Source organism: Streptomyces sp. NBC_01077, from assembly GCF_045162855.1.
Classification (GTDB): domain Bacteria; phylum Actinomycetota; class Actinomycetes; order Streptomycetales; family Streptomycetaceae; genus Streptomyces.
Genome location: NZ_CP108669.1, coordinates 921,734 through 979,404 on the forward strand (window position 1 = coordinate 921,734; position 57,671 = coordinate 979,404).

A 57,671-nucleotide genomic window follows, 5' to 3' on the forward strand; every position below is an offset into this window, starting at 1 on the left:
CGCGCTCGAACACTTCCTGACCGCCCGCTGGGGCATGCACAGCGCGTTCCGCGGGCGCCCTCTCTATCTCCCGAACACCCACCCGCGCTGGCCGCTGCACCGCGCCCGGCTCCTCGACTGCGACGAGACGCTGCTTGCCGCCGCCGGCCTGGAGCAGCCGCTCGGCGCGCCCGTGAGCGTGCTCTACTCGCCGGGCGTTCCGGTCCGCTTCAGCGCCCCGCCCCGCGATCCGCAGGTCGTGCCGATCCCGCGCCCGAGGAGCGGGGAGAGGTAACCCGCTTCCGGCCTCAGCGCGGGGCGATCCCCGCCTCCGCCGCGGCCTTGATCCGGGCGCCGAAGCCGGCGGCGTCCTTGCGGGCGGCCGAGAGCGCCAGGCCCGCGAAGAGTTTGCCCAGGCCGTGGCCTTCGAGCACGTTGTAGATCCGGACCCGGGTCCGGCCGTCGGCGAGCGGCTCCAGGTCGTAGCCGCCCTCACTCGCCGTCACGAGGTTCTTGGACGCCTCGGCCCACCGGAGCTTCACCGGTGCTTCGAGGGCGGTGATGCGGAACTCCCTGCCGGTCTTCATCCCGGCGTCCTTGACCGTGCTCCGGAAGACGGTGCCCACTGCGGTCGGACTGTCCGGGACCCGCTCGATCCTGAGCACCCGGGGGCTGAACTCCGGATCGTTGCGCCCGTCGGCGAGGAAGGCGAACACCTCCTCGACCGGACGATCGACCTCGAACGTCGCTTCGAACTGTCCTGCCATGGGGCACCCCAGATCGGTCGAGCGGCGCCCCCGCCCGCGCCATCGTCGACGAGGCGTTCACCCTCGTCGTACCACCGCCACGGTCGTAGCGGCAGTATGACCCTACGTGACCGCCGGGCGTCCCGCCCGGCGAGCGACGATCTCCCCCAGTCGGTACGTCCCCACCGCCGTGCCGCCGAAGACCGCCGTCCGGTCCCCGGGGCTCAGCGCCTCCGTGAGCTCTCCGGCGGTCGCGAGCGTCCGGGCGTACGACGCCGCCAGGGTGCACACCGGCCAGTGGGAACCGAACGTCAGTCGGCTCGGGCCGAACGCGTCGAGCAGGGTGTCGGCGTACGGGCGCAGGTCCCGCACGGTCCAGGTGCGCCGGTCGGCCTCGGTGTGCAGGCCCGAGAGCTTGCCCACGGTGTTCGGCAGGGCGGCGAAGGCGAGCGGGCGAGCGGCCCAGGGTTCGAGGTCCCCGCCCGCGATCGGCGGTTTCGCCGCGTGGTCGAGTACGAAGGTCAGCTCCGGCAGCTTCCTGTCCGGCTTCATCCGCCCGACCGACACGGAGCAGCCCCAACCATCTGCACAGATCGGGTGATTGGCCTTTTGAGCGTGAACGATACGGCGCTCGCGAGAGGTGCGGCAAGTAGACATCGGATGTTTCTCGCACATCGAGAACGGCATGGAGAACGGCACCGCGGACGACATCGCGCCCGGCACGACAACGGGCGCCCGTTCCCGTGGGAACGAGCGCCCGGTCGTGGACGGTGCCGGCGTGGCGGGGCGGTGCCGGCCGCTCTCACAGCACGCTGTCGAGCCAGCGGACCACGTTGGAGATGTGGATCGTCGCCCAGGCCTCCGCCGTCCGCGCGTCACGTGCGGCGAGCGCGTCCAGGATCGCCCGGTGCTCCGACAGGGTCCGGGCCACGGCCGTCTCCTCGGTGATACCGCGCCACAGACGCGCCCGCACGGTGGCCCCGGAGATGCTGTCGAGGAGCGAGCACAGCAGGGGGATCCCGGAGGCCGCCGCGATGCGCCGGTGGAACTCCAGGTCGCTGGCGACGAGTTCGTCCAGGCTCGGCGCGTCCCCGAGCCGGTCGAGGAGTTCCCCGAGCTCCCTGATCTCGTCCTCGGGGATCCGCTCCGCCGCCAGTGCGGTCGCCGCGGGCTCCAGGATGCCCCGTACCTTCAGGGCCTGCAGCGCCTGGTCGTCCTGGTGGAAGTCCAGGACGAAGGACACCGCTTCGAGCAGCAGCGGCGGTTCGAGGCTGGAGACGTACGTCCCGTCGCCCTGCCGTACGTCGAGGATGTTCAGCAGGGACAGCGCCTTCACCGCCTCGCGCAGGGAATTGCGCGACAGCCCCAGTTCGGCGGCGAGGTCGGCCTCCTTGGGCAGCCGGTCCCCCGGGCGCAGCGCACCGGAGACGATCATCTCCTTGATCTTCCCGATCGCCTCGTCCGTAACTGCCAAGGCGTCCTCCTGTGCACGGCCCTATACATCGGATGTGTCTGCTGGTCGCCACCTTACTGCAGGGTGGCCTGGGGCCCACCGGGCACGTCGGGACTGGGGGACAGCCGGCCCGGAGTGTACGTACTGCGGACCGGCCGTCCCTCACAACACCGTCGTCAGCGGGCGTTCGGGCCCACGTCCGACGGGGTCAGAGGCCGGCGGATCGGCGCGGCCGTCGCGTACTCGTCGGCGCCCACGTCCCGCGCACCGCCGCGCGCGTCGCCGTCGATGTCGTGGGTGACCGGCGACGGGCTGAGGGTGGCCGCGTCGATCGCCCGGCTCGTGCTCGACAGGCGGTACACCCCGTCGGAGCCCGGTACCAGGCGGGGATCGGCCCGCAGGAACCCGCCGGCGGGGATGTTCCCGTCGGCCGCGGCGCCGAACAGGATGTTGCTCTGCCAGGTGAAGCGGACCGTGGTCGCCATCTCGACCAGGCTGCCGGTCTCGCCGACCAGCAGGTTGTCGGCGACGGTGACGTCGCGGGGTTCGTGCGGGCGGTGGCTCTCGCCCGAGATGCCGTCCGCGTTGTCGAACAGCGTGTTGTGGGCGATGAGGACGCGGTCGGGTGCGTCGTTGCCCCGGCGGGCCTCGGCCGATTCGCCGGGGAGGTGGTCGCGTTCCGTTCCGCTGCCGATCACCATCGCCCGCCCGGTGAGGCCGGCCAGGTAGTTGTTGACGATGACGTGGTCGTTGCCGTAGATCCGTACCCCCTCCTCGCCGGCGATCAGGTAGTTGCCCTCGACGCGCGTGCCGTTGCCGTGGCGCAGGACGATGCCGCCGAGGCTGTTGCGGATGGTGTTGTACCGGATGACGTTGTCGGAGCTCTTCACGGAGATGGCCTCGGGGTCGCCGTTGGCCCGCTCGAACAGGTTGTACTCGACGAGCGCGTGCGCGCTGGAGAGGGCACGGGGGCTGACGCCGAGGCGGATCGGTTCGCCGCCGTTGGCGCCCGCGAAGGTGTGGTCGGAGAAGTGATTGCGGTGCACGTGCACGCCCTGGGCCATGGCCTCGCTGCCCGAACCCTCGATGCCGAGGAAGATGCCGAGCGTGGTCTTGCCGTGGAAGTGGTTGCGGTCGATCACGGCTTCGTCACCGCGCACCATGACCCAGTGCAGGCCCTCGATGTCGGCGAGCTGGAAGTCGTTGCGGGTGAGCCGGATGTACGTGCAGGTCGGCGGAATCTCCAGGGTGGTGCTCTGGCGGAAGGAGAAGCCGCTCACGGTGACGTCGCTGGAAGCGTCGAAGACGAAGCTCCGCTCGCCGCGCAGCACCGCACCGCCCCGTGAAGCGGCGACGATCGTGATCGGCGCGCTCCGGGAGCCGTGCTTGCCGGTGACGGTGATGGGCTTGGCGGCGGGGACGGTGTAGGTGCCGTTCGCGACGACGATGCGGGTGCCGGGTCCCGCCGCGTCGATCGCGTCCTGGAGGTCGTCCAGGGAGCCGACGTCGACGGTGGGGCCGAGGGGTCGTGCGGGCCTGCACCGGGCGGAACTCGCGTACGCCGGTGCGGAGAGGGGCAGGACGGCGGCGGCCGCCCCTATCGCGGTGCCGGTGAGGAACGTGCGTCGTTGCATGGTGCCTCCGTGGTCGGTCGGATGAGTGGTACGCGTACGGCGCGTCACATCGAGGCGCCGGGCCCGGACGGGTCCGTCAGGTACAGCTCGATGACGGGCACGGGGGTGTCGGGCCGCCGCACCGGGAGCCGGAGCGTGAGAGTGCCGGGCGGCTGGCCGCCCATCTGGGTGTTCATGGCCGGGCGGTCGGGGTCGAGCGGCTCCTGGAGGATCTCCGAGGCGTCGTTCAGGAGCTGGGCGTAGCGCACCCGGCCCGCGAGGCCGGGCAGGTGCAGATGGCGCAGCGGCCAGGCGAGGAGGTGGACGTAGAGGCGGTCGCCGCGCTGGGTGTAGCGGCAGTCGGCGGGCGGCGTGTACGGGGAGGGGCCGCAGCCGCGTACGGACCGTTCGTGCAGGCCGGTCCAGCGGCCGATCTCGGCGAGGGCGGCGGTGTCGCGCGGGTCGAGGTCGCCGCGGCCGGTGGGGCCGACGTTCAGCAGGAGGTTGCCGCCCTTGGAGACGCCGTCGACGAGCATCCGGATGAGGAGGTCGGGGCTCTTGTGGTCGAGGTTGTCGCGGTCGTAGCCCCAGCTTCCGTTGAGTGTCTGGCACGCCTCCCACAGCACCGGCCGGCCGTCGACGGTCATGGGGGCGGAGGGCTGGTACTGCTCGGGCGTGACGAAGTCCCCGGGCAGGCCGGCCCGGTCGTTGACCAGGATGTGCGGCTGGAGCTCGCGGACCATCGCCATGAGGCGCGGGGAGTCCCAGTCGTCGGGGCCCTTGCCGCCCCACCACTCGCGGCCCGCGTAGGAGAAGTCGAAGAAGAGGTAGTCGATCCGTCCGTAGTCCGTGAGGAGTTCGCGGACCTGTCCGTGCAGGTATTCCTGGTACTCACGGATGTCCCGGTCGGCGGTGGCCGCCTTGAACTCCTCGTCGTCGCGCTGCGGGTGCGTACCGTCGACGGGGAACGACGGGTGGTGCCAGTCGATCAGCGAGTGGTAGAAGCCGACCTTGAGGCCTTCGGCGCGGCACGCCTCGACGAACGGTCCGACCAGGTCACGGCCGTGGGGCGTCTTCGTCACCTTGTAGTCGGTGAGGCTGCTGTCCCAGAGGCAGAAGCCGTCGTGGTGCTTGGTGGTCAGGACGACGTACCGCATGCCGGCGGCCTTCGCCGTCCTCGCCCACTGGACCGGGTCGTAGCGGTCGGGGTCGAAGTGGTCGAAGTACACCTGGTACTGCTCGTCGGTCATCTTCTCCCTGGTCTTCACCCACTCGTGGCGTGCGGCGAGGGAGTAGAGGCCCCAGTGGACGAACATGCCGAAGCGGTCGTCGGTGAACCACGTCGTGTCGGGCGAAGGGGTCGACGCGATGTCGGCGTCGGCGCTGGAGGTGGTCATGGGGGCATCGTTCCTGTGCGGTCGGGGGGAGGGAGGGGCGGCGACGCCGTCAGGCCGGCTCGTGGACGTCTTCACGGAGCCGTACGCCGGGGGCCGCTCGGGCCAGGTAGCCGGTGTCGTCGCGGCGGGTCAGGCCGCACGCCAGGTACTGCTCGTGCAACCGGTCGAGTGCGTCGCGGTCCAGCTCTACGCCGAGTCCGGGTGTGCGCGGGACGGTGATCGCGCCGTCGACGAAGCTCCACGGCGTGGTGACGACGTCGTCCTCGGGACGCTTCCAGGGCCAGTGGGTGTCCAGGTCGTGGGTGATGGCGGGGGTGGCGGCGGCGAGGTGGACCATCGCGGCGAGGCTGATCCCGAGGTGGGAGTTGGAGTGCATGGACATCCCGATGCCGAAGTGGCGGCAGCTGGTCGCCAGGTGCTGTGTGGCCTTCAGGCCGCCCCAGAAGTGATGGTCGCCGAGCAGGACGCCGACGGCCCGGGCCGGAACGGCTTCGGTCAGCTGCTCCCAGGTGACCACGCACATGTTGGTGGCGAGGGGCATCGGGGCGACCCGGGCGAGGTCCGCCATCGCGGGGATGCCGGCGACCGGGTCCTCCAGGTACTCCAGTACTCCCGCCAGTTCGTCGGCCACCCGGGCGGCGGTCGCCGGTTCCCAGCTCGCGTTGGGGTCGAGGCGGAGCGGGTGGTCGGGGAACGCCTCGCGCAGGGCCCGGATCGCGGCGACCTCCTGCTCCGGAGGGAGTACGCCGCCCTTCAGTTTGAACGAGCGGAAGCCGAACCGGTCCGCCAGGAGCCGGGCCTGGGCGACGAGTCCGGCGGGGTCGAGGGCCGGCCCCCACTCGTCCGGCTCGTGGCCGGGGTGCGCGGCCCATTTCGCGAACAGGTAGCCGCAGAAGTCGATCCGGTCGCGGGTGGCGCCGCCGAGGAGGTCGGACACGGGCCTGCCGAGGTGTTTGCCCTGGAGGTCGTGGCAGGCCACTTCGAACGGGGAGGTGACGCTCGCGAGGGTCTTGGCGGCGCCGCCCTCGCCGATGAGACCGTGGGCGTCGCGGGCGACCCGGCCGCCGACGGCCGCGTCGACTCTCCGGGAGAGGTCGTTGAGGTCGAAGGGGTCGAGGCCGGGCAGGTCGTCGGCGACGCGGCGGAGCAGTTCGAGGTGGGCGGAGTCGCCGTAGCTCTCGCCGAGGCCGTACGCGCCGGTGTCGGTCCTGACCTCCACCACCGCACGCAGGGCGTACGGCTCGTGGACGCCGACGGCGTTGAGCAGCGGCGGGTCGGCGAAGGCGACGGGGGTGACGACGACCGAGGTGACCTTCACGACGCGACCGCCACGGCGGTCGCGGCACCGGCACCTGCTGCCCTGTCGGCCTCGGCACCGGCGCCCTCTGCTCTGTCGGCCTCGCCGGCACCGGGACCGGTACCCGTGACGTCGGCCAGTGCCCGCCTGCCCCGGTCCAGGAGGTCCTTCAGCTGGTCGACGTGGTCCGGGGCCGCGTCCACCAGGGGCGCTCTCACGTGGCCGACGTCGAGCCCGCGCAGGCGGGCTCCGGCCTTGACGAGGGAGACGGCGTAGCCGGGGACCTGGTCGCGCAGGGCGGTCAGCGGCAGGTAGAAGTCGGCGAGGAGCCGGCTGGTGGTGACGGTGTCGCCGGTCGTCAGGGCCGTGTGGAAGGCACGGGCGATGTCGGGTGCGAAGCAGAGCACGGCGGAGGAGTAGTCGCGGATGCCGATGGCCCGGCAGGCGCTCGCGCTGACCTCGGCGGTGGGCAGTCCGTTGAGGAAGGCGAACGTCTCGGCGCGGGGGTCACCGCTGGTGCGTACGGCGGTGACCATGCGCGCCATCGAGTCCAGGTCGCCGTCGCCTTCCTTGATCCCGGCGACCTGGGGCACCGAGAGCAGGCGCAGGGCTGTGGACACGCCGATCCTGGCGAGGCCGCGCCGGTAGACGAGGACGGGGAGGCGACCGGCGCGGGCGACGGACTCCACGTACGCGAGGTAGCCGTCCTCGGTGCCGCCGACGAGGTACGGGGGCAGCAGCAGGATCCCGTCGGCGCCCGCGTCCGACGCGGCGGCAACGGCCGCCCGGGCGTTGCCGAGGCCTCCGCCGGCGCCGGCGAAGACGGGCACGCGGCCGGCGACGACGCGGACGGCGTGCCGGACGACCTCGGCGTACTCGGGGGCGCTGAGCGAGGAGTACTCCCCCGTGCCGCAGGCGACGAAGAGCGCGGCCGGGCCGTGGGCGAGCTGGTCCTCGATGTGGTCGGCGAACACGCCGGTGTTCACGTCGTCGGCGGGGGTGAACGGCGTGAGCGGGAAGGACATCAGGCCGGACGGGATCACGGGAGGTGGTCCTTTCGAGGGGGTCGGCCGTACGGGTCAGCCCTTGAGGGCACCGCTGGACAGGCCGTGGACGAAGGAGCGCTGGAAGAAGAGGAAGACGATGACGGACGGCAGCAGGGCGAGCAGCGACGCGGCCATCACCACGCCGGGGGTGACGAGGGGGTCGACCCGCAGCGTCCGCAGGGCCAGCGGCAGGGTGTACGAGGAGGAGTCGGTGGCCACGAGCAGGGGCAGCAGGTACTGGTCCCAGATCATCGTGAAGCCGAAGACTCCGATGACGCCGAGCGCGGGCCTGCACATGGGGAGGATGATCTGGGCGAAGATCCGCAGGTCTCCGGCACCGTCGATGCGCGCCGCCTCCTCCAGTTCCTTGGGTACTTCCTTCATGAACTCGGTCATGACGAGGATGGAGAACGCCCAGGCGCCGACGGGCACGATCATGCCGGCGAGGGAGCCGATCAGGTTGATGTGGACGACCGGCAGGTCGGCGAGGATCACGGAGAGCGGGATGGCCAGGATCTCCTCCGGCAGCATCAGCGTCGCCAGGATCGCGACGAACGCCAGCGTCATTCCCCGGAACCGCTTCCTGGCCAGGGCGTAGCCCGCCAGGACGGAGACGGCCACCTGGAGCAGCAGCCCGAACCCGACGACGAAGAACGAGTTGAGGAGGTACTTCAGGACACCCTGGTCGAAGGCGACCGTGAAGTTGTCCACGGTGGGGTCGGACGGGATGACACTGAGCTGGGTGGGGTCCTTGACGTGGTTGAACGCGCTGACGAGCAGGGCGAGCAGCGGTCCCGCGAACACCACCAGGACCAGGAGGTACGTGACGGCCTTCAGGACGCGGCCGCCGGCGCTCCGGCTCTCGGTGAGCCCCAGCGCGGTCTCGGTCGGCGCGCTCATTCGTTACCCCTCCGTCGGAACAGGTGGACGCCGACCGTCAGGAGCAGCGTCGCCAGGAACAGCAGGACCGCGCCGGCCGCGCCGACGCCGAGCCGGTTCTGTTCGAGGCCCAGCTTGTAGATCACGGTCATGACGACCTCGGTCGAGCCGTCGGGGCCGCCGTTGGTGAGCAGGAAGACCTCGGTGAAGACGCGCAGGCCCCGGATGGCGGCGAGGATGAAGAGGATGGTGAGGACGGCCCGCAGTCCGGGGACCGTCACATGGCGGATGCGCTGGAACCTCGACGCCCCGTCGACCTTGGCGGCCTCGTACAGACCCCGGTCCACGCCGGCGAGACCGGCGAGGAAGATCATCATGTCGTAGGGCGCGCCCCGCCAGATGCCGGTGAGCATGATGGAGACCATCGAGGTGTCGGGGTCGTTGATGAATCCCGAAGGGCCGAACCCCACCAGGCCGAGGAGGGAGTTGAGCATGCCGTCCCCGGTGGGGTGGTACATGATCCGCCAGAGTTCGGCGACGACCGCGATCGGCACGACGACGGGGAGGAAGGCCGCCGAGCGGACGAAGCCGAGCTTGCGGCCCTGTCCCTCCATGAGCAGGGCGAGCGCGAGGCCGAGCAGCATCGATCCGAGGGTCTGGCCGACGGCGAGGACGACGGTGTGCCAGGCGGCCTCGCGGAAGCCGTCCGAGGAGAGCACCGTGGCGTAGTTCTCGCCGCCGACCCACCGGTTGCCGAGGTAGGGCTGGACGTCCTGGAAGGACATGGTCAGCGCGCTGGCCATGGGGATGAACTTGAAGTAGAGGAAGAGGATCAGGGCCGGGGCGAGGAAGAGCCACGGCGTCCACCAGCTGCCCCCGCGACGGTTCCGCACCCGGCGGGAGACGGGCGGGCCGCTGCCTCCTGTCGCGGACGGCGCCGGACCGCGCTCGGCCCGCTGGGTGGAGGCGGCCGTCGTGCCGGCGGCCGGCTTCACCTGGTCGACGCTCGTCATCCGGCGATTCCCTGCTCCTGGAGGATCTCGGCGAGCTTCCTGTCGAGTTCACCCAGCTTCGCGTCGAGGTCGAGGGAGCAGTCGGCCATCAGCGCGTTGACGGTCTCGGCGGTGGTCTGCCGTACCGGGGTCCAGTTGGGGATGGAGGGGGCGTAGCGCCCGGAGGCGCGGTAGACGTCGGCGTACGTCTTCCAGCGGGGGTCGGGGCGCACCTCGGTGACGTCCACCGTCTTGTTCACGGGGAGCTGGACGGTGGAGCCGTCCTCGCCCTCCATGCCGAGCTTCTGGCCCTCGGCGGAGATGGCGTACCCGGCGAAGGCGTCCTGTCCGGCGCGGTTCTCCGAACCGGCCATCAGGTAGACGGAGCCGCCCTCGGCGAGCACGGTGGCGTCCTTCGGCCCCTTGGGCAGGGGGACGACCTCGTACTTGTCCTTGCCCAGGGACTTGTCGAAGCGGGGCATGAGGTAGGGGCCGACGACGAACATGCCGGTCCTGCCCGCCTCGAACGTCTCGTTCGTCGGCGGGGTGTCCATGGTGACGGCGCCGGGCTGGACGACCTTCTTGTCGCAGCCGAGGGCGCGGAACCACCGCATGGCCTCCGTCGATTCCTTGCTGGTCATCGAGGGCTTGTACTTCCCCTTCCCCTGGCCCGTCTCGGTGATGAAGTCTCCGCCCGCGGCCCAGAGGAAGTTGGAGAAGTACCAGGAGGCGTAGCCGCGCTTGGTCGACAGCGGGGCGGCGAGGCCGTAGGTGTCCTGCTTGCCGTTGCCGTCGGGGTCGCGGGTGGTGAAGGCGGTGGCCAGCGCGGCGAGGTCGTCCCAGCTCTGCGGGGTCTCCAGCTTCAGTTTCTCGCGCCAGTCCTTGCGGATGAGGAGGGCGCCGGCCTGGGCGGAGTACGGGATGCCGTACTGCTTGCCCTCGACGCTCTTGCCGGAGTTCAGGCCCTGCTCGACGAGGTCCTGGCTGCTCTTGATCTTGCTGAGGTCGATCTCCCGGAGGAGTCCCTGGCTGTGCATCGCGCCGAGCTGAGTGACGTCGTTCATGACGATGTCGGGCAACTTGCGCTGGGCGGCGCGCTGTTGGAGCTTCGTCTCGAAGTCGTCGAAGATCGCCGTGACCTTCACCTTGTACCCGGTGGCTTTCTCGAACCCGGCGACCAGCCTCAGCGTCGCCTTCTCACCCGGCCCTCCGGGTGTGGTCCTGGTCCACAGCTCCAGCTCCGCCTTGGAGTCCTGCTTGGCATCCACCCCCGCAGGACTGGACGTACAGCTCGTCAGGGCCAACGCCGAGGCGAGAAAACCCGCACCGATCCATCGCGTTCTCTGCATGACAACTCCTGTTCGCCGCCCTCGGCAGCTGGCCTGTAAGCGCTTGCCGGGGACGCTAACGCCCGGCCGAACGAGGGTCAATAGTCCGATGACTGAAAAGAGTTGAAACGAATGAGGGCGGATGGTGACGCGTACCTGTCGGCGTACTCATCACCCGCTTGAGCAGTCATGGAGCGGGCGAGAGAGGTGAAGCGCTTCGCCTCGACGTCGGGAGCGCTCCCGGGAGGCCATCGCTCAGACATCGATTAAAGCTCCGATGTCTGAGCGGAAATGGAAGGTCGGTGCGCTGGAAACAGGCCACACCACCGGGCATCGACAGGCCCCCGCCCGAGGTCCCCCTGCTACGCCCGGGTCGACGCCTGGGCGGGTTCGACGGCGTGCCGCAGGGGCTCGCCGTGTACCAGTCGCCGCAGTTCGTCGCGTACGAGCTCGCCCAGACGGGCGCGTTCCCTGCCCATGGCGCCGGCGAGGTGCGGGGTGAGCAGGACGTTCGGCAGCGTGAACAGCGGCGAACCGGGGTCGGGCGGTTCGGGCCAGGTCACATCGAGTACGGCGGTGAGGTCGGGCCGGTCGTAGAGGACTTCGATCACCTCCGGCTCGTCCAGTACGGCACCACGGGCCGTGTTGATCAGGGTGGCCCCCTCGGGGAGCAGCGACATCAGCCGCCTGCCCACGATGCCTTCGGTCTCGGGCAGGAGCGGGGCGTGGACGCTCACGACGTCGCACGCCGCGAACAGGCCCTCGATGCCGGTCAGTCGGACGCCCAGCTCCTGTGCGGCGGCCGGGTCGGTCACGGGGTCACAGGCGAGCACCTCGACGTCGAAGTGCCGCAGGTGTTCGGCGACGAGCCGGCCGATCTCCCCCAGGCCGAGCAGCCCCACCCGGGAACCGTATCCGCCGGACACCCGGGGGTTGTGCGGGAACTGACGGCTGGCCGTCACCTGGCGACCGAGGCGATGGACCTGCTTGAGGCCGAGCAGGATCTGGGCCAGGCTGAACTCGGCGACCGGAACCGCGTTGGCCCTGGCCGCGGAGACGATGGGGATGCCGCGGGCCCAGAACTCCGGCGGCGTCAGATGCCGTACGGAACCGGCCGCCACCATCACCGCGCCCAGCCTCGGCGCATGGGCCAGCAGGTTCGCGTCGAGCACCGGCGCTCCCCAGCCGGTGAGCAGAACGTCGACCCCTTCCAGTACACCGGGGTCCCGGAGGAGAGCGTCACGGGTGAGCGCGGGCGCGTGCCAGCGCGCCAGGCGTCCGATGCCCTCCAGGACGTGCGCCGGGTAGACATCGGCTCTGCGCTCCTCCTCCATGACCAGTAGGGCGTTGGGCATCGTCGTCGCAGTTGCCATCGGCTCGGCCTCCTGGGGCGTGGCGGTATCGGCGGGCCACACGATACATCGGAGGACAAACCTGATCGCGTCGAAGGACTGGACAAAACTTCGCCCCATTGCTTGCATTCCCGAGTCGATACATCCGATGTATAGGGTGAAGGATGGCTGGCATGCGTGTGCCTGTCGGTGAACGGAGACGAGCGCCAGCGCGGCTCCACCGCGGACATGGTCTTCCCGGTCGCCGGGATCGTCCGCTACCTGAGCCGGTTCATGGTGCTGCACCCCGGGGACGTCATCAACACCGGCACACCTGCCGGCGTGGCCCTCGGCCGACCCGAACCCCGGCCGTACCTGCGGCACGGCGATGTGGTGGAGTGCGGGATCGACGGGCTCGGGACCATGCGTCAGACGTTCCGACAGGCCTGAGGGAACGCCGAGGGAACACGGAGGGGACACGCACATGCAGTTCACCCAGGACGACCGACTGCTCTTCATCGGCGACTCCGTCACGGACACCGGCCGCGACCGGGCGGATCCCGCGTCCCTCGGTGACGGTTACGTACGGATGATCGCCGAGTCGCTGTCCTCCCCCGCGACGGTCGTCAACAAGGGCCTCAACGGCAATCGGGTCTACGACCTGGAGGCGCGCTGGGCCACCGACGTCCTCGGGCTCGCCCCTTCCGTGGTCACCGTTCTGATCGGCATCAACGACACGTGGCGCCGCTACGACCGCGGACTGCTCAGCCCGGTACCGGAGTTCGAGGCCTCCTTCGACCGCATGCTCACCCTCACCACGGAGAAGTGCGCAGCGCGCCTGTTCGTCATGACGCCGTTCCTCCTCCCGGCCGGCCCGGAGCAGGAGAGGTGGTTCGAGGATCTCGCGCCCCGTACGGAAGCCGTTCTGCGCACGGCCACGGCTCACGGAGCGACGGTCGTCCGCACGGACCTGGCACTGCTGCGCGCCGCCGAGGTGCACGGTGCGGCAGCCCTTGCCCCGGACGGTGTCCATCCGAGCGCGCTCGGCCACCGAGTCCTTGCGGATGCGTGGCTGGCCGCGGCCGGGGTGGGAAGGGGTCCCGCGTCGTCTGAGAGGCTGTGAGCATGACTGACATGCCCCTCTGGCGTCGCCCCACCCGTAGTGGCTGGCGCATCGACGTCGACGAGGCCCGCACCCGCGCCGACGTGATCGACGCGGCCGGCAGCGTCCGGGCATCCGTCCCCATCGAGCCGGTTCAGCACTTCACGGGCTGGTTCGCCAAGCGCCAGAACGCGGTCATGAGCCGTGCGTTCGAGGCCGACGGCCCGTCGCTGCCGGCCCGTGAGCCGAACGCGGTCTCGCTGCGTCCGCACGACCCGCGCGCCTTCGTCAGCGACGGCGCCGTCGACGGGCGCCGCCGGGAGAAGACCGGGCGGGCGCTTGTCCACGGCCGGAGCTACACGTTCCTGCACACCGACGGGCAGCGTGCGGACGCGATGCGGGACGGCGTCCGCATCGCGTCGTTCGTCAAGCACGGCTTCCGCCCACAGGACGGGAGCGTCAGCCGCGACGATCACCTTCCCCTGGACGAGACCGACGAACTGGTCCTCACCGTCTTCGAGAAACTCCTGAGGCCCGGACGCCCCGGCGCCGTCTCCGACCTGCTCACCGACCTCAGTTGATCAGCTGAGGGACGGGGCCGGATCAGGAACGGACCGGGGACACGGTCAGGGGCAGCTGATCCGGATGTCGCCCGGGTCGGTGGTGCAGGTGTCCGTGCCGGCACCGCCGTTGGCGGTGTCGTTGCCCGGGGTGCCGTCGGTGGTGGTGAGGCGGTCGTTGCCGTAGTAGCCGGTCAGGGTGTCGTTGCCCGGGCCACCGTTCAGGGTGTCGTCGCCGAAGCCGCCGTCGATGTTGTCGTTCCCGAAGCCGCCGTGGGCCGTGTCGTTGCCGTAGCTCGCGCGGATGGTGTCGTTGCCGCCGAGGCCGCAGATCACGTCGTTGGCGAATCCGCCGTTGAGGGTGTCCGCGCCGCTGGTGCCGATGACCGTGCACGCGCGCGCGTTGTTCACCGACGTGGTCGCGGAGGCCGTGTTGTTGGAGGCCACCGGGTCCTGGGGCGAGCCGCTGACGCCCGCCGCGTTGATGAGCGTGCCGACGGCGCGGGGTTCGGCCGTCACCGTGACGGTCGCGCTCGCACCCGGGGCCAGGGAGCCGAGGGCGCAGGTGGCGCCCGTCGTGGTCGTCGTGCAGGTGCCCTGCGAGGGAACGGCCGAGATGAGCGTCGTACCGGCTCCGGACAGCGTGTCCGAGAGTGAGATTCCGGTCGCGGTGGCCGTGGACATCGCGGAGTTGGACACCTTCACCGCGTAGGTGGCTCGGTCGCCGATGCTCACCGTGGTCGTGCCGGTGTTCGTCACCGACAGGTCCGCGCTCGGCGGAGTCGTACCGTCGCCGCCCTGGTAGCGGGCGAGGGCGAAGGCGAAGCCCGCTCCGTACCCGGCCGCGACGATCTTGCCGTCCGGCTGGACGAGCACGCCGCGGGCCTCGTCGAAGTCGTTGAAGCCGGTCACCACGAAGCCGTCGCCGCCGAAGCCGGTGTCCACCGTGCCGTTGACGTTGAGGCGGGCCAGGCCGAAGTCGTTGGCCTCGGAGCTGTTCGGGTCGTCCGCCCGGCCGGCGAGCACGATCTTGCCGTTCTGCTGGAGTGCCAGGCCGTACGCGATGCCGCCGTCGCCGGGTGCGTTGACCGAGGTACGCCCGCCGGTGCCGAAGGCGGCGTCGGGGGTGCCGTCGGCGTTGTAGCGGAGGACGGCGAAGCCGGCGCCACCGGAACCGGCGGCGACGATCCTGCCGTCCGGCTGCACGGCCACGGCGTTGCCGAACTCGGTGCCGCCGAAGTCCGCGGTCACCATGCCGTCACCGCTGAAAGTGGTGTCGAGGGTGCCGTTGGAGTTGTAGCGGGCCACTCCGATGTCGAAGGCGGTGTTGCCCACGTAGCCGACCGAGACGATCCTGCCGTCCGGCTGGAGGGCCATGCTGCGGGCGATGCCCCCGCCGTCCTGGGGGGAGGTGGGTGTGAAGCCCGCGACGACGGCACCGTCGCCGCCGAGGCTGGGGTCGAGGCTCCCGTCGGTGCCGAGGCGGACGAGCGCGAACCCACTGCCGCCGCCCTTGCCCGCGGCGACGATCCTGCCGTCGGCCTGGACGGCCACGTCCGCGCCGTCCGCGGACCCGCCGAACTCCTCGACGCGCACCAGGCCGCCATCGCCGAAGCCCGTGTCGAGGCTGCCGTCGGTGTTGTAGCGGGCCACGGAGAAGAAGCAGCAGCCGCCGCCCTCCTCCGCGATCACCTCGGTGGTGCCGGCCACGACGATCTTTCCGTCCGACGGCTGGATCGCGACGGCGTTGGCGGTGTGACTGCCGCCGCCGAAGTCGCTGGTCACCGTGCCGTCACCGCTGAAGGTGGGGTCGAGGCTGCCGTTGGAGTCGTAGCGGGCGAGCGCGAAGCCCGCCTCGCTCACACCGACCACGACCATCCTGCCGTCGGCCTGCCGCGCGATGTCGTGGCCTTCGGCGTACCCGGTGATCGGGGTCGTCACCCGGCCGTCGGGACCGAACGTCGGATCCAGATCGCCGGGAGCGGCGAGCGCGGTGCCGGGCAGCGCGAGGACGAGCGCCATGCCGAGCGCGACCGGCACCCCGGCTCGCCCGCCGGGCCTGCGGCGCCGTTCCGCGGGTCTCAGCTGTACGTGGGTCATCTGCGTACGAACCTCCGTCTTCGTGGTGTACGGGGAGCAGCGCACAGCTTTGTACCGGCGCCCGCCCCGCTCCGGCTGGCCGTGCCGAACTACGCTCACCGGCCCTTGGGAACCACCCCCGCGAGGGAGCGCACGGGGCGCCATCCCGCCGGCCCGTTGTTCATGAAGTCCGGTGTGTGGTGGCGCAAAGTGATCCCCTGATGCGGTGTCAGGGGTGATTCAGGGTGGAGCTGGGGTGATCCCTGGCGCTGCGGGCGGGCCGGGCGGACAGACTCGAAGGGACTTGATCAGCACCTTTCGAGTGGAGTTCCTCATGCGCCGTTCTTCGACCTTGCCGATGTCCCTCTCTCTGCCTCTGTCCCTGCCCGTGGCCGTGGTCCTGGCTTCCGCTGTGACGCTGGGTGTCGCCGCTCCAGCGTTCGCAGCGACCGCCGGAGCCACGGGGGCCGCCGGGACCGCGGGTGGAGGCCCCTCCCCCGGGCTCGACCGTGACGCCCTGCGCGAGGCGATCGCCGTGCGCCCTGACGACGGGGCCGCCGGTGTCGTGGCCGAGGTGCACAAGGGCGGGGAGAGGTGGCGTGGGGCATCGGGAGACGTCGTCACCGGACAGCCCGTCAGCCGGGATGCCCACTTCCGGATCGGCAGCGTCAGCAAGCCCATGGAGCCGTGATCCTGCTTCAGCTCTCCGCCGAGGGCCGCGTCGACCTGGACCGGAGTGTTCAGGACTATCTGCCCGAGCTGCTGCCGGAGGACCTGTTCAAGGAGCCGGTCAGCGTACGGCAGCTGCTCAACCACACCAGCGGCCTGCCCCAGGACTTCGAGGGCGCCCCGGCCACCCCGTCCCCGGACGAGGAGATCGAGCGCCGCCTCGACTCCCTCACCTTCGACGAGGTGATCCGGCAGACGCTCCGTCCCGAGGGCCGGCCGGCGCCCGGCCCACACTTCAGCCCCGGCACCCGCCAGGAGTACAACTCCTTCGGCTACCGCGTCGCGGGCAAGCTCATCGAGGAGATCACCGGGCACCCGTTCCGGTACGAGGTGACGGCCCGCATCCTCAAGCCGCTGAAGATGTGGGAGACGAGGGCCGCCGTGCCGGGCCGGAGTACGCCCGTGCCTCGCCCCTATCTGCCGGGCTACCTCCCGAGGGCGGACGGCGAGCTGGTCGACGTCAACGTGCAGGGTGGGCTGCCTGCGAGCATGACCTCCACCACGGGTGACCTGGACCGGTTCATCAGAGGCCTGTTCGACGGCAGGCTGCTGCGCCCGGCCCAGACGGCGGAGCTGTTCGCGATACCGAAGGGCATCGACGGCAAACCTCTGCCGTACGTCGGCAACGCGAACTGCAACACCGGTCCCGGCAGGGGCACCGCCTGCTTCAGCGTGGGCCTGATGTCCACGCCACTGCCCGACGGCTCGGTCCTGTGGGGCAAGACGGGCTCCGATACCGGATACCGGAGCGGTGTCTTCGCCTCCCGCGACCTCAACCTGCGTGCGGTCTACGCGATGGGCACGTCGACCTCGTCGAGCAACGGCGCTCCGGCGGTGGCCCAGCGCCTTGCCCTCGCCGCCTTCGCCCACTGAGAGTCCGGTCCGAGGCGAGGGTGCGCGAGACGGGAGGGGGGTTCGGGGCGGTGTCCCTGGCAGCGGGGGCGGCTCGGACACCGCGTACCCTCACATCGGAAACGGCCACCGGCCTCGCCGGGTGCAGGGCTTGCAGGGCGAGCAGGGCGAGCAGGGCGAGCAGGGCGAGCAGGGCGAGCAGGGAACGGAAACATGACGCAGGCGCGGGGGCAGGGGACGGAGCCCGGTGGGGACGAGCGGGATCGGGCGGCGACGGTACGTGTCTTCATCGCCCTCGCCCCGCCCGACGAGGCGAAGGACGAGCTGGAGCGGGTACTGAGCCCCGCGTACGACGCGTATCCGCGGATGCGGTGGAACCGCATCGAGGACTGGCACATCACCCTGGCGTTCCTCGGCGAGCTGCCCGTCGCGACGGTTCCGCTGCTTGGGCCGCCGCTCGCGGACCTCGCGGCGTCGCGGGGGCCGGTGGAACTGGCCCTGCGGGGCGGCGGACATTTCGACGAGCGGGTGCTGTGGAGCGGCATCGACGGGGACCTCGACGGACTGCACCGGCTTGCCACCGACGTCCGCACCGTGGTCAAGGAGTGCGGTGTCCCCTTCGAGGACCGGCCGCTGCGTCCCCATCTGACGCTGGCCCGCGCCCGCCGTGACGATGAGTCGAGCGTGCTGGACGTCGCCGCCGGGCTGGCCGGCTTCACCGGTCGCCCCTGGCGGGCCGAGCGGCTCCACCTGGTCGGCAGCAACTTCGGCCGCGGCCCGGGGCCGATCCGGTACCGCGACATCGAGGCATGGACGTTCGGCGGGCGCTGACCGGGGTGGGTCCGCCCACCGTTCGGGGGGTCCGTGCTCGTTCTGGGGGGGGCGGCCGTGCTCGTCGAAACCGGTCGGGGGACTTGGGGCGTGTTTCCCTGTGCAGTGATCGCTCCGGAAAGGGAATCGCCTTGTCCATCACAGGTTTCAGCCCGTCCCGTCGCACCGCTCTCGGCCTCGGCGCCGGTGTCGGGCTCGCCGTCGCGTTACCGCTCGGCGGGTCGGCGTACGCCTCCACGCCCGGCGGGGACGACCTCGGCGCACGGCTTCGGGAGCTGGAGGAGCGGCACTCCGCACGGCTCGGTGTGTTCGCCCACGACGTGCGGACCGGGCGCTCGGTGGCGTACCGCGCCGACGAGCGCTTCCCGATGTGTTCGGTCTTCAAGACCCTCGCCGTCGCGGCCGTGCTGCGCGACCTCGATCACGACGGCACGTTCCTGGCGCGGCGCATCCGCTACACGGCGGCGGACGTCGAGCGGTCGGGCTGGTCCCCCAGGACCGAGCTGCCCGAGAACCTCGCCCATGGGATGACCGTCGCCGAACTCTGCGACGCCACGCTGCGCTACAGCGACAACACCGCCGCGAATCTGCTCCTTCGCGAGCTGGGCGGTCCGACGGCCGTCACCCGGTTCGCCCGGTCGATCGGCGACCGTACGACCCGGCTCGACCGCTGGGAGCCCGAACTGAACTCGGCGGAGCCGTGGCGCGAGACGGACACCACGACGCCCCGCGCCATCAGCCGGAGCTACGGGCGCCTCGTGCTCGGCGACGCGCTCCCGCGCCGGGACCGGGAGCGGCTCACGGGGTGGATGCTCGCCAACACGACCAGCGGTGAGCGGTTCCGTAAGGGGCTGCCCGCCGACTGGCTCCTCGCCGACAAGACCGGCGGCGGACGGTACGGCGGCAACAACGACGCCGGAGTCACCTGGCCGCCGGACGGCGGCCCGATCGTGCTCACCGTGATGACCACGCGGTTCGTGGAGGACGCGGCGCCCGTCGATCCGCTGGTGGCCGACGCGGCCGCGCTGGTGGCGGCGGAACTCGGCTGAGCAGAAAAAGAGGCTCGAATAAATAGCTTGAGTGCCGCCCCGGGCTTTCCTAGGCTGTGGGTACACGCTGAAAGGAGGTGATCCGAGAACATGGTTTCTTTTCGGATTCGTGAGGTGACTGCGGGCTAACGGCCTGCCGTCGCACTCTGTGCACCTCGGCAGGTCATCTGCCGAAAACCACGCAGTCACCCGACCCGTGGGCCGCCGGTAATCCGGCCGGCTCCCGTCCGAACTCGAGCGGACGGGACCAAGGCCCACGGGTCGTCTGCGTTCCCGGACACCCCCTGCGCCAGCCGATGTGATCCGGATCACAGGGAACCTTCGGGCGGTACGGCTCCTCCTCGGGGTGTCGGCGCGTGCGGCGCCGGCCTCGGAACGGAGGGAACCCCCATGGCGGTCATCGACATCGAGCGGCCTCGTGCGATCGCGGGCGGGCGGGCTGTCGCCGCACTGCTCGCCGTCCTCGCGCTGGTGCACCTCTACTGGGCCACCGGCCTGACCTGGCCCGCCGCCGATGAGCAGGCCCTGTCGCTCGCCGTCCTCGGCAGCGTCGTCTCCTTCGGGCCGGGCGTGGTCCTGCCGCTCGCGGCCCTTGAGGGGTGCGTGGCCTTCGCCGTCGCCCTCCACGCGCGCGGTGGTGGTCGCAGGCGCGGAATCCCGCGCCTGGTCACGGCCGCCGTCGCCGCCGGGATGCTGCTTCGCGGGGCGGTCGGCCTGGTGTGGATCGTCGTCGGCAGGGACGGCTCAGGGGCGGCGTTCCCCTGGCTGAACGCGCTCGTGTACACGCCCCTGTGCCTGGTCTTCGGAGGGGCGGCCCTGCGTGCCGCCCGCTGATCCCGTCGGGCCCGTCGGCCCTGCCGGCCCTGCCGGCCCGGCTGACCCCGCTGACCCCGCTGACCCCGCTGACCGCGTCGACCGGGGCGACCGGGGCGTCGCGCTTGTGCGGGCCGCCCGGCACGGCGACACGCTTGCCCTCCATGACCTGCTCGACCACCTCACCCCGTACATCGCCCGGATCTGCCGTCCCATCGCGCTGGACGACGGACCGGACGCCACGCAGGAGGCGCTGGTCGCCGTGTTCAGCTCGCTGCGTTCGCTTCGGGAGCCGGAGGCGCTCTACGGGTGGGTGCGGGCGATCTCCGTACGGGAGGCGGTGCGGGTGGCGAAGCGTGCGGGAAGGGCACGGCCGGCCGAGCTCGCCGACGTACCGGAGCGAGGTGATCCGCAGCTGGCCGCCGACATCGGAGACGTCCTGGCGCGGTTGTCGCCCGCGCACCGGGCCGTCCTGGTGCTGCGGGACATCGAGGGGATGGACGAGGAGTCCGCGGCGGCACTCCTCGGGGTACCGACCGGCACGGCGAAGTCCCGGCTGCACCGGGCCCGGCAGAGTTTCCGAAAGGCGTGGTCCGCGTGAAGGAGAGCGAAGAGGGCAACGAGGGCAGGGGCGGCCCGCTGCTCGACGACGTGCGGCGGATGCGCGTCATGGTCGCCGGAGTCCGGGGCGCTCACCTCGTCGAGCGGGTGCTCCCCGCGCCACTCCCCCGGGTCTGGCAGGTGATGGGCGATCTGGAGGGCGGCTTCGGGGAGTTCCAGCCCGACATGCGGTCCGTCCGGGTCCTGCGACGCGAAGGCGACCGGGTGGAGGCCCTCGCCCGCAGCCGCTACGGCCTGCGGGCGCACTTCCACGGCGTGCTGCGGCCCGGCTGGTGCTGGCTGCAGAGCCGGTTCCTGGTCATCGGGATGGCGGCGGCGGACGAGGACGGGCGGACCCGGGTCGCGCTCACCGGTGGCGTACGTGTCCCCGGGCGCGCCGCGCTGGTGCCGTTCGGCGCGCGACGCGAACTGGAGGAGGCCATGACACGCCTGGCCGCCCGGGTCACGTAACCGCCCGCCGCCCGGGTGCAGCCGGTCGCACCAGGCCGCTGCCCGGGCGTGGTCCCGTCACGCCAGGCTCAGCGCGCCCGTCTGTCGGGCGCGCGCCTCACCCACCCGCAGGATCAGCGCGGCGGCCACCAGGAGCAGGGCGCTCAGCGCTCCGAGGCCGAGCAGGGTCGGGGCGAGTTCGGTCACCGTACGGTGTTCGAGCAGGGCGCCGCGGACCGCGAGGAGGCTGCCGGTGAGGGGGAAGACCGCGCCGACGACCTGGATGGCGGCCGGGAGGGCGAAGTGCGGCAGACGGACGCCCGAGACGAACCAGAGCGGCTCGTCGAGGATCGTGTACAGGAAGGCCGAGTCCCGGGAGAAGACCAGGAGGCTGTTGAGGAACGCTCCCCACGCCACTGCCGGGATCAGCAGGGCCAGGAGGACGATCCCGTACATCCACCAGGCCGAGACAGACAGCGTGCCGAAGCCCGTCAGGGCGGCGACGGTGAAGCAGGTGAGCAGCCAGGCGTTCTGGAGGAGTGCGCCGGCGCCGTTGGCGATCATCAGGGTGAGCCGGCCGGCCGGGGAGAGGAAGAGCAGTTCCAGGGTGCCGGTGGTCCGCTCGAAGGAGAGGTGCCAGGCGCTCTGGACGAGGGAGAAGAAGAACGCGTACGCGAGCGTGCCGGTGGCCAGGAAGGTGAGAAGGCGCTCGGGGTCGGCGGCAGTCGGCCAGTTCTCGGCGGCCCGGGAGGCTGTGGCGACGGGGCGCAGGGTGTAGTAGGTGGTGGCCAGTTGGAGGACCGGCCAGACGAGCATCGAGAAGACGACGAGCGGCTGGCCGAAGAGCCGGCGGTGCTGCTTGAGCGTCTCGGCGGCGAAGACCCGCAGGGCGTGGCGGAGATGGTTCACCGGGCGCCGCCCTTGGCTCCGACGGTCACGGCGGCGGACTCGGCGGTCGCGTCGGACAACTCGGCGGTCGCGTCGGCGGACCCCGGTGGGACAGTCGCCGCAGCCGCGGTTGTCGCGGCGTGAGAGCCGGCGAGGTCCGGGCGGGTTCCGGCACGAGGTACGTCTCCGGTGTCCGCGAGGCCCGCCTCGCCCCGCTCCGCGAGTGTCAGGATCGCGTCCTCCAGGCTCGCCTCGGCGATCTCCAGGCCGCCGATGGACCCGCCGGCCTCGTACACGGCCGCCGTCAGGGGTCCCGCCATGTCGTCGGGGTGGCGCAGGGTGATCAGCTCGCCCCCGTCGGGGAGGGTTTCGCGGGTCGCCCCGAAGGAGTCCGCGACGGCCCGGGTGCGGTCGGTCGGGTCGGTGACGGTCAGGCGCACGGTCCGGTGGCTGCCGGTCGCGGCCTTGAGTTCGGCCGGGCTGCCCTGGGCGAGGTGACGGCCGGCGGAGATCACGTACACGTGGCCGCAGAGCTCCTCGACCTCGGCCAGGTAGTGCGAGGTCAGCAGCACGCCGGTGCCGTCGTGCGCGGCCAGGTCGGCGACGACGCGGCGCAGGTCGCGGGCGATCGGCGCGTCGAGGCCGAGGGTCGGTTCGTCGAGAAGGAGGTAGTCGGGGCGGTTGATGAGTCCGCGGGCGATGGCGAGCCGCTGGGTCATGCCGCGCGAGTACCGCTCCACCATGGTGTCGGCGGCGTCGGTCAGACCGACGAGGTCGAGGAGTTCACCGGTCCTGCGGCGCAGTTCGGCCTTCGGGACGTCGTAGAGCTGGCCGAAGTACCAGAGGTTCTCGCGGCCGGTCATGCGGGTGTAGACCATGCGCTCGCCGCCGGCGATGAGGTTGATGCGGCGGCGTACGGCGCGGGCGTCGGCGACCGCGTCCAGGCCCTCGACGCGGACGGTGCCGGCGCTCGGGCGCAGGAGCGTGGCGAGGATCTTGATGGTGGTGGTCTTGCCGGCACCGTTGAGGCCCAGGAGGCCGGTGACGCGGCCGCGCGGGATGTCGAGGTCGAGGCCGTCGACGGCCCGCTTGAGGGTGCGGGGGCCGAGAATCCCCTTATCCCGTACGGGGAAGTCCTTGCGCAGGCCGCGGACCTCGATCGCCGTGGTCATCAGTACGTCCTTTCGACGGCACGGGCCTCGGCCCGCGGCAGGTAGGTCAGCCCCAGGAGGAGGTAGGCGCAGGAGAGGGCGGCGCAGATGCCGAGCCTCGGGAGGAGTTCGGGGAGGGACTGGCCGCCGGTGAAACTGCCGTGCAGGACGTCCATGGCCGAGGTGGTGGGGAGCAGTTCGGCGAACCAGCGGGCGGGCTCGGGCAGGTAGTCGCGCGGGAAGGTGAAGCCCCCGACCAGCCCGAGCACGATGAAGACGGTGTTCTGCGAGATGTGGGCCTCGCCCGCCGCGATCATGAGTCCGCCGAGGCCGACCGAGAGCGCGAAGACGGCCGCGATCAGCGCGAGGCCGCCGAGCAGTGCGCCGGCGACGGACGAGACCGGCACGGTGATGCCGAGGGCGGCGACGACCAGGCCGAGGGCCAGGAACTCGAGGACGCTGCTGAGCACCGCGAAGGCGGTGAAGCCCAGCAGGTACGGGAGGCGGCCTGCGGGGGCGATGAGCAGGGCGCCCAGGGTGCCCTGTCGCTGCTCGGTGATGAGGGCCTTCGCGGACCAGAGGATCAGCCGGACGGCGAAGTGGAACGCGGTCGTGCCGACGACGATGTAGGCGAGGTAGGCGGTGGTGCCGCTGCCCTCGGCGAAGTCGGCGCCGACGGCCCCGCCGCCGATGACGTGGAAGCCGAGGTAGGCGAGCGCGATGGTGAGCGCGGCGGGCAGGACGGTGCCGACGGCGTACGTCCATGGGTAGGCGCGGCGGGTCATCTGCCAGGTGCGCCAGGCGGTTGCCCAGGCTGTGGGCATGAGAACGATCCCTCCCCCGAGGTAAGGAAACTGAGCGGATTCGAGTGAGTTCCCTTGGGGAACTTACAATGAGTTTCTATCGGGAACTCACTCGATGGCGCAAGATGGATCCCTTGCCGACCGGGTACCGACCCGTTGCCCGAACGAGGAGGACACGACATGGCACGAGCCGTGCCCGACCGCGACGCCGCCTGCGCCATCGCCCAGGCCGCGGCCGTCGTCGGCGACTGGTGGAGCCTGCTCCTCGTCCGCGAGACGGCGCGGGGGCGGCACCGTTTCGACGAGCTCCAGCGCGAGCTGGACATCTCCCGCAAGGTCCTCACCGAGCGGCTGAACCACCTCGTCGACAGCGGCGTCCTCGACAAGGTCCCGTACCAGGAGGGACCGGTCCGGTTCGAGTACCGGCTCAGCGACGCCGGCCGCGCGCTGCTCCCCGTCCTGGTCTCGATGCAGGACTGGGCCGACCGCTGGCTGCTCGGCGACGGCTCGCTCACCGCCTCCGCCGACGAGCGGAGCGCCGAGGCCCACCGCGTCCACGACCTGCCAGGCACCCGGCTGCCCCGCCTGGAGCTGCCCGCCCACACGGGCCCCGCGCTCGACCCGGTCGACGCCGGAGCCGGCGCCACCGTCCTGTTCTGCTACCCGGCGACCGCCCGGCCAGGCCCGCTGCCGGACAACTGGCCGGACATCCCCGGCACGGCGGGGTGCACCCTGGAGAACCGGCTGTTCCGGGAGGCGTACGGGAGGTTCACGGCGGCGGGCGTCGCGGTGCGCGGCGTCAGCACGCAACGCCCGGACGAACAAAGGGCGTTCGCAGCCGCCGAGGAGATTCCCTTCCCGCTGCTCTCCGACATGGACAACGGGCTCTCGGCGGCGCTCCGGCTGCCGACGTTCCGTGCGGGCCAGGCCCTCCGGCTGAAGCGGGCGATCCTGGTCCTGGACCGCGAACGGACCGTACGGCACGTGCAGTTCCCCGTCACGGACATCCCGGCGGCCGTGGAGACGGCGTGGCGCGAGGGGGCGTCGGTCGCCGCGGGGTGACAACGCCGCGGCAGAACACCTCCGCGGCAGCCAAGTTGGGTGTCAGCACCCATGCCGAGGCACCTGTTCAGCTGGAAGGGTGAGGTCACACCCGGACGAGAGGCGACCATGTCCGCCGTACCGCGTCAGGTCCCTCGCCATCAGACCGGCGGGACTCCGTCTCCCGCCGGGCCGCCCGCGCCGCAGGACGGGCACATGGTCGTGTGCGGGGACGACGCGCTCGCGCACCGGATCGCCGGTGAACTCGCCGAGGTGTACCGGCAGACCGTCGTCCTCGTCGCGCCCAGCGGCGGCGGACCGGACACGGCCGAGCCACGCGTGCGCGTCCAGCACGCCGACCGGATCCCTCCCGACGAGCCGACCCTGATCGAGGCGGGCGTGCGCCGGGCCCAGGCACTGGCTCTGCTCTACGAGGACGACGAGGTCAACATGCGGGCCGCGTTCCTGGCCCGGCGGCTGAACCCGCACATCCGCCTGGTCCTCCGGATGTACAACCGCAACCTCGGCCACCGCATGGCCGAACTCCTCGACCAGGCCCGCGGCCAGACGGATCCCACGGCGCACGGCGACGGCCACGACGCCACCACGATCGTCCTGTCCGACGCGGACACCGCCGCCCCCGCGCTCGCCGCCACCGCCGTCACGGGGACCCGCAAGATCGTCCAGGCCGACGGGCTGCTGCTGCGCGCCGCCGAGAGGATCCCCGCCGAACGGATCCCCGCCGAGCACGACGACGCGGCCGGCCCCGGCCTCGTCACCCTCGCCCTGCTGTCGTCGACGACCGACGACCCCGCGGGCGCGGACGGCTCCGACCGCAGTGGGCGGCTCGCGCCCCGACTGCTGCCCGACGACGCCGAGGTACGGGCAGCGGCCGGGCACGGCACCGTCGTCCTGGAGGCCGTCACCCACGAACCGGCCCTCCCCCGGCGCCGGGAGAGCCGGGGCGCCTCGCCCCGCGAACTCCTCTCGCCCCGGGTGCGATGGGCCCTCGCCGGAGTCTGCGCCGCGGTCGTCGCACTCGCCGTCGCGTCCTCGGTGACCACCGGGGACCACCTGCTGCACGCCGCGTACCTCACGCTGCTCGACCTCTTCGCGATCGGCGACCCCGCGGTCGGCGAACCCACCGCCCGCCAGGTCCTCCAGATCCTCGCCGGCCTGCTCGGCCTCGTCCTGCTGCCCCTGCTCATCGCGGGGGCCCTCGAAGCGCTCGGCGCCTACCGCAGCGCGGCCGCCCTCCGGCGCCCGCCGCGCGGCCTCACCGGCCACGTCGTCCTCCTGGGTCTCGGGCGCGTCGGCACCCGCGTCCTGGTCCAGCTCCACGAGCTGGGCGTGCCCCTGGTGTGCGTGGAGGACGACCCCGAGGCCCGGGGCGTCGCCCACGCCCGCACCCTGCGCGTCCCGGTCGTCCTGGGTGACGTCACGCAGGAGGGGGTTCTGGAGGCGGCCAAGATCCACCGCGCCCGCGCCCTGCTCGCCCTCACCAGCGCCGACACCACCAACCTGGAAGCGGCCCTGTACGCGCGCACGCTCAACCCGGACCTGCTTGTGGCGCTGCGCCTGTACGACGACGAGTTCGCGTCCACCGTCTACCGCACCCTGCGCACGGCGCACCCCGACGCGCTCACCCGCAGCCGCAGCGTGTCGACGCTCGCCGCTCCCGCTTTCGCCACGGCGATGATGGGCCGCCAGATCCTGGGGGCGATCGCGGTCGAACGCCGGGTGCTCGTCTTCGCCGCCCTCGACATCGCCGGGCAGCCCCAGCTCGAGGGCAGAACGGTCGCGGAGGCGTTCCGTCCTGGAGCGTGGCGCGTCCTCGCCCTCGACACCAGCGCTCCGGAGGCGCTGGAGGGCCCGGACGCGCCGGCCGGGCCGGGCGCGCTCCGGGTATCCGCCGCCGAGCCGCCCGGTCTGCTCTGGGACCTCCACCCCGGTTACGTGCTCCACCCGGGCGACCGCGTCGTCGTCGCGGCCACCCGCGCGGGCCTCGCCGAGCTGCTCGGTCGGGCGGGGGCACCAGCGGCGGGGCGGACATCCTCCGGGGCACCGCCGTCGACCCCCGGCCGCTGAACGACTCGTTAAGGTGTCCACTCGACGACACGACGTTCGCTTCGGAGGTCATGAGTGGGGCGCGCCGCATCCCTGCCGATACGCGTGCCGGTGGGGGAAGGTTCCCACCGGTGGACCAGCAGGACCGCCCAACGGCGTGTGCTGCTCGTGGTCCACAACGTCACCTCGGCGGGACGGCTGCAGGACCTGCTGCCGCTGTTCCACGACGACTTCCGAGTCCAGCTGCTGGTCACGTCCACGGGGTCTTCGGCCTTCCAGGGAGGAATCCGTGAGGTGCTCGCCGACTGGGAGCTGCCCGAGCTGCCGTGGGAACAGGCACTCTCCACGCCGGTCGATCTCGCGATCTCGGCGAGCTTCGGCGGCGAACTCGCCGCGCTCAAAGGCAGGTTGTCCGTTCTCTCGCACGGTGTCGGATACACTAAAAGGCTGGCCGAGCCGGGAGCCGGGAGCCGGGAGCCGGGAGCCGGGAGCCGGGAGCCGGGAGCCGGGAGCCGGGAGCCGGGAGCCGGGAGCCGGGAGCCGGGAGCCGGGAGCCGGGAGCCGGGAGCCGGGAGCCGGGAGCCGGGAGCCGGGAGCCGGGAGCCGACGTTCGGTCTGTCGTCGGAGTGGCTCCTGGCGGACGGCATGCCGTTCGTGGACGGGCTCGTTCTCTCCCACCCGGAGCAAGTCGAGCGGTTGACCCGGGCATGCCCCGCAGCGGTACCCGCCGCCGTACTCGCGGGTGACCCCTGCTTCGACCGCATGCTCGCCGCCCGCCCGTACCGGGACCGGTACAGGCGCGCCCTGGGCGTACGCCGTGGGCAGCGGCTCGTCGTCGTGAACTCCACCTGGAATCCCGAAGGGCTCTTCGGCAACGGCGGCATCGGTGGAGACGGCAGCGGTGGCGGTGGTGGTGGCGGTCAGGACATTCTGCCGGGGCTTCTCCCCCGGCTCGCCGCCGAGCTCCCCGCCGACGACTACGGGCTGGCCGCCGTGCTCCACCCGAACATCTGGTACGGCCACGGCCCGGGTCAGATCCGGGCCTGGCTGGACCGGGCCCGTCGCGGCGGACTCGCTCTCGTCGACCCCGTCCACGCATGGCGGCAGGCTCTCCTCGCCGCCGACCTCGTCCTGGGCGACTTCGGAGCGGTCTCCTACTACGCCTCCGCGCTCGGCACCCCTGTGCTGCTCGCGGCGGACGGGCAGGAGCGGCTCGACCCCGAGGCCCCGCTGGCGGCCTTCGTCCGGCACGCACCACGGCTCGATCCGTACGGACCCCTCCGCCCACAGGTGGAGGGGCTGCTGGCCGGACATCGTCCGGCAGCGGACCCGGCCGAGTTCATCACCTCTGCTCCCGGCAGGTCGGCGATGCTGCTGCGGCGCCACTTCTACCGGCTGATGGACCTGCCCGAGCCCGCCGGGCCCGCGTCGTTGGAGCCCTTGCCCCTCCCTCCGTACGCCCCGCCGAGGCGGACCACCCCGTTGCGCGTGCGGGCGCGCGTGCGTGGCGTGGACGTCGAGATCGAACGCGCCACGGAACACCCGTACGACGCGAGCGGTGACACGCATCTGGCCGTCCACGAGGACACCCGCGACCCCGGAGTCCTGGAGTCGGCGGAGGTGATCACGCGGGACGGAGCGCCCGACGACCCGCGCTTCAGGAGTCCGGAGCTGTGGACCGCCGAGGTGCTGCACCGGCATCCGCACTGCGCGGCCGCCGCATACGTGACCGGCCCGGACACGTGCACGGTACGCACCCGGGCGCACGGCCTCTTCCGGCTCTCCGCGACGGCGGGCGGGGACGCCGACCCGGCGGCCTACGCGTCCTCGCTGTACGCGTGGCTCACGCAGGGCGGTACGGTCGGGGGCGAAGACGGAGGCCCGGACGGCACCACGCTCCGGGTGCACACGGCCACCGGCGTGCATCAGGTGACCGTCGCTCCCCTCGCCGAGCCTTAGGCCGTGTCCTCGCAGCGTAGCCGCAACCCGGCCAGGTACCGCAGGTGCGGAGCGGCGGCCTCGGGCAGCAGTCGCTCCGCCTCGGTGATCCGGGTCAGCGCCGTCGTGTCGTCGCCCATGTCGTGCAGCGTCTCCGCCAGGTCGGTGAGGACGCGGGCCCGGTTGTACGTCTCGCCCTGTCGTACGAAGAACTCGCCCGCGGCCTCCAGCAGGCGGCGGGATTCCTCCCACCGTCCCAGGCCCCGCAGGGCCCGTCCCTGGTGCCGTTCGGCCAGGGCCAGGGCGCGTGCGCGGTCTTCGGCGCCCTCCTGGCCGGGAGCGATGCGCCGGTAGATCCTCTCGGCCTCGGTGAAGCGCGCGTACGCCGACTCGTACTGCCACCGGTTCAGGTCGAGCAGGCCGAGCAGTTCCACGGACGACGCCTCGCCCCGTAGGTGGCCGGCCGTGCGCTCGCGGGCGACGGCGGCGTGGGCGGCACGGTCGGCCTGCTCCCACCTGCCGAGTTCGCCGAGGCAGTGGGCGAGCTGGAAGTGCAGCGCCCCCGCCACCCGGTGGTCGACGTCCCCGTCGTGCTCGTCGGCACAGCGGGCGGCCACCCGCAGCGCCGGAAGCACCTCGTCCCCGTACCCGGCCTTCAGCTGCAGCGGCCAGAGCGCGCGGGCCAGGCGTAGCGCCGTGGTGGTACGCCGGTACTCCTCGGCCACGGACACGGCGCGGACGACGTTGCCCACCTCGGCCGCGAGCACCGCAAGGCCCTCCTTCTCGTCGCGGCAGGCGTCGCCGCGCTCGGGCGCCGGCTCGGTGCGCCAGCTCTGCGACAGGGCGGCGTGCGCCGCGTGCAGCACCCGGTTCAGCAGGGAGGCGAGCACCCGGTCCACCGCTGCGGCGCACTCCGGGATGCCGTGTTCGGGAACGGCGGTGTCGGCCAGGTAGCGCCGCACCTCGGGCCGGAACCGGTAGCGCCGGTCCGGGAGGGGTTCCAGGAGGCGGGCCTCCGCCGCCTCGGCGAGTAGCCGGTCGGCCTCGTCCTCGTCCTCCAGGTCCGCGGCGGCAGCGGCGAGAGCGGCGCTGACGGACGGCCAGGCGCCGAGAGCGGTCAGGCGGCAGAGCCGCGCGGCCTCCGGGGTGATCCGCGCGGCGGCACGCCGGGCCGCGCGCTGTACCGGATCGAGTGCCGCGGGCTCGGCGCCCGGTTCCGAGGCGTTCCGGTCACCGGGCGTTTCGTCGGCAAGGAGGCGGATCGCCTCGGTCTTGAGGGACAGTGCGTTGCCCGCGCAGCGGTCGAGCAGGCCCGGCAGCTGTGCCTTGGCCCGCGCGGCCCGCTCCCGCCCGACCTCACCGCGCAGCAGTTTCTTCGCGTAGCGGTCGCTGAGCGGGGACACGGCGACGCGCTCGGCGTCGAGGGTGAAGGGCGGACCGGACACGACGACCAGGAGGAAGACGTCGGGCGTGGACGGTACGAGACCGCGGACCTGGGCCGGCGAGGACGCGTGGTCGATGACGACGAGCACCTGCTTGCCCGTGGTGAGCCGCCGGTAGAGCGCCTCGCGGCCCGCCTCGGTGGACGGCATCCGCTCGCGGTCCACACCCATCGTGAGGAGCAGGCGCAGCAGGACGGCGGCCGGCTCCGCTCCGTTGTCCGCGCCCGTGTCCCGCAGATCGACGTGGAACTGTCCGTCGGGGAAGCGGGCCTGGCAGAGAGCGCCGAGGCGGAGGGCGGTGGCGGAGGTGCCGATGCCGGGCGGCCCGTACAGCAGGGCGACTCGGGGGCTGCCCTCCCAGGGGCGGGTCGCCTCCTTCAGTAACTGCTTGACGACGTCGTCGCGGTTGACGAACTCGCGGGGCGCGGGCGGCAGTCCGCCGCTCGTCAGGTGCGTCGCCGCGTCCGGGGAGTTCTGTACGAGGAGCGCCCACTCGGCTGCCTGCCGGGGGTCGCTGCTGATCCGGGCGTGCAGCCGGCCGGCCAGTTCCGCCCGGGCCGCCGGGTCGGGCGGAAGGGGGGTCGCACGGCCGAGGGTTCGTCTGGCCAGGGCACCGGTGGAGAGGGCCAGTTGCTTGCCGAGCTCGCCGGTGGCGCCGTTGCCCACCCCCAACAGGAACGTGGTGAGCGCGCTGAGCGCCAAGATCTCCAACATGACCGGCCCCTCCCCTGGCCCCCGGCTGGACCCGACTCCGGCCGGACGGTGTCCCCGTCCTCCGCAGGCGTCAAGTCGAGGGCATCCAGCCTCCGTAACTCCGCTCTGTGGAACGTTACATGCGGGACTGCGGAGCGCACGCGACGCGCTCGCTCGGAGCGAACAGACGGGGCCGGATCTTGCCTTCGCACCCTCGTCATGGTCATATTCATGTCTTTCTCATGATCATTACTTGGGGGCAGAAATGACCAGAGGCATGGACCGCCGTTCCGTCATGCGCGGGATGGCGACGGCCGGAGTCGGCGTCGCTGCGGGAGCAGTGGCGATGGGGGGCGGCACGGCGTACGCGGCGGGTTCCGGGGACGACCCGTACAGCGTCGACGTCATCAGCAAGGGCGCGGACCCGACCGGTGCCACCCCGAGCGACGCCGCGTTCCGCGCGGCCGCCGCCGAGGTGCTGGCCTCGTTCCAGCCCGGCCCGATCTCCGGGGCCATCCCGAAGAAGGTGCTGGTCGTCCCGCCCGGCACCTATCTTCTGACCCAGCCGGACTCGCTCCTGCCGAACGTCAACGGCGAGGGCAACGGCGGCATCGTCGACGGACTGTCGATCACCGGATACGGCAAGCGCCTGTCGCGGATCGTGTACTCGCCGGCCGCGGACGACACCACGCTGTGGACGAACTACCAGCGCTACAAGAACATCCGCATCTCCGGTCTGACGTTCACCAGCACGAACGCGACGTCCAGCTTCAACTACGCCTACTCGTCAGCCGATTACGGCGTCCAGGACACCTGGTACAGCGACGTGGAGTGGCGCGGCAGCTGGAAGCGCGGCATCGGCCTCGACGGGCCCGCCACCACGTCCAACCTGAACAGCGAGATGGGCTGGGACCACTGCCAGGTCGGCGGCTCCTACTCCGACGCGTTCCTCGTCATGGGGATGACGACGGCCGCGACCCAGCAGGACCAGTTCCTCAACTACTGGTTCCGCGACTGCAAGGTGGAGTACCAGTCCGGGGTGTTCGTGAAGAACAACCGGGGTGGCTCGATGAACTTCATCGGCGGTTCCTACATCCTCACCGACGCCTCATCGACCGGCACGTTCTTCCAGCTCACCCCCGGCGCCACCACGCGTGCCGACTCCGTCATGCGGCTCTACGCGCAGGGCATCCGTTTCGAGCTGCGCGGTGTCGGCCACAAGGTGATCGACTCCCAGTGGTACAAGGGGAACATCACGTTCGTGTCGTGCGACGACACCGCGCTGAGCTTCAAGTCCTGGGCGCCGAACGCGGTCACGCACGTCTACGACTTCAACGCCAACGGTGCCCGGGGCCCGATGGTGCGGTACGTGGACTGCGGCCTCATGGGCTCGCACCAGGTGACGACCGGGGCCACGGCGACCACGTACGGCAAGGTCCTGTACGACGGTTGCCGGTTCATCGACATGTCGACCGCGACCGGGGCGACCGGCTTCTTCCGCTGGACGGGTTCCGTCGCGCCGCGCTACGAGATGCGTGACTGCCTCATCGGTGCGAACTACCTGGCGGACGTGAAGAACCCCGCCTGATCGCCGGGAGCCGGACACCTGCGCGGGCCGCGGCAACGGTCGCGGCCCGCGCCTCGGTTCACCGGGCGTACACCTGGACTTCGGACATCCGGTGGGGCAGCGGCCGCCGGACCGACACGGAGGGGCACCACGCTCACGCAGGACGTACAAGCCCCCCTCCTGAGGAGACTTGCGTGATTCGCCCCCGTACCGCCCGGTCGCTCGTGCTCGCCGTCACCACGGCGCTCGCCGCAGCGGCCCTCGCCGTGCCCGCCCAGGCCGTGCCCGCCCAGGCCGAGGCACAGGCCCAGGCCCGCCACCGCGGCTCCGCCGGCTCGCTGCCGGTCGTGACCCCCCGCGCGGAGACGCCGGTGCTGCACGACGACGACGCGGGCGGCAACGCCGACGCGGACGACCCCGCCATCTGGCGCAACGCCGCCGCCCCCGGCCGCAGCCTCGTCATCGCGACCGCCAAGGAAGGTGGGCTGCGCGTCTACGACCTGGACGCGCGACCGGTGCAGTCGATAGCCGCACCTCCGGCCGCCGGGCCGGACGACGCCCCCGGCCGGTTCAACAACGTGGACCTCGTGCAGGGCCTGCGGCTCTCCTCGGGGCGGGCCGACCTTGCCGTGACCAGCGATCGCGGCCACGACCGGCTGCGGTTCTACCGCATCGACCGCAACCGCGCCGGCGGCCCGCTGACCGATGTCACCGACCCCGCCGCCCCGGCCGTCTTCTCGCAGGACCAGGCCGAGATCAACGACCAGCGGACCGCGTACGGTCTGGCGACCTGGACGGACCCGGTGTCCGGGAAGTCCTTCGCGCTGGTCAGCCGTCGCGAGCGGACCAGCATCGCGCTGCTCGAACTGCTCCCGGCGGCAGACGGCAAGGTCACATACCGGAAGATCCGCACCCTGGACCTGCCGGCCACCTTCCGGCTTCCGAACGGCACCTCCTGGGCCCCCTGCGGCGAGCCCGGCGAACTGCCGCAGGTCGAGGGCATGGTCGTCGACCCCGCCAACGGCACCCTCTACGCCGGCCAGGAGGACATCGGCATCTGGCGCCTGCGCGCCGACCTCACCGGCACGCCCGAGCTCCTCGACAAGGTCCGTGAGTACGGGGTCCCCGGCGTCTACGACGAGGAGACCGAGGAGTGCGCGCCGGGCGCCGATCCCGGCTTCGGCGGGACCAGGATCTCTTCGGACGTCGAGGGTCTGACGCTGGTCACCGAGTCCGACGGTGACGGTTACCTCCTCGCCTCCAGCCAGGGCGACAACACCTTCGCCGCCTACGACCGGGAGCTCGGGGACCGCAACGAGTACGAGGGCGGCTTCCGGGTCGCTCCCGCGAGCGGCGCGCTCGACGGCTCCGAGGAGTGCGACGGCGCCGCCGCACTGAACGCGCCGCTCGGGTCCAAGTACCCGCACGGGCTCCTCGTCGTACAGGACGGCCATGACGCCCCCGGCGACGGTGAGCGCCCGGCGACCAACTTCAAGTTCGTCGATCTCGGCCCTGTCCTGGACGCCATCGACGACTGAGGCCTCGGTCCCGGACTCCGTCGACGACGGAGTCTCCTCACGACCGCCTTCCCGTCAACGACCGCTGTCGCTCTCACGACCGCTTTCCCTCACCGGCCGCCGGGTCCTGACGACCCGGCGGCCGGTGCGTTGTCACGGGGTCGCGAGGAGCGCCGCCACCGCCCGCGCCGTGGCCGGGTGCCTCGTCGTCAGAGACTCGCTGTGGAGCACCGGGGCCGTCGGCGCCCAGGGCTCCCGGCAGCCCAGGAGATCCGCGAGGGCGTCGCAGGTGGCCCGGTGGGTGAACAGCAGTGCCGCGCCCGCCGGGCCAGTGGCCGGATCCTCCGCCGGGGCCCAGCCGTCCGTGCAGCCCAGGAGCTCCGCGACCGCGTCGCAGGTCTCCGGGTGGAGGGGGAGCAGCGCCGCGCCGCGCGTCGCGGCCGCCGCCGGGGGCGCCTGCACCTGGGGCTGCTCGTGCCACGGCGGGACCCAGGCGTCCAGGGCCGCGAGCCGTGCCGGGAAGATCCGGCCCGCCTCGCGGATGAGCAGCGGGGCCAGCTCGGCGGCGTTCGACCGCAGCGTGGTGATGAGGGTGGGAAGCCACGGCAGCAGTACGGGGTCGGGGAGCCGCGCGAAGGCGTTGGAGACGGCTTCCACGACGACGTCCGCGAGTCCGGGCACCGGCTCCAGGGCGTGCACGAAGCCACTGAGGTAGCGGGGGTAGGAGGGCACCACCAGGGGGTTGCCCAGGAGTTCGTCGCAGCGGCCGCGCAGCTCGCCCCGGGAGAGGGTGCCGAGCTGGACCTGGGCGGCCCACAGCAGGGCCGTCTTGGCCGGGTCCCGCGGGTGCGACTGGGCGACCGCGAGTTCCAGCTGCGTCCGGTCGCAGCCGAGCGAGAGCGCCAGGCTCTCCATGCTGAACAGGAAGCCCAGCATCGCCGCCACCTGCCCCACGGTCGCGTCCTCGTCGCGGAAGGCCGTCGGCAGGAGCGTGCAGTAGTGCGCGTACCCGGCTCTGACGAAGGACTCGATCCAGGTCGGGAGGACCGGTTCGCTGGTGCGGTAGTACGCCAGGAGACCGCGCACCCGCCGCAGTACCTCCGGCGCCCCGTCCACCGTACGTTCGCCGGCGAGGACCTCCAGGGCGCGGGTACCCAGCTCGTCGGCGAGGCGCCGGCCGCCGAGGTAGAGCGTCGCGCCCTCGACGGCCGCCAGGACCTCGGCTGTGGTGGCCTGCGTTCCGTACGCGGTGCGGCGCAGTCGCTGCTCCAGTACCTGCTCCAGGCTCACACCCTCGTAGCCGAGCTCGATGAGGGCGCGTTGGTGGGTGCCGAGCGACAGGTCCCAGGACTCCTGGATCGACCGCTCGCCGAGCCGCCGCTCCCCCATCACCGTGCGGGCCGCGCCGGGCGGCAGCAGGCGGCGCAGCATCCAGAGGACGTCCGAGCAGGCGCGCAGCTCGGGCCGGGACGTCATGTCGAGCAGGGCTCGCCGTACACCCCGCTGCTGGAGGTTCAGCTCCAGGGGCGCCAGTCGGTCGTGCACGTCACGGGCGAGCGGCGGCAGCGCGTCGTAGCCGACCTGGCCGATCCGGTCGCCGCCCATCATGATCTCGACGAGTCGGCGCACGTCCCGCCGGCCGGGGACGGTGTCCTTCTCGATGCAGGTGACCGCCGCGTCCTGGAAGTCGTACGGCGTGGGCTTGGCCCGGTCACGCATGGCGGCGAGCAGGATGGAGGTCTCGAAGACGGCGATCGCGTCGGCGGTGGAGGCCAGATAGCCGTTGCGGCGGGCGGCGCGCACGATGTCCACCGACCAGCCGAGCAGTTCGGCCTCGTCGAGGGTGTGGAGGACGGGGGGCTGCTGCAGGAACCCCGTGAGCCGGTCCTCCGCCGGTGCGGATCCGGCATCGGAGGCGAGTACGGGCGCGGGGGCTTTCGCCGCCGTCCTCCTCGCGCCCGGCTTCTTCGTGCCGGCCTGCCCCTCCAGGCGGAACGGCTTCACCCGGGTGCGCTTGAGGTTCTTCGCCCACTCCGTCGCGGCGATCGACACCGAGCCCGGGGCGAGGCCGAACTGCGCCTCGATCGCCGCGTGGCTGGACGGAATCAGCCCGTACTGCCAGGTCGTGGCGGTCCGCGGTGAGATGGCGAAGTCACCGGTGCCATGAACTCCGAACTCGTCGACGCGGCTGGCCGCGTGGAAGGCGCCGCACACGTACAGGCAGTCCGCCGGGTCGGTGCCGGTCGCGGCGAGGTGCTCGCGCATCCGGGTCCACATGTACCGCTCGCGGTCCTCGTCGACCCGTACCCGCTCCCCCTGGCCCGGGGCGAGCCGGCGGAACAGGCTGCCGATGAGGAACATGACCTGGCGGTACGTGTCGTGGTCGCTGTCGCCGAGCGGGACCTCGACGAATTGGTGCCACCATTCCGACCAGTGCCGCACCTTGCCGTGGCGCAGCAGGTGCTCCTCCAGCTCGGCGAAGCGCGGCCGCAGGTCGCCGATCTCGACGCCGACGGCCTCGCCGTGGAGGGCGGCCTCGGGTTCGGTCCCGGCCGCGTGGGTCCCGCCGTCGGCAGGCCGTCGGGTGTCCCACTGGAAGACGTGGTCGGAGGAGCGGTCGACGAGGACGAGTTCCACGCCGGGGGTGTCGAGGGCGTATGCGACGGCCTGGTATTCGGCGGAGGCCTCGGTGATCGGGGCGACGACGGACAGCGGCGCCCAGTCGGGCGGGAAGCCGTCGATGTCGCTCGCGAAGGCCTGCACCGCGACGGGCAGCCGGCAGTTGCGCAGTTCGGTGAGGAGCGGCGCCATGTCCTCGCACAGCTCCAGGTACACGACCTTGGGCTGCTTCTCGCGCAGCCGGCGGGCCATGGCGAGGGCGGAGGCGGGCGAGTGGTGGCAGACGGGGAAGATCTCCAGCGGTTCGGCGACCGCCCGGTCGACGTCGTCGACCAGGCCCAGGAGGATGCCTTCCAATGCGTCCTGTCCGCCGGAGAACTCGGCCGCCGCTTCGTGGAGTTGCCCGCGCAGGGCGGCGAAGGGCGGGCTTGTGGGCTTCTCGGAGATGGCGCTCATGCCAGCTTCGCGATCGCTTCGCGGCCGCCCTCCAGGAACTCGGGCCAGGAGCCGCCCTCCTCCTTGCCACGCGGCTCGACGACGCCGTGCAGGTACTTGTTGAGGATGGCCAGGTCCTCGGGCTCGCGGCGGGCCAGCGTGCCGACCAGAGAGGCGGCGAGGGCGCGGGCGGTGAGGGTGCGCTCGCCGAAGAAGTCGCTGTGCAGGACCGCGTCCTCCAGGACGCCGATCTGCTCGGCGGTGGACAGGGCGGACTCCAGCTTCTCGTCGTCGCTGCCGGCCGCGGCGGCGGAGGCGCGCAGGTCGGCGAAGCTCTGGAGGAGGACGTCGAGGAGGGTGGGCGGCACGTCCAGCTCGATCGCGTGCCGGCGCAGCAGTTCCTCGGTGCGGAAGCGGACGATCTCCGCCTCGCTCTTCTTGTTCGTCACGACCGGGATACGGACGAAGTTGAACCGGCGCTTGAGCGCGGAGGACAGGTCGTTGACGCCCCGGTCGCGGCTGTTGGCGGTGGCGATGACGGAGAATCCGGGCTGGGCGAAGACGATGTTCTCGCCGCCGGCGCTGTCGAGTTCGGGGACCGAGATGTACTTCTCGGAGAGGATCGAGATGAGCGCGTCCTGGACGTCGCTGGTGGAACGGGTGAGCTCCTCGAAGCGACCGATGGTGCCGGTCTCCATGGCGGTCATGATCGGCGAGGGGATCATCGACTCGCGGGACTGACCCTTGGCGATGACCATCGAGACGTTCCAGGAGTACTTGATGTGGTCCTCGGTGGTGCCCGCGGTGCCCTGGACGACCTGTGTGGAGTTGCGGCTGATGGCGGCGGAGAGGAGCTCGGCGAGCCAGCTCTTGCCGGTGCCGGGGTCGCCGATCAGGAGCAGGCCGCGGTCGGAGGCGAGGGTGACGATGGAGCGCTCGACGAAGCTGCGGTCGCCGAACCACTTCTGCGACACCTCCCGGTCCAGGCCGTCTGCCCGCTCGGAGCCGAGGATGAAGAGCCGGACCATCTTCGGGGAGAGGCGCCAGGAGAACGGCTTGGGGCTGTCGTCGATCGACTCGAGCCAGTCGAGTTCCTCGGCGTACTTGATCTCGGCGGGAGCGCGGAGCAGGTCGGACATGCGAAGGGCCTTTCTGGGCGGTCTCGGGTGGGGGACGCGCGGGCCGGCGGCTTCTGCGGAGTGGGTGAACGGCAGGGCCGGGCCTCGGGGCGTCTCAGGTGAGGAAGGTCTTGAGTTCGTGCACGAGCTTGTTGATGTGGCCGGAGACCACGGGGGTGCCGAGCGCCTTGAACCGCTCCCGGAACCAGGGGTTGACCTCCTGTCGTCCCGAGCTGGTCACCGAGCCGACGGGGATGAACCGCACCCCGGACCGGTGGACCGCCTCGATGCCCTCGAACAGCGGCTGTGAGCGGTCGAACTCGTAGAAGTCGGAGATCCACACCATGACGGTGTTCTTCGGCTCGGCGATCTTCGGTCTGGCCATGGCCATGGCCACGGGACCGTCGTTCCCGCCGCCGAGGTTGGTGCGGAGGAGCACGTCGAACGGGTCGTGCACCCAGGGGGTGAGGTCGATCGCGCGGGTGTCGTACGCGATGAGGTGGACGTCCACCTTCGGCAGGCCGGCGAAGATCGAGGCGAGGATGGTGCAGTTGACCATCGAGTCGACCATGGAGCCGGACTGGTCCACGACCACGATGAGGCGCTGGGGCGTGGTCCGGCGGACGGTGTGCCGGTAGTAGAGGCGGTCGACGTAGAGCCGCTCCTCCTCCGGGCTCCAGTTGGTGAGGTTCTTCCAGATGGTGCGGTCGAGGTCGAGGTTGCGGAAGACCCGCTTGGGCGGGACCGAGCGGTCCAGCTCCCCGACGGTGGCCTTCTCCACCTGGGTGCGGAGCACCTGGGCGACCTCGTCGACGTAGCGCCGGATGAGGGACTTGGCGTTGGCGAGCGCGATGCCGGAGAGGTTGCCCTTGTCGCGCAGGAGCTGCTCGATCAGGGACATGCTCGGGGTGAGCCGGGCGGCGAGCGCGGGATCGGCGAGCACCTCGCGCAGGTGCATCCGGCGGACGAGGTCGGCCTCGACGGCGCCGAGTTCGGGCCCCAGGCCGCCGCCGTCGACGACCGCCCCCGCGCCCTGTCCACCGCGCAGGCCGCCGGGCGGGCAGCCGAGCGACCGCTCCAGCCAGCCTGCGTCCGACTGCCAGCGGGCCAGCTGTCCGGCGGAGACCGTGCCCGATCCGGTGGAGAAGACGTTGAGCAGCAGCTTCGACGCGAGGGCGGCGCGGCGCACCTCGGCCGCCCGGTCGCGGGCGCCGTCCGGCTCGGGTTCCGGGGTCATCAACCCGTCGAACTCGTCGGCCAGTTCCGGATGGCGCTGGACGACGGAGTCGACGGACGCGCCCGGGTCGAGCAGCGCCGACGGCAGGCCGATGTCCTCGACGACGGCGAGGCTCGCCGACTCCAGGGCGGCCTGCTCCTCGGGGTCGAAGAGCCGGGCGAGAAGTCGCCAGTAGAGGACCTGGCGACGGTTGTCGTCGGTCATTTCCGCAGCAGCTTTCCGGCTCGTTCGCGCAGGACGGCGACGGTGTCCGTGGCCGCCTTCTCCGCCCGGGCACCCACTTTGTCGGTGGTGCCTCCGGCCCACGCACCCGCGTGGACGGCGACGGTCTTCTTCCGGACGGTCGTCTCGACGGCGAGCGGCTGGAGGACGAACTCCCCCGCGTCCCATCGGAGCAGCCCCAGGCACGCGCCGGACGCCGCGACCGCCTCAGGGGTGAGCGGACCGGCGGCCGGGACGCGGTCGGTGTCGACGGCCAGCCGGTGCCCGGCGAGCGTGAACGTCAGCTGTCCGTCGTCCTCCCCCTCCGCCGCGTACCCCTCAAGGAAGACGGGGACGGAGATCCGGGCAGGGTGGCGGTCCAGCGGGGCGGTCACCGGGTCGGTGGCGGTGGACAGGATCACCCGGGCCGTGGCGAACGGGTCCGCCGGCTCGCCCGTACGGGCCCGCTCGTCGTCCCAGACGAGATCGCCCTCGGTGGTGACGGGCATGGCGTCGATCTCCAGGGCGCGGCCCTCGCCCGCGGCGGCGAGCAGCGACATGCGCGGCCGGAGCAGCTGCCACAGGCCGGCGCCGACGACGGTGTCCGGCTTGGGCGCGGACACCGCCGCCCGGACCAGACGCGGTTCCGTTCCGTCGGCGGGTTCGAAGACCGCGTGGACCTGGGCCTGCACGGCGGTCGCGTGCTCCTGCAGGTCCACGCCGAGCGGCAGCAGGCGGCCGGTCGCGGTGGACGTGGCCGCGGTCCGGGCGGCTCCCGGCAGGGTGAGGAGCATCGCGCGCGTCCACAGGTCGGCCCAGCGGCGCTCCGGGACGCGGTCCAGGGTGGCGCCGGGGCAGGAGGCCGCGAGTTCGGCCGCGAAGCCGTCGAGCAGCGTCGCCTGCCGGCGCAGCCGCGGGTCCGGCAGCATCGCGGAGACCACGGGGGCCGCGCCGGCGACCAGCTCGTGGTCGATGCCCTGCCAGCCCGCACGGGCGAGGTCGCACAGCCAGGCGCGGGCGGCGGCGAGCACGTTGGCTCCGGGCTCGTCCGCCGCGGCGTCCGGGACGTTCCGCTCGGCCCGCGTCCGGCCGGTGATGTCCGCGACGCGGTCCGTCAGGGCGTCGTGCACGGATCCCATGAGGGCGGTGCGGGCGGCGGCGAGCGCCACGAGGTGGTCCTCGCCGGCGGCCCCGGCCGCGGCCTTGTCGGCCGCCTCGGCGACCAGCGCGGCCAGCGGCGTCCCGGCGACGGCGGTGGCGACTGCTGCCAAACCGGCGGCCTGGGCGGGCTGCGGGCGGAGCAGTCCGGCGACGAGCACCCGGTCGAAGGCGTCGACGGCGGTCAGCGCCTCGTCGAGCCCGTCGACGGGGTCGGTGAACAGGTCCGTACGCATCAGGCGGCCGTCCTCGTCGGCGGGAACCACTGCATCTCGGGCAGCGGCGCGGTGGTCGGCTCCAGTTCGAGATAGGCGAGGTGCCGCAGGAACCGGCTGAACACGGGGGCGGCGGCCGAGGTGTCGCCCTGCTCGGGACGCGTGGCGGTCATGACCGCGACCAGCTTGTGGGCGTCGGGCTCGGTGTCCGACGCGTCGGCCTTCAGGTACCGGGCGACGCGTTCGGCCCCGTACTGGAGGACGGCCTCGCCGACGAGCGCGCGGATGTGGTTGCAGAACGTACCGCGCGCGCCGCCGCAGGGGCGGTTGTTGTTGGTGCTGCAGGCGAACGCGTACGTCCCGGTCGCGATCGAGGACACGTACACGCGTCCTACGTCGGACCCGCTGGACACGACTCCCTGCAGCCGCCCGTCGGCCAGTTCGACGAACGGCACCTTGGCGAGTTTCCGCGGTCGCGCGGGCGGTACCACCCGCGCCGTACTCGACCTCTCCCAGACCGGCAACGTACCTCTCCCATGCACGTCAAAGGGGATGTTCTCGCCGTTGCGGCGGAACAAGAACGAACCTATCCCCGCCCACTGACAACGCCTCAGAACAGCGTCTCCGGGCCACGGAGAGGCGATGGTCGCGGCGCACACCCGGGCCATGGTGAGGCGACGCCCGAGGAAGCACACCCGGGCCACGCAGCCCCTGTGCATGCCCAGCGACAGCCGGTGCGAACCTTGTGCAGCACCCCGTCCAACGCGGTTCGCGGGTTGTGCCCCGCGAACCGCACGGGGATCAGCGGTGACACCGCGCCCCAGGCGTCGACTACGACTACCGCCTGCTCATCGCGGGCCGAGCCGGCCAACCCGAGCACGACACGCCATGACCCGGACGGCAGGACACACAGCGGGATGGCGTGGGCCACACGGACCGCCCAGCGGGGAACGGGTGCGCCCTCGCGCACCAGGCCGCTCATGCTCCGCACTCCGCGGCTGTGAGCGCAACCGCGTGGGCCCGGGGTGGGTGTCCCCATCCGCAGCCGGCTGGCCGATCGTAGGAATCACCAGGTCACACCTGCGGAGCGGCCCCCGGAACTGGTGGGACATCCACTGATCTTTCCCTGCGCTGCGGTGTTGACTGCGTTCATCCCTCCCATCACACCACCGCGGGTCGACTCCTCCCGTCGGCGTGCCTCAACATCGTCAAGGGGCAGGTACGTTGAAGACTTCCACACCACGCAGAGCCGGGCTCGTGCTCGGCTCCGCAGCCCGCTCGTAGCCGGGCTGTGTCTGGCGCCGGCTGCCCAGGCCGCACCGGATCCCAGTGTCTCCTTCGGCGGGGCGACCGCTGTCCCGCTGCCCGCGGGCTCCGGGAAGGGCACCGCCCCGGCGCTGGGCGACCTGAACGGCGACGGCAAGGCCGACCTCGTCACCCCGGTCAAGGGATCGAACACCCTGGTGGCCGCGCTCGGCGACGGCAAGGGCGGCTTCGGCCCCGGTGTCCCCTTCGGGCTCGACACCGGCACCTACCCGACGGCGGTCGCCCTCGCGGACCTCAACGGTGACGGCCGGCTGGACGCGGTCGTCGCCGCGGCCCTGACCAAGCAGCCCACGCAGCACGGCATGGAAAGCATGGGCAGCATCGTCGCGCTGCTCGGCGACGGCAAGGGCGGTTTCGCCCCGGCCACCTCCTACTTCGCGCCGACGCTGGTCAACCAGTCGACGAACGCCATGTTCCCCGTGGACATCACGGTCGCCGACATGAACGGTGACGCCAAGCCCGACGTGCTGACTTCCAACACCAACGGCGACAACGTCTCGGTGTGGACCAACGACGGCTCCGGCGCGCTGGGCACCGCGAGCAACTACTACGTCGGTGGCGGCCGGCCCAGCAGCTACTCCGCCGGGCAGCTTCGCCCTTCCGGCTTGGAAACCGGGGATGTGAACGGCGGCGGCAAGCCCGATGTGGTCACCGTGAACATGGGTACTTCCGACATCTCCGTCCTCCTTGGTGACGGCAAGGGCCGTCTCGGCCGGGCCACCCGCTTCGCCGACGGCGTCTTCCTCGGCCGAGCCATCGCCCTCGGCGACGTGAGCGGCGACGGCAAGCCGGACGTGGCCGTCGCGCACACCGACCGGACGATCACCGTCTTCCTCGGCGACGGCGCCGGAGCCTTCGGCGCCCCGGTCACCTACCCGGTCGGCGGCAGCGCTCTTGAGGGCGTGGCCATCACCGACGTCAACACGGACGGCAAGCGGGACCTGGTCACCAATAACGGCCCCGACAACCAGCCCACCGTCCTCCTCGGCGGCGGCACGGGCACTTTCCGCAACGCCGGCCCGCTGTACGACGCGAAGGGCGGCGGGAACGGCTCGTACGCTGTCGGAGACCTGAACGCCGACGGTCGGCCCGACTTGGCGGCCGCCTCCACTGCTGCGGGCGTTGCGGCGCAGGTGCTGCTGAACACCTCGAAGCCGAACCGCACGGCCCAGTCGATGTCGATGCAGGTCGCCAAGGCGCCCGGTGTCCTGTCGATGGAGGTGAACCTGCCGGCCGTCAACTTCGGCACGCCGGCATCCGGCACCGTCAGCACCCCGGCCGGACTCGGCACGTTCACGTACACCAACACCCTCCCCACCACCGCCCCCTGGTCGGTGACCGTTGCCACCACCGACCTGGTCAGCGGCACGGACACCATCGGGTGGAACAATCTGAAGATCACGACCGGCGGACACCTCAACGGGACCGGCGGCCAGTGGACGGGCATCGCCAAGCCCGGCCCGGGCGGCTACTTCCCCGAGGGCGCCGACCCGCAACCGGGCACCAGCCTCTCCCCGGCCGTGACCATGGCGACCGGCGACGGCGGCACCCGCGGTGCCTTCACCCACGACGGGTCGACGGCGCAGTGGAACATCCCCACGGAGACAGTCCCCGGCTCGTACAGCGGCACCCTCCAGTACACGATCACCGGCTGATCCCATGAACAGCTGTCTGCGCGCCCAGAGTGGTGCCACCGCCACCCACCGGGCACGGTTCCCCGCCCTGTGGAGCCTCCTCCTCACGGGCCTCGTGCTCGCTCTGGCGCCGGGCGCGCAGGCAGCGCCGGCCCCCGCACCATCGCCCACTCCACCGGAATCCGCTGCGGGCGCGCCGTTCGGCGTGCAGGCCGGGCTCTACGGTCTGACGACGCTGACCGGCGGGCACTTCGGGTACGCGCTGAAGGCAGGCGCCCGGATCGAGGATTCCGCGGTCATCTACAACGAGAGCGACGAGGCCCGGACCTTCCACGTCTACGGCGCCGACGTCACCAACGCGGCCGGCGGCGGCCTGGCCCCCGCACAAGAAGGCCAGAAGATGGGCGCGGTCGGGGCCTGGCTGAAGCTGGACTCCGAGGCCACCGTCACCGTGCAGCCGAAGAGCAGCGTCACGGTCCGCTTCTCCCTCGCGGTCCCTGACGGCACCCCGCCGGGCAGCTATCTCGGCAGCCTGGTCACCGCGCTGCGCACCCCCGCGGTCAGCGGCAGGGTGAACACCGAGACCCGTATCGCCCGGCTCGTCGAACTCACCGTCCCTGGCACCGTCGACCTCCAGGTCTCCCTCACGGAACTGGAACACCGGCCTGCGGGCGACGGCGAGGAGTTCACCGTGACCGTACGCAACACGGGCAACGTCCTCTACACCTTCGCCGGAACGCTGAACATCACCGGCGGCAGCTCCGCGCGTACCGTCCCGCTCACCCCCACGGGGATCTACGTGATCCCCGGCGGCAGCGCCACCATCACCGGCCGCCTGGCCGACCTCCCCGCTCTCGGCCGCCGCGCGGTCACCGCCTCCGTGACCGCCACGGTTCCCGGCGGCGCGGCGAAGACCGTGGACAGCAACACGGTCCGGCTGTCCTCCTTCCCCTGGCTCATCGCCACCCTCACCGTCGGCGGCCTCCTCGCCCTGGGCCTTCTCCTCGTCATCACGCGCAAGCGACGGCGTGCCTGGCTGCGGCGTCGCGCGGAGGAACGTACCGCGCTGCGCGCACTGCGGCGGGAACTGCGGGCGGGAAACCCGCCTGCCGACGACCGTCATGAAGCGCAGGCAGGCGGCGCCGAACACCCGTAACCGGGGCAACGGGCTGTGGCGGGGCCGGCCGTGTTCCCAGGCGGGCGGAGCACTGCTTCTCGCCCAGGACTGGAAGGACTCATGGACAGCCATCGATCCGGCCACTACCACAACTCGCTGGACGGACCAGTACGGGAACCCTGGTAGCTATACCCCGTGCACTTCGCCGACGCGGCCAACGGCAAGATCTACTTCAATGACGCGGTAGCCGCCGCGATCACGAGGCCGAACAGCAGCGCCGCCACCCCGTAGCCCAGCGGCAGCTGCTTCGCCAGCAGGTCGCCGACAGCCGTGCCCAGCGCGAAGGTGAGCAGCACCGCCGCCCAGTAAGGCCTCGCGGCGCGGCGTGTCGATGCTCCGGATGGACAGCGCGCCCTCCGACCTGAACCAGAGGAGGAAGGCGGCGGCCAGTGCCACGGTGAACACGGCGGTCGTCAGCTCCAGCGGCACGCCGAGGTTGTCCGTCAGATTGTCGGTGATCAGCGTGCCGACGACGCTGACCAACACCACGACCAGCCAGTAGAGCCCCGGCCGGTAGGCGGAGACACGGAACTGCGCGATCAGGGTGACTACCAGGAGGACGGTCATCACCAGCGAGGTGCCGGTCAGTCCCAGACCGAGCCGGTCGTTGAGCAGGTCCGCCGCGGTCTCCCCCACTGTCGTGCACAGCACCTTGATGACCCAGAAGTAGGCCGTGATCTCGGGGACCTTGTCCAGCGCGCCCGCGCCGCGCCGGTGTCGGCGGGGGTGGCGGTGGGCTTATGCGTCTCGTACGCCATGCCGCTGGAGGCTGCCATCCCCAACCTGAACACATCCTGAGCACGTGCCTCCGACCGCGCTCACACGGCCCGGCGGGACCTTTCCCGTGGATAACGTCCCCGTCATGTCGACCCCGACCGAGCCGGAGCCCGACCTTCCGGCGTCCCCGGATCCCTCCCCCGTACATCCCGCATCGCGTCCCCTGGACTTCCCGCGCAGACGGTTGTGGTGGGCCTCGTTCGCGGCCTACGCCGCCGCGGCGGCGCTTCCGGGGTCCGGGCTGTGGCTCCGCCACATCCACCATGTCGGAGTTGGCGCGAGGCGGGGCGCTGTACGGCGCAGCGGATGAGGAGGGGAAGGTTTCCCGCTCAGTACTTTTCGGCTTGCACCCCGTGCTTCCAGAAGTTGAAGGTCCACGTGTCGTTCCCGGCCGGGCGGGCGAAGGCAACCATGCCCTCGGCGTCCAGGTTCTCGCCCTGGTAGAAGGTGTAGCTGTCGAAGTCGGCTACGAGGGCCTTGGCCGCTTCCTGCGCGCTCTTCTTGAACTCCTCCACCACGTCCGGTGTGGTCGCGCTCAGGTGGTTCTCGATCCCCTTCAGGTAGCCCTTCAGGTAATTCAGATAGGCCTTCTTGTCGAAATTGGTCTGCTGCAGCCGGTGGGAGGCAACCAGGTTGATCACCTGAATCGCTTCGGAACCGGCCTCCTCGTCCTCCGCCTCCGCGCTCCCGCCGTCGACCATGACCGACGTGCCCTTGGTGACCGTCTTGGCGGTCACCGCGTACAGAGCGGGCAGCTCCTCGATGGGGAAGCCATCACTGAACAGTTCGTCCTTGATCCGAGCGATCTCCACGCGAGCATGAGCAACCACCGCCACCACGGCGGCAACACACACCGAGCAGCACCATCACGAACGCGGCCGTACCGGCCACGCCACGCCTCCTTCGAGTCACAGGAAATGACAGCCACGACCCGGCCGACATGCCCGATCCGGTACGCTCCCGCGCACGGTTGGGCCCGTACCGGCCGGGCGGACGTTCACTCCGCTCCGCCGGTGTGCCTGCCTCCCCAGCATCTGTACCGCCCATATGCTCGCAGCGCTGGAGCGCGGACTAGGGGGCGCGGGGCCGTGCGAACTTGTCGAGGCATGGAGCGAAGGCGCACGGCAGAGGATCAGGTCGGCCGCAATCTCAAGGGCATGGACGATCTCGACTTTGACGGATGGAACAGGGCCGACTGGAACGGCGTGTTCGCCCACCACCACACCGACGATGTGCTGGTGGACTGGAAGGGGCAGCCCCCCCACTCGCGGTGTGCAGGAGCACATCGACGCCATGAAGGCCTACGTTGAGTCGGCGGGTGGGACGCCTCCACAGATCGCGTCGCACCCCATTTCCTTCGGCTCGGGCGAGTGGACTTGCGTCATCGGCGAGTTCGAAGGCGGTGGCCGGATGGTCACCGTGGCGAAGTGGCGTGACGGCGCGATTGCCGAAGAGTACATCTGGGCCTAAGGGCTCGCAGGGAATCAACGTGTTGCTTCCGGCGATGGGGCTCGTTGATGTGGTATGGGCATGGCGCGGGAGATTCGAGATCAACTGGCTGCGAAGTTCGGGGTGCTGTTCCTGCATCTGGACGAGCGGCAACAGCGTCTGCTGATGGAAGCCGAGGCCCGGCTCCTGGGACACGGCGGGATCCGGGCCGTCGCCCGGGCAACCGGAGTCAGCGAGGCGACGGTCCGCAAGGGCGTCTAGGAGCTGGAGGCTGGCGAAGGGCCCCTGGGGCGGGTCCGCCGGCCCGGCGGCGGACGGAAGAAGACCGCCGACCTGGACGCGGGACTGCGTCCCGCACTTCTCGCCCTGGTCGAGCCGGACATGCGCGGGGACCCGATGTCGCCGCTGCGGTGGACGACCAAGTCGACCCGGAACCTGGCCGGCGAGCTGACGCGTCAGGGACACAAGGTCAGTGCCGACACGGTCGGTGACCTGCTGCGGGAGGCGGGCCTCAGCCTGCAGGCCAACTCCAAGACCGTCGAAGGCAAGCAGCACCCGGACCGGGACGCCCAGTTCCGGTACATCAACGACCGGGCCAAGGACCACATCAGCTCCGGAGATCCGGTGATCAGCGTGGACAGCAAGAAGAAGGAACTGGTCTGCCAGTACAAGAACGCCGGGCGGGAGTGGCAACCGGGGGGCGAGCCGGTCAAGGTCAAGAACGCATGACTTCCTGGACCGGGAGGTGCCCGGCAAGGCGATACCGTACGGGATCTACGACATCGCGGCGAACACCGGCTGGGTCAGTGTCGGCACCGACCACGACACCGCCGCGTTCGCGGTCGAATCCATCCGCCGCTGGTGGCAGGCCCGCGGCAGACACGGCTACCCCCACGCCACACGGCTGCTGATCACCGCCGACGCGGGCGGTTCCAACGGCTACCGCACCCGCGCCTGGTAGAGCGAACTCGCCGCCCTGGCCACCGAGACCGGCATGGACATCACAGTCTGTCACCTACCGCCGGGCACGTCGAAGTGGAATCGGATCGAGCACCGGCTGTTCTCCCACATCTCCATGAACTGGCGCGGCAGGCCCCTGAGCAGCCATGACGTCACCGTGGAGACGATCGCAGCGACCACCACCCGCACCGGGCTGACGGTCGAGGCCCGCCTCGACACCGACAGCTACGACACCGGCGTGAAGGTCAGCGATGCCCAGGTCGACGCGCTGGCGATGAGCCGGCACCGCTTCCACGGCGACTGGAACTACACGCTCCATGGCGATGCCTGCCTACCCCCACGCCAGGGCGCGGGCAAGGAGACCGACGTGCGCCTGACTCGGGCTTCTGTCCGTCAGACGCCCTCGGGGTCCGCCCGAGGCAGATCCGTCAGCACCGGGGAGCCGACGTGATCGGCCCGAGGTCGGGTTCTGCCCGCAGTTCCACGGACAGCGGCTCGGTGGTCCCTGCGAGGTCAAGCAGCACGATCTCGTTGTCGCCTGGGCGCCAGAGGGGGGCCGGGGCGTAGAGGGTACGCTGGGGGCCCTTCTCGACCCTCAGGCGGCCGAGGAGGAAGCCGTTGAGCCAGACCAGGGTGCGGTCGCTGCCCGGGACGGCGACGAAGGCGTCGGCTGCCGTGGGCAGCTCGACGACGGCACGGTGGAACGCGGGGCCCACGACGGCCTCCGTGGCGGGTCCGACGGCGGCCGCGCCGGTCAGGCCGGTCAGGTCGTCGAGCGGGAGCACCCGGATGTCCCAGCCGAACAGGTGCTGGTAGTCCAGGCGTACACCCGCGACCAGGCCCTTCCGGTCGGCCAGATGGGGGCCGTAATTGACCCGGCCGAAGGGCTCGACGAGGATCTCCAGCTCCGCACCGCCCTCCGGGATCACCAACTCGGCGGTCGGGGAGGGGTCGTCGCGTTCGAGCACGGCGACAAGGCATCCGTCGAGGAAGATCTGGGCCAGGTCCCGGATGCCGTCGACGGTCAGCGTGGCGGGGCCGCCGGGCCCGGTGAGGCGGTGCCGGTAGTGTACGAGGCCCTGGTGGCGGCCGAGATTCTCCATCGGCTCGGGTGCGGGGCGGTGCGTGGCTGCTGAGAGCAGGTCCAGGCTGTCGCGCAGCGTCGCGACCCGGGTGGCGGGCAGGTTCTGCGGTGCGACGCGCGGCGGCTGGGCGGGCAGCTCGGTGTCCGGCAGGGGCACGTAGCGGCCGATGACCTCCCGGAAGGCGTGGAACTTCTCGGTCAGTTCGCCGGCCTCTCCGATCGGTGCGTCGTAGTCGTAGCTGGTGATCGTCGGCATGTAGCCGGGGTCGGTGAGGGTCTTGCCGGTGTGGTTGGCGCCGGCCCACCAACCGAAGTTGGTTCCGCCGTGCCCCATGTAGATGTTGACCGATCCGCCGGCGGCGAGGATCCCGTCGAGCGCTTCGGCGGCGTCCGCGCTGTCCCGGACGTGGTGCGGTTCGCCGTAGTGGTCGAACCATCCGTTCCAGAACTCCATGCAGACCAGGGGCGAGTCGGGGCGGAACGTGCCGAGGGTGGCGAACGCCTCGTCGGGGCGCGAGCCGAAGTTGACCGTGGTCAGTACGTCGGGGAGGGTGCCGCCGGCGAGCATCCGGGGGTCGGGGCCGTCGGAGGTGAAGAGCAGGCAGTCGATGCCCCGTGCGACGAGGCCGTCCTTCAGATGGTCCAGATAGGCCTGGTCGTTGCCGTAACTGCCGTACTCGTTCTCGACCTGGACCGCCACGATCGGGCCCCCGCGCGAAGCCTGGAGTTCGGCGAGCACGGGGATCAGCTGGTCGAACCAGCGGTCCACGGCGGCGAGGTAGGAGGGGTCGCTGGTGCGCAGGCGCATCGACTCGTCGGCGAGCAGCCAGGCCGGGAGTCCGCCCAGATCCCATTCCGCACAGATGTAGGGGCCAGGGCGGGCGATCACGTCGAGGCCGAGGGCGTCGGCTTCACGAACGAAGGCGGCGACGTCGTGCCAGCCGTCGAAGCGTGCCGGGCCGGGGGTGGGCTGGTGGAAGTTCCAGGCGATGTACAGCTCGACGGTGTTGCAGCCCATGGTTCGCAGTCGCAGCAACCGGTCGCGCCACAGTCCGGGGTGGATGCGGAAGTAGTGCACGGCGGCGGAGACGATGCGGTGCTCGCGACCGCCGCGCAGGAGGCGGGGGCCGTCGACGGTCAGGGCCGGTCGGGTGCTCATGTGCAGCTGCTTTCGATGATTGTCGTTGACGTGCGGCTTCGGGCGCCGCCGGGCGGCGGCGCCCGAAGCCGGGGAGGCGGAGGTGTCAGCGTGGCGTCACGGGCGGGTCCACTGCTGGTTGGTCCCGCCGTTGCAGCTCCAGATGTCCAGCGGGGTGCCGTTGGCGGTACCGGCGTCGGCGGCGTCCAGACAGAGGCCGGATTCGACGCCCCGGAACGTCTTGGTTCCGGAGTCGTACGTCCATTGCTGGTTGGCGCCGCCGTTGCAGTCCCACAGCTCCACGCGGGTCCCGTTCGCGGTGCCGTGTCCGGTCACGTCCAGGCACTTGCCGAGCGAGCGTACGGTGCCGTCTCCGGGGAAGGCCCAGGTCTGGTTGGCGCCGCCGTTGCAGTCCCACAGCACGATGCCGGCGCCGTCGGTGCTGTTGTTGTCGGCGACATCGGCACACCGCTGGGAGCCGACACCGACGAGCGGACCGGCGGGGGTGGGCACGCAGGTGGGCAGGCCTGCGTCCGCGGTTCCGAGGTCGTCGACGACCAGGTTGTCCAGAGTCGCGGCGCCGTTGCCGTCGGTGGCGGCGGTGAGGGCCAGGTAGGCGTCGCCGCAGTTGCCGGCGGTGAACGAGAGGTCGATGTGGGCGTGCGGGGCGGAACGCTGCGGGGGCAGGCTGTCCGTCCAGCTTCCGGTCCACCACGAGGGGACGGGGCCGGGAGCCGGCGGGCTGGTCAGGCCCTGGGTCGTGGTCCGGTCGAGCGGGACGTCCGTGATCGGGGCTCCCGCGCCGTCGGCCTGGACCTGGAAGTGGTACTGGCCGGCCGTGTCGCTCTGGTAGTCCGCCTGCACGCGGTACGAGTGGCCCGGCGTGAACCGGACCGATCCGGGCCACGTGCGGAACTGCAGGCCGGAGCCGTTGTTGATGGTCTCCAGGGAGTACGTGCCGCTGATGGTGTCGCGGGTGTAGCCGTCGTGGAACTCCGAAAGGATCTCACTGGGCTCGCCGGGCTTGCCGATCAGGAACGGACCGAATCCGCCGCCGGTGTTGTGCTCGAAGTCCTCGGTGTAGAAGTGGCCGTCGGTGTGATGGGTGCCGCCGGGGTCGGCCATGGCACGCACGTCGGACCAGAGCACGGTGCCGTCAGCGGCGTCGGCCATCAGGTGCAGGGTGGCCGTGGTGGCGCCGGCGGGCTGGGTGAACAGCACCTCCATCCGCTGGAACCGCTGGCCGCTGAACCGGTTGTCCGCATCGGTCTGGACCGGGGTGGGCCTGTCGATCCAGTTGTCGACCGGGGTGACGCCGTTGCCTTCGACCCGGAGGGTGGCCCTGCGGGTGCCGGTCACCGAGACGTACGCGGAGGCGGAGTACGTCTGTCCCGGGGTGAGACCGGTCAGTCGCTGGGTGACCTGGCCGTCTGCGGCGCCGGCGATCCGCAGGTTCTGGAAGCCGTTGGAGTCGGTCACCACCGAGACGCCGGAAGTGTCGCCGGAGGTGGAGGACGGGTCCAGGAGCTGAGGTCGCGTGTGAAGAACTCGCCGTTCCTGACGATCGTTCCGGTGCCGAAACCGACCGAGGCGGCGGTGTCGGTGCGCCGCACCGGGGCACCGGTGTTGCTGCCGTCGGAGAGGTCGCCGGTCGTCGGGACGGATACCGGGGTGCCGGGGTAGATCACGTAGGGGGTGTTCGCGTCCAGGTGGAGCGTCACCTTGCCGCCGCTGACCGTGATCGGCGTGCCCGCGTCCTTACCGGTGTCGGAGAGCTTGTGGAGCGTGACCGAGGTCTGGCCGGACCAGGCCTTGGGCAGAGTCCAGGTCCGCGACTCGACCGCGTCGTTCCAGGCGTAGATCTTCTCCTGGCCCTGCGGGGACCAAGGCAGGAAGAACTTGTCGCCGTCGCGCTCCAGTGCGCCGTCGCGCCAGATCTGCGGCGAGCTGCCGTTCATCTTGGTGGAGACGCCGCCGGTGAAGCGGATGTCGCCGGGCTTCCAGCTGGTGATCCGGAAGTTCTGCAGGTACTTGGTCGGCAGGTTGTTGGTGAAGACCTCGCTGATCTCCTCGTTGACCGAGTTGTTGCTGTGCCAGCCCATGAACGAGGCCTTGTTCTGCTCGCCTCCCAGCATCGGCTCGCTGTTGTTGATCCAGGCGTCCATGTCCTGGTTGTAAACGAAGCGCAAGATCTGGCTGTTGATGCCTACGTCCTCGAACTCGTTGGAGTCGTGGTACCAGGACGTGTACGGGAACATGTACGTCGGGAACTCGGTATAGATGGGCAGGCCGTGCTGCGCGACGACGTCCGCTTCCTTCCAGGCGTTCCAGTCGACGCTGTCGTCCTGGAAGAAGGCGTCGCTGTAGACGAAGCCGAGATGGGGAACGTCGTGAACGAGGGCGTCGATCCGCTTGGCGTAGTCGCCGCTCGCCAGATCCTTCCCGGTGTCGAGACTGTAGGCCGTGTCCCCGTAGATGTACGGGGCCTCAGGGCTTGTGGGGTTGTCCGTCTTCTCCCAGCGGAAGGCCTGGCTGCGCGGCGCCTGGCCGACGTCGCTGATGTGGACGCCGACGATCGCGTTGTAGGCCGCGGCACCGTCGACGACGGTGTTGATGTCCGCGAGCCCGCCGGCCGCGGTGTTGTAGTGGCCCGCGTAGTCGGGGTGCCCGGCGTCGTGGCCCTCGTCCTGATAGCCCTTCAGCTCGATCGACTGCCCGAGACCGTCGGTGTAGAGCGCCATCTTCTTGATGTCGTCGAGGGTCTTGACGAACGGGTTCTGGGCCTGGGACACGAAGTTCATCGCGATCTGCGAGACCACGTTGTTCTTGGTCTGAGCGGCTTGCTCCGGCTCCGGTCTGATCTGCCGGTAGGCGATGGCCGCGTCCTGCCAGTCGACGCCGCCGGCGCCGTTGGCGTCGCCGGTGACGACGACCTTCGCCTCCGGCAGTGCGACGACCTGCCCGTCCGGGCCTCGGTAGGTCCACTGGTCCGAGGCGACGGAGGTCGTGTTGACACCGCCGGCCGCGGTCGTCCGCACCAGCAGGTTACCGCCGCGGTTCGGATCCACCGGGTCACTGAAGGAAGTGAGCGAATTGCTCGTGACACCGGCGGCGATCGTCGAGCCGGCCACCAGGGCGATGACCTTGTGCCGTGGTGCCGAGTCGACCGGCAGCGAGGACACGGCGCCTATGGTGTCCATGGCGGGTCCGGGTGCGTAATAGGTCTTGTAGACCGAGGCGGCGGCGAGTTGCGCGCCGGCCTGGTCACCCCGGATGGACAGCAGGTTCAGCCCCGGGATCGCCAGGGCGGAGACCTTCGTCGCCCCCGACTCGGTGACGCCGGTGACCTTCCAGTCGAGCACGGAGCCGGACACCGAGAGCCGGACGTTCAGCGTGACGCCGATCGCGGGGAAGCCGAGCACGTAGTCCACGTGGTCGGCGGCGACCGTGGAAGTCACCTTGGGCGTGTAGGCGGTGCCGTTGATGCTGACCCGCGGGGTCGCGCCCGTGTTGCCGGGCAGTGTGCCCCGGCCCAGCCGGTACTGGCGCACCTGCGGGAACGCGGTGTCGACGGTGACGCTGAGCGTCCCGGAGCTGATGGCCGCGGTCGTGGGTGCGGCCGTCTGCGCCGCTGTGGCGGGGATGGTGCCGAGGACGAGCAGCGCGGCGCTGAGCAGCGTGGCGCAGGTCGTCCTGGAAAGTGGTCGGTGCATGACAACCCCTTCTGAGGTGGCGGCTACTTCACTGCGCCTGCGGTCAGCCCGCTGCGCCAGAAGCGCTGGAGAGCGACGAAGGCGACGAGGAGAGGGACGAGCGAGAGGAAAGCACCGGTGATTGGGAGAATCGGTGGGACACCGTTGGCGAACTCCGAGCGCCACTGGACCAGGCCGACCGTCACCGGGAGCTTCGATGCGTCGTTGAGCATGAGTGCGGGCAGTAGATAGTTGTTCCAGACGCTGACGAACTGGAACAGGAAGACCGTCACCATGGCCGGCGTCATGACCGGCAGCGCTATCCGGAAGAAGACCCGCTGTTCACCCGCCCCGTCGATGCGCGCCGCTTCCAGCAGCTCGTCGGGGACCGACGCCGACGCGTAGATCCTCGAGAGGTAGACGCCGAAGGGGCTGACGAAGCTGGGGAGCAGGACGGCCCAGTAGGTGTCGGTGAGCTGGAGCTTGGCCGGCATCAGGAACAGTGGCAGAGCGATCATCGGCGCCGGGATCAGCACCGAGACGAGGACCATGTTGAAGAACGCGTCACGGCCGCGGAACCGGTACTTGGCCAGGGCGAAGCCGGCCATGACCGACAGCAGGGTGCTGACCGTGGCGCCCACCAGGCTGTACAGCGCGCTGTTGACCAGCCAGGAGGCGAACACCCCGTCCTGGAACGAGAGGACCCGGCGGAGGTTGGCGGCCAGGTCGAAGTGGGAGAACCACAGCGGGTGCCCGTGGTAGAGATAGCCCTCCCCCTTGGTCGCCGACACGAACAGCCACCACAGCGGGACGAGGGTGTACAGAGCCATCAGGCCGAGCATCGCGTTGACCGCGAGGCGGGTGGTCACGGGGCTTCGAGTGCCGGTCATGCGTCAGCCGTCCTTCGCTGGGTGAACTTCAGGAGCCCGAAGGAGAGGACCAGCGTCACGAGAGCCAGCAGGACCGATTCGGCAGCGGCCAGGTTCATGTCCGCCTGGGAGGCGGTGAGCGTGGTGTTCATGATCGGACTGAACTTGTTGGATGCGCCGGGTATCCGCGCGGCGGCCAGTACGGCCGGTTCGGTGTAGAGCTGGGCGGTGCCGATGATGGAGAACACCGCGGTGAGGATCAGGGCGGGGCGGACCATCGGGATCTTCACGTACCAGGCCAGGCGCCAGCCGGTGCAGTTGTCGAGGGCCGCGGCCTCGATCACCTCGCGGGGCAGAGACTGCAGCGACGAGTAGATGATCAGCATGTTGTAGCCGGTCCACCCCCAGGTGATCATGTTGCCGATCGACACCGGGATCCAGCCGGCCGAAAGGAAGTCGACGTCGATGCCGACCGCCGAAAGGGGACCGGTGAACGGCGAGAGGTTCTTGACCAGCAAGAACGACCACATCACCGCGGCGATCGCACCGGGCAGCGCATAGGGCAGGAAGTAGATCAGTCGGAAGGTCTTCCGGAGACGGGCCGAACGCGAGTCGAGCAACAGGGCAAGGAGCAGGGCGAGCCCGAGCATCACCGGCACCTGGACAACACCCAGCAAGGTCACCCGGATCAGCGAGGCGATGAAGTCGGCGTCGCGGAAGGCGGCGGAGAAGTTCTCGAAGCCCGCGAAGCTGGTGGTCTGCTCACCGCCGAACAGACCCTGGCGCTGCACCCGGTAGAAGCTCTGGTAGATCGCGTAGCCGATCGGCGCGAGCATCATCGCGGCGAACAGCACACCGAACGGAAGCAGGAACCCAGCTGCGTTGAGCGCGGTCCGGCGGCGATGGCGACGGCTCGGGCCGGCCGCGACACGCGCAGGCGTCGGAGCGGGCGGAGATGGGGTCTGGGTGCTCATGGCGGTCTTTCTTGGGAGGATTGCGGTTCTGACGGGCACGGGCCCGTGGTGCCGCCCCCTCGGTCGGCACCACGGGAGTCCTCGGGCGGCCTGACGCCTTCTCGGATCAGCCGGTCACGGAGAGCCCGAGGCTCTTGATCTTGTTGACCGTCTTCTGCTGGACCGTGGCCGTGGCCTCGGCGTACGTGCTCGTGCCGATCGCGTCGGAGTAGTCCGCCGAGACCTGGCCGAACGTCGGCCCGACGACCCACGTGGTGGGAATGTGCGCCGCCGACTCCTTGAAGACCTCGTAGATCTTCTGACCGCCGAAGTAGGGGTCTCCCTGGGACAGCAGCGGGTTGTCCAGACCGGCCTTCGACGCCGGGTACAGGCCGCCCACCGAAATGCCGGTGCTCACGGCGTCCGGGTTGCCCGAGAGGAACGCGGCGAACTGCTCGGCTTCCTTGGGCGTCTTGCAACCGGACAGCACGGAGGTGGCGGATCCTCCGGAGTTGGAACTGATCCCGTCGCCCGCGCCCCAGGTCGGCATCGGGGCCACGGCCCACTTGCCGGAGAGGTCCTTCAGGTCGCCCTTGAGGCCCGGGACGGCCCAGGCGGCATTCACGAAGGTCATGACCTTGCCGGCCTCGGACGCCTTGTTGAAGTTCGGATCCCAGGCGTTGCCGTTGTTCATCACGTGCTTCTCGTCCTTCAGGCCCTGCCAGAACGCGGCGACCTTCCGCGTGCCCGGATTGTCGATGGACACCTGCCAGGAGCTGCCCTGCGTGCCGAACCAGGACGTGCCGGTCTGCCAGGTCAGGGCGGCCATGTCGTAGGCGTCCTGCGGAGCGGTGCCGAAAGCAACGCTCGGGTCGGCGGCCCGGACCTTGGCGGCGTCCGCGGCGTACTCCTCCCAGGTGGCCGGGGGCTTCGAGATGCCGAACTTCCTGAACAGGTCAGTGCGGTAGTACAAGGCCATCGGGCCGGTGTCGACGGGGATGCCGTAGACCTTGCCGCCGGCCGAGGACGCGGCGACGGTCCAGTCCAGATACTTGCCGGTGTCGCCGGCCGCGTACGACGTGATGTCCATCAGTGCGTTCTTCACCAGCATCGACGGGATGTCGTTGTAGGTGACCTGCGCCAGGCACGGGGCCTTGCCCGCCGCGATCGCGTTGGTCATCTGGTCATAGCCGCCCTTGGCGCCGGACGGTATCTGCTTGAACGTCACCTTGATGTCCGGGTGAGCGGCATTCCACTGGGCCGTGATCTTGTCGTAGCCCGGGGCCCAGCCCCAGAACTCCATCGACACCGGCCTCCCCTGCGACGCGTCACCGGCGGCGTCGGAGGTGGAACAGCCAGTCGCCAGCAGGGCCAGAGAGACGACTGCCGCACCGAC

Annotated in this window: 46 protein-coding genes and 4 pseudogenes (2 of these 50 running past the window's edge); 20 read left to right on the forward strand and 30 right to left on the reverse strand. The window is 71.1% G+C overall.

The window, feature by feature from the left end; translation table 11 throughout:
- On the forward strand, positions 1–274 hold the final stretch of the coding sequence (locus tag OG462_RS04180) for a YqjF family protein (protein WP_406054544.1). The gene continues 521 nt to the left of window position 1, outside the view; only the last 274 of its 795 coding nucleotides appear in the window; the start codon falls outside the window, past its left edge; its stop codon occupies positions 272–274.
- Positions 275–287: 13 nt separating this feature from the next.
- Here the strand turns inward: OG462_RS04180 and OG462_RS04185 are convergent, their stop codons facing one another.
- From OG462_RS04185 to OG462_RS04235, 11 genes and pseudogenes are all read right to left on the reverse strand, one after another.
- Entirely contained in the window at positions 288–746 is a 459-nt protein-coding gene (locus tag OG462_RS04185) for an SRPBCC family protein (protein WP_406054546.1), read from the reverse strand.
- Positions 747–848: 102 nt separating this feature from the next.
- A pseudogene (locus OG462_RS04190) lies at positions 849–1,262 on the reverse strand (amidohydrolase family protein); the annotation flags it as partial.
- A gap of 265 nt (positions 1,263–1,527) precedes the next feature.
- Positions 1,528–2,199, reverse strand: a complete 672-nt coding sequence (locus OG462_RS04195) for a FadR/GntR family transcriptional regulator (protein WP_406054547.1) — start codon at positions 2,197–2,199, stop codon at positions 1,528–1,530.
- Between the two features lie 155 nt (positions 2,200–2,354).
- Positions 2,355–3,812 (reverse strand): polysaccharide lyase 6 family protein, encoded by a 1,458-nt coding sequence (locus tag OG462_RS04200; RefSeq protein ID WP_406054549.1) that lies wholly within the window; start codon positions 3,810–3,812, stop codon positions 2,355–2,357.
- Positions 3,813–3,856: 44 nt separating this feature from the next.
- Complete coding sequence (locus OG462_RS04205) at positions 3,857–5,188, reverse strand: alpha-L-fucosidase (RefSeq protein WP_406054551.1); 1,332 nt, start codon at positions 5,186–5,188, stop codon at positions 3,857–3,859.
- 49 nt (positions 5,189–5,237) lie between these two features.
- Entirely contained in the window at positions 5,238–6,506 is a 1,269-nt protein-coding gene (locus tag OG462_RS04210) for an enolase C-terminal domain-like protein (RefSeq protein ID WP_406054553.1), read from the reverse strand.
- Positions 6,503–7,528, reverse strand: coding sequence for a 5-dehydro-4-deoxyglucarate dehydratase (locus OG462_RS04215; RefSeq protein ID WP_406054555.1), 1,026 nt, complete (start codon positions 7,526–7,528; stop codon positions 6,503–6,505). Before OG462_RS04215 ends, OG462_RS04210 begins: the two co-directional genes overlap by 4 nt.
- Before the next feature lie 36 nt (positions 7,529–7,564).
- Entirely contained in the window at positions 7,565–8,431 is an 867-nt protein-coding gene (locus OG462_RS04220; RefSeq protein ID WP_406054557.1) for a carbohydrate ABC transporter permease, read from the reverse strand.
- On the reverse strand, positions 8,428–9,423 hold the full coding sequence (locus OG462_RS04225) for a carbohydrate ABC transporter permease (protein ID WP_406054559.1): 996 nt from the start codon (positions 9,421–9,423) through the stop codon (positions 8,428–8,430). The genes OG462_RS04220 and OG462_RS04225 overlap by 4 nt, the downstream gene beginning before the upstream one ends.
- The gene (locus tag OG462_RS04230; RefSeq protein ID WP_406054560.1) at positions 9,420–10,751 is read right to left on the reverse strand and encodes an extracellular solute-binding protein; all 1,332 of its coding nucleotides are present in this window, start codon (positions 10,749–10,751) and stop codon (positions 9,420–9,422) included. The genes OG462_RS04225 and OG462_RS04230 overlap by 4 nt, the downstream gene beginning before the upstream one ends.
- A 341-nt stretch (positions 10,752–11,092) precedes the next feature.
- The gene (locus tag OG462_RS04235; protein ID WP_406054562.1) at positions 11,093–12,103 is read right to left on the reverse strand and encodes a hydroxyacid dehydrogenase; all 1,011 of its coding nucleotides are present in this window, start codon (positions 12,101–12,103) and stop codon (positions 11,093–11,095) included.
- 162 nt (positions 12,104–12,265) lie between these two features.
- On the opposite strand from OG462_RS04235, the pseudogene OG462_RS04240 reads away from it, so the two are divergent.
- The 3 genes and pseudogenes from OG462_RS04240 to OG462_RS04250 all read left to right on the forward strand — a co-directional run.
- Positions 12,266–12,511, forward strand: a pseudogene (locus OG462_RS04240) (fumarylacetoacetate hydrolase family protein); the annotation flags it as partial.
- 34 nt (positions 12,512–12,545) lie between these two features.
- Positions 12,546–13,184: an SGNH/GDSL hydrolase family protein gene (locus OG462_RS04245; RefSeq protein ID WP_406054565.1), complete on the forward strand. Its 639-nt coding sequence runs from the start codon at positions 12,546–12,548 to the stop codon at positions 13,182–13,184.
- A gap of 2 nt (positions 13,185–13,186) precedes the next feature.
- Entirely contained in the window at positions 13,187–13,744 is a 558-nt protein-coding gene (locus tag OG462_RS04250; RefSeq protein ID WP_406054567.1) for a hypothetical protein, read from the forward strand.
- Between the two features lie 45 nt (positions 13,745–13,789).
- On the opposite strand, the gene OG462_RS04255 is transcribed toward OG462_RS04250, so the two are convergent.
- Positions 13,790–15,823 carry a calcium-binding protein gene (locus OG462_RS04255; RefSeq protein WP_406054569.1) on the reverse strand — a complete coding sequence of 678 codons (2,034 nt, stop codon included), beginning with the start codon at positions 15,821–15,823 and terminating at the stop codon, positions 13,790–13,792.
- Positions 15,824–16,160: 337 nt separating this feature from the next.
- On the opposite strand from OG462_RS04255, the gene OG462_RS04260 reads away from it, so the two are divergent.
- The 7 genes from OG462_RS04260 (at position 16,161) to OG462_RS04290 (ending at position 21,147) form a co-directional block, all read left to right on the forward strand.
- Positions 16,161–16,493, forward strand: a complete 333-nt coding sequence (locus tag OG462_RS04260) for a hypothetical protein (protein ID WP_406054571.1) — start codon at positions 16,161–16,163, stop codon at positions 16,491–16,493.
- Complete coding sequence (locus OG462_RS04265) at positions 16,490–17,404, forward strand: serine hydrolase domain-containing protein (protein ID WP_406054573.1); 915 nt, start codon at positions 16,490–16,492, stop codon at positions 17,402–17,404. The genes OG462_RS04260 and OG462_RS04265 overlap by 4 nt, the downstream gene beginning before the upstream one ends.
- Before the next feature lie 192 nt (positions 17,405–17,596).
- Positions 17,597–18,214, forward strand: coding sequence for an RNA 2',3'-cyclic phosphodiesterase (thpR, locus tag OG462_RS04270; RefSeq protein ID WP_406054575.1), 618 nt, complete (start codon positions 17,597–17,599; stop codon positions 18,212–18,214).
- Between the two features lie 137 nt (positions 18,215–18,351).
- Positions 18,352–19,263 (forward strand): class A beta-lactamase, encoded by a 912-nt coding sequence (bla, locus tag OG462_RS04275; protein ID WP_406066358.1) that lies wholly within the window; start codon positions 18,352–18,354, stop codon positions 19,261–19,263.
- 390 nt (positions 19,264–19,653) lie between these two features.
- A complete protein-coding gene (locus OG462_RS04280) occupies positions 19,654–20,097 on the forward strand; it encodes a DUF3995 domain-containing protein (protein WP_406054577.1) in 444 nt (147 codons plus the stop codon).
- A gap of 106 nt (positions 20,098–20,203) precedes the next feature.
- Entirely contained in the window at positions 20,204–20,677 is a 474-nt protein-coding gene (locus tag OG462_RS04285; RefSeq protein WP_406054579.1) for an RNA polymerase sigma factor, read from the forward strand.
- A complete protein-coding gene (locus OG462_RS04290) occupies positions 20,674–21,147 on the forward strand; it encodes a hypothetical protein (protein WP_406054581.1) in 474 nt (157 codons plus the stop codon). Before OG462_RS04285 ends, OG462_RS04290 begins: the two co-directional genes overlap by 4 nt.
- Before the next feature lie 57 nt (positions 21,148–21,204).
- Here OG462_RS04290 and OG462_RS04295 read toward each other — a convergent pair whose 3' ends face one another.
- From OG462_RS04295 to OG462_RS04305, 3 genes are read right to left on the reverse strand one after another with little or no spacing between them, the layout of a single operon-like run.
- On the reverse strand, positions 21,205–22,035 hold the full coding sequence (locus OG462_RS04295) for an ABC transporter permease (RefSeq protein WP_406054583.1): 831 nt from the start codon (positions 22,033–22,035) through the stop codon (positions 21,205–21,207).
- On the reverse strand, positions 22,032–23,186 hold the full coding sequence (locus tag OG462_RS04300) for an ABC transporter ATP-binding protein (RefSeq protein ID WP_406054585.1): 1,155 nt from the start codon (positions 23,184–23,186) through the stop codon (positions 22,032–22,034). Before OG462_RS04300 ends, OG462_RS04295 begins: the two co-directional genes overlap by 4 nt.
- Positions 23,186–23,989 carry an ABC transporter permease gene (locus tag OG462_RS04305; protein WP_406054587.1) on the reverse strand — a complete coding sequence of 268 codons (804 nt, stop codon included), beginning with the start codon at positions 23,987–23,989 and terminating at the stop codon, positions 23,186–23,188. The genes OG462_RS04300 and OG462_RS04305 overlap by 1 nt, the downstream gene beginning before the upstream one ends.
- A gap of 159 nt (positions 23,990–24,148) precedes the next feature.
- Here OG462_RS04305 and OG462_RS04310 point away from each other — a divergent pair, with 159 nt between their 5' ends.
- From OG462_RS04310 to OG462_RS04320, 3 genes are all read left to right on the forward strand, one after another.
- Entirely contained in the window at positions 24,149–25,030 is an 882-nt protein-coding gene (locus OG462_RS04310) for a winged helix-turn-helix transcriptional regulator (protein ID WP_406054589.1), read from the forward strand.
- 195 nt (positions 25,031–25,225) lie between these two features.
- Complete coding sequence (locus tag OG462_RS04315; RefSeq protein WP_406066360.1) at positions 25,226–27,097, forward strand: NAD-binding protein; 1,872 nt, start codon at positions 25,226–25,228, stop codon at positions 27,095–27,097.
- Between the two features lie 54 nt (positions 27,098–27,151).
- On the forward strand, positions 27,152–29,035 hold the full coding sequence (locus OG462_RS04320) for a hypothetical protein (RefSeq protein ID WP_406054591.1): 1,884 nt from the start codon (positions 27,152–27,154) through the stop codon (positions 29,033–29,035).
- Here the strand turns inward: OG462_RS04320 and OG462_RS04325 are convergent.
- The gene (locus OG462_RS04325) at positions 29,032–31,170 is read right to left on the reverse strand and encodes an ATP-binding protein (protein ID WP_406054593.1); all 2,139 of its coding nucleotides are present in this window, start codon (positions 31,168–31,170) and stop codon (positions 29,032–29,034) included. The genes OG462_RS04320 and OG462_RS04325 overlap by 4 nt on opposite strands.
- Positions 31,171–31,426: 256 nt before the next feature.
- Here OG462_RS04325 and OG462_RS04330 point away from each other — a divergent pair, with 256 nt between their 5' ends.
- Positions 31,427–32,737 carry a hypothetical protein gene (locus OG462_RS04330; RefSeq protein WP_406054595.1) on the forward strand — a complete coding sequence of 437 codons (1,311 nt, stop codon included), beginning with the start codon at positions 31,427–31,429 and terminating at the stop codon, positions 32,735–32,737.
- A gap of 173 nt (positions 32,738–32,910) precedes the next feature.
- The gene (locus tag OG462_RS04335; RefSeq protein ID WP_406054597.1) at positions 32,911–34,254 is read left to right on the forward strand and encodes a phytase; all 1,344 of its coding nucleotides are present in this window, start codon (positions 32,911–32,913) and stop codon (positions 34,252–34,254) included.
- A gap of 132 nt (positions 34,255–34,386) precedes the next feature.
- On the opposite strand, the gene OG462_RS04340 is transcribed toward OG462_RS04335, so the two are convergent.
- The 5 genes from OG462_RS04340 to OG462_RS04360 form a co-directional block, all read right to left on the reverse strand.
- A complete protein-coding gene (locus OG462_RS04340; protein WP_406054599.1) occupies positions 34,387–37,308 on the reverse strand; it encodes a hypothetical protein in 2,922 nt (973 codons plus the stop codon).
- Positions 37,305–38,426, reverse strand: coding sequence for an AAA family ATPase (locus OG462_RS04345; RefSeq protein WP_266901300.1), 1,122 nt, complete (start codon positions 38,424–38,426; stop codon positions 37,305–37,307). Before OG462_RS04345 ends, OG462_RS04340 begins: the two co-directional genes overlap by 4 nt.
- 94 nt (positions 38,427–38,520) lie before the next feature.
- Complete coding sequence (locus tag OG462_RS04350; protein WP_406054601.1) at positions 38,521–39,846, reverse strand: VWA domain-containing protein; 1,326 nt, start codon at positions 39,844–39,846, stop codon at positions 38,521–38,523.
- Positions 39,843–41,237, reverse strand: coding sequence for a hypothetical protein (locus OG462_RS04355; protein ID WP_406054603.1), 1,395 nt, complete (start codon positions 41,235–41,237; stop codon positions 39,843–39,845). Before OG462_RS04355 ends, OG462_RS04350 begins: the two co-directional genes overlap by 4 nt.
- On the reverse strand, positions 41,237–41,740 hold the full coding sequence (locus tag OG462_RS04360) for a hypothetical protein (protein ID WP_406054605.1): 504 nt from the start codon (positions 41,738–41,740) through the stop codon (positions 41,237–41,239). Before OG462_RS04360 ends, OG462_RS04355 begins: the two co-directional genes overlap by 1 nt.
- A 615-nt stretch (positions 41,741–42,355) precedes the next feature.
- On the opposite strand from OG462_RS04360, the gene OG462_RS04365 reads away from it, so the two are divergent.
- Both OG462_RS04365 and OG462_RS04370 read left to right on the forward strand, forming a co-directional pair.
- Positions 42,356–44,197 carry an FG-GAP repeat domain-containing protein gene (locus OG462_RS04365; protein ID WP_406054607.1) on the forward strand — a complete coding sequence of 614 codons (1,842 nt, stop codon included), beginning with the start codon at positions 42,356–42,358 and terminating at the stop codon, positions 44,195–44,197.
- Between the two features lie 4 nt (positions 44,198–44,201).
- On the forward strand, positions 44,202–45,332 hold the full coding sequence (locus OG462_RS04370) for a hypothetical protein (protein ID WP_406054609.1): 1,131 nt from the start codon (positions 44,202–44,204) through the stop codon (positions 45,330–45,332).
- A gap of 188 nt (positions 45,333–45,520) precedes the next feature.
- On the opposite strand, the gene OG462_RS04375 is transcribed toward OG462_RS04370, so the two are convergent.
- The 3 genes and pseudogenes from OG462_RS04375 to OG462_RS04385 all read right to left on the reverse strand — a co-directional run bounded on the left by OG462_RS04375 (position 45,521) and on the right by OG462_RS04385 (position 46,984).
- Positions 45,521–45,649 carry a hypothetical protein gene (locus OG462_RS04375; RefSeq protein ID WP_406066361.1) on the reverse strand — a complete coding sequence of 43 codons (129 nt, stop codon included), beginning with the start codon at positions 45,647–45,649 and terminating at the stop codon, positions 45,521–45,523.
- Positions 45,650–45,764: 115 nt separating this feature from the next.
- Positions 45,765–46,004, reverse strand: a pseudogene (locus OG462_RS04380) (hypothetical protein); the annotation flags it as partial.
- 455 nt (positions 46,005–46,459) lie between these two features.
- The gene (locus tag OG462_RS04385; protein ID WP_406054611.1) at positions 46,460–46,984 is read right to left on the reverse strand and encodes a translationally-controlled tumor protein; all 525 of its coding nucleotides are present in this window, start codon (positions 46,982–46,984) and stop codon (positions 46,460–46,462) included.
- Between the two features lie 418 nt (positions 46,985–47,402).
- On the opposite strand from OG462_RS04385, the gene OG462_RS04390 reads away from it, so the two are divergent.
- Together OG462_RS04390 and OG462_RS04395 are read left to right on the forward strand one after the other, a co-directional pair.
- On the forward strand, positions 47,403–47,600 hold the full coding sequence (locus OG462_RS04390; protein ID WP_406054613.1) for a hypothetical protein: 198 nt from the start codon (positions 47,403–47,405) through the stop codon (positions 47,598–47,600).
- A 54-nt stretch (positions 47,601–47,654) separates the two neighbouring features.
- Positions 47,655–48,882: pseudogene (locus tag OG462_RS04395) on the forward strand (ISAzo13 family transposase); the annotation flags it as partial.
- 85 nt (positions 48,883–48,967) lie between these two features.
- Here OG462_RS04395 and OG462_RS04400 read toward each other — a convergent pair.
- The 6 genes from OG462_RS04400 to OG462_RS04425 all read right to left on the reverse strand — a co-directional run.
- Positions 48,968–50,782: a glycoside hydrolase family 35 protein gene (locus OG462_RS04400; RefSeq protein ID WP_406054615.1), complete on the reverse strand. Its 1,815-nt coding sequence runs from the start codon at positions 50,780–50,782 to the stop codon at positions 48,968–48,970.
- A 96-nt stretch (positions 50,783–50,878) separates the two neighbouring features.
- On the reverse strand, positions 50,879–52,243 hold the full coding sequence (locus OG462_RS04405; RefSeq protein ID WP_406054617.1) for an RICIN domain-containing protein: 1,365 nt from the start codon (positions 52,241–52,243) through the stop codon (positions 50,879–50,881).
- The gene (locus OG462_RS04410) at positions 52,237–54,474 is read right to left on the reverse strand and encodes an endo-alpha-N-acetylgalactosaminidase family protein (RefSeq protein ID WP_406054618.1); all 2,238 of its coding nucleotides are present in this window, start codon (positions 54,472–54,474) and stop codon (positions 52,237–52,239) included. The genes OG462_RS04405 and OG462_RS04410 overlap by 7 nt, the downstream gene beginning before the upstream one ends.
- Before the next feature lie 23 nt (positions 54,475–54,497).
- Positions 54,498–55,343 (reverse strand): carbohydrate ABC transporter permease, encoded by an 846-nt coding sequence (locus tag OG462_RS04415; protein WP_406054620.1) that lies wholly within the window; start codon positions 55,341–55,343, stop codon positions 54,498–54,500.
- The gene (locus OG462_RS04420) at positions 55,340–56,296 is read right to left on the reverse strand and encodes a carbohydrate ABC transporter permease (RefSeq protein ID WP_406054622.1); all 957 of its coding nucleotides are present in this window, start codon (positions 56,294–56,296) and stop codon (positions 55,340–55,342) included. The genes OG462_RS04415 and OG462_RS04420 overlap by 4 nt, the downstream gene beginning before the upstream one ends.
- A 106-nt stretch (positions 56,297–56,402) precedes the next feature.
- On the reverse strand, positions 56,403–57,671 hold the 3' portion of the coding sequence (locus OG462_RS04425) for an ABC transporter substrate-binding protein (protein ID WP_406054624.1). 33 nt of this gene lie beyond the right edge of the window; the window shows 1,269 of its 1,302 coding nt (coding positions 34–1,302); its start codon lies beyond the right edge, outside the window; it ends in the stop codon at positions 56,403–56,405.

Excerpts from the sequence above, each read along its gene's own strand:
- OG462_RS04185 (WP_406054546.1), bottom strand. The coding sequence starts at position 746 with ATGGCAGGACAGTTCGAAGCGACGTTCGAGGTCGATCGTCCGGTCGAG.
- OG462_RS04200 (WP_406054549.1), bottom strand. The coding sequence starts at position 3,812 with ATGCAACGACGCACGTTCCTCACCGGCACCGCGATAGGGGCGGCCGCC.
- OG462_RS04205 (WP_406054551.1), bottom strand. The coding sequence starts at position 5,188 with ATGACCACCTCCAGCGCCGACGCCGACATCGCGTCGACCCCTTCGCCC.
- OG462_RS04220 (WP_406054557.1), bottom strand. The coding sequence starts at position 8,431 with ATGAGCGCGCCGACCGAGACCGCGCTGGGGCTCACCGAGAGCCGGAGC.
- OG462_RS04225 (WP_406054559.1), bottom strand. The coding sequence starts at position 9,423 with ATGACGAGCGTCGACCAGGTGAAGCCGGCCGCCGGCACGACGGCCGCC.
- OG462_RS04230 (WP_406054560.1), bottom strand. The coding sequence starts at position 10,751 with ATGCAGAGAACGCGATGGATCGGTGCGGGTTTTCTCGCCTCGGCGTTG.
- OG462_RS04235 (WP_406054562.1), bottom strand. The coding sequence starts at position 12,103 with ATGGCAACTGCGACGACGATGCCCAACGCCCTACTGGTCATGGAGGAG.
- OG462_RS04245 (WP_406054565.1), top strand. The coding sequence starts at position 12,546 with ATGCAGTTCACCCAGGACGACCGACTGCTCTTCATCGGCGACTCCGTC.
- OG462_RS04250 (WP_406054567.1), top strand. The coding sequence starts at position 13,187 with ATGACTGACATGCCCCTCTGGCGTCGCCCCACCCGTAGTGGCTGGCGC.
- OG462_RS04255 (WP_406054569.1), bottom strand. The coding sequence starts at position 15,823 with ATGACCCACGTACAGCTGAGACCCGCGGAACGGCGCCGCAGGCCCGGC.
- OG462_RS04260 (WP_406054571.1), top strand. The coding sequence starts at position 16,161 with ATGTCCCTCTCTCTGCCTCTGTCCCTGCCCGTGGCCGTGGTCCTGGCT.
- thpR (WP_406054575.1), top strand. The coding sequence starts at position 17,597 with ATGACGCAGGCGCGGGGGCAGGGGACGGAGCCCGGTGGGGACGAGCGG.
- OG462_RS04280 (WP_406054577.1), top strand. The coding sequence starts at position 19,654 with ATGGCGGTCATCGACATCGAGCGGCCTCGTGCGATCGCGGGCGGGCGG.
- OG462_RS04300 (WP_406054585.1), bottom strand. The coding sequence starts at position 23,186 with ATGACCACGGCGATCGAGGTCCGCGGCCTGCGCAAGGACTTCCCCGTA.
- OG462_RS04305 (WP_406054587.1), bottom strand. The coding sequence starts at position 23,989 with ATGCCCACAGCCTGGGCAACCGCCTGGCGCACCTGGCAGATGACCCGC.
- OG462_RS04310 (WP_406054589.1), top strand. The coding sequence starts at position 24,149 with ATGGCACGAGCCGTGCCCGACCGCGACGCCGCCTGCGCCATCGCCCAG.
- OG462_RS04315 (WP_406066360.1), top strand. The coding sequence starts at position 25,226 with ATGGTCGTGTGCGGGGACGACGCGCTCGCGCACCGGATCGCCGGTGAA.
- OG462_RS04325 (WP_406054593.1), bottom strand. The coding sequence starts at position 31,170 with ATGTTGGAGATCTTGGCGCTCAGCGCGCTCACCACGTTCCTGTTGGGG.
- OG462_RS04330 (WP_406054595.1), top strand. The coding sequence starts at position 31,427 with ATGGACCGCCGTTCCGTCATGCGCGGGATGGCGACGGCCGGAGTCGGC.
- OG462_RS04340 (WP_406054599.1), bottom strand. The coding sequence starts at position 37,308 with ATGAGCGCCATCTCCGAGAAGCCCACAAGCCCGCCCTTCGCCGCCCTG.
- OG462_RS04345 (WP_266901300.1), bottom strand. The coding sequence starts at position 38,426 with ATGTCCGACCTGCTCCGCGCTCCCGCCGAGATCAAGTACGCCGAGGAA.
- OG462_RS04350 (WP_406054601.1), bottom strand. The coding sequence starts at position 39,846 with ATGACCGACGACAACCGTCGCCAGGTCCTCTACTGGCGACTTCTCGCC.
- OG462_RS04355 (WP_406054603.1), bottom strand. The coding sequence starts at position 41,237 with ATGCGTACGGACCTGTTCACCGACCCCGTCGACGGGCTCGACGAGGCG.
- OG462_RS04370 (WP_406054609.1), top strand. The coding sequence starts at position 44,202 with ATGAACAGCTGTCTGCGCGCCCAGAGTGGTGCCACCGCCACCCACCGG.
- OG462_RS04400 (WP_406054615.1), bottom strand. The coding sequence starts at position 50,782 with ATGAGCACCCGACCGGCCCTGACCGTCGACGGCCCCCGCCTCCTGCGC.
- OG462_RS04410 (WP_406054618.1), bottom strand. The coding sequence starts at position 54,474 with ATGCACCGACCACTTTCCAGGACGACCTGCGCCACGCTGCTCAGCGCC.
- OG462_RS04415 (WP_406054620.1), bottom strand. The coding sequence starts at position 55,343 with ATGACCGGCACTCGAAGCCCCGTGACCACCCGCCTCGCGGTCAACGCG.
- OG462_RS04420 (WP_406054622.1), bottom strand. The coding sequence starts at position 56,296 with ATGAGCACCCAGACCCCATCTCCGCCCGCTCCGACGCCTGCGCGTGTC.